At 64.2% G+C, this 57,671-nt stretch carries 40 protein-coding genes (1 of these 40 running past the window's edge); 22 read left to right on the forward strand and 18 right to left on the reverse strand.

Annotated features, from left to right (window positions below; genetic code table 11):
• From EIH27_RS06450 to pgm, 5 genes are all read left to right on the forward strand, one after another.
• A partial coding sequence (locus EIH27_RS06450) for a carbohydrate kinase family protein (protein WP_164461625.1) occupies positions 1-978 on the forward strand: 978 nt, incomplete at its 5' end.
• A 128-nt stretch (positions 979-1,106) separates the two neighbouring features.
• The gene (locus EIH27_RS06455; RefSeq protein ID WP_241153011.1) at positions 1,107-1,349 is read left to right on the forward strand and encodes a FeoA domain-containing protein; all 243 of its coding nucleotides are present in this window, start codon (positions 1,107-1,109) and stop codon (positions 1,347-1,349) included.
• Positions 1,346-3,886, forward strand: coding sequence for a ferrous iron transport protein B (gene feoB, locus EIH27_RS07845; protein WP_164461626.1), 2,541 nt, complete (start codon positions 1,346-1,348; stop codon positions 3,884-3,886). The genes EIH27_RS06455 and feoB overlap by 4 nt, the downstream gene beginning before the upstream one ends.
• Positions 3,883-4,413, forward strand: a complete 531-nt coding sequence (locus tag EIH27_RS06465) for a hypothetical protein (protein ID WP_124040191.1) — start codon at positions 3,883-3,885, stop codon at positions 4,411-4,413. Before feoB ends, EIH27_RS06465 begins: the two co-directional genes overlap by 4 nt.
• A gap of 461 nt (positions 4,414-4,874) precedes the next feature.
• The gene (gene pgm / locus EIH27_RS06470) at positions 4,875-6,539 is read left to right on the forward strand and encodes a phosphoglucomutase (alpha-D-glucose-1,6-bisphosphate-dependent) (protein ID WP_124040192.1); all 1,665 of its coding nucleotides are present in this window, start codon (positions 4,875-4,877) and stop codon (positions 6,537-6,539) included.
• 754 nt (positions 6,540-7,293) lie between these two features.
• On the opposite strand, the gene EIH27_RS06475 is transcribed toward pgm, so the two are convergent.
• Positions 7,294-8,340, reverse strand: a complete 1,047-nt coding sequence (locus EIH27_RS06475) for a hypothetical protein (protein WP_124040193.1) — start codon at positions 8,338-8,340, stop codon at positions 7,294-7,296.
• A 496-nt stretch (positions 8,341-8,836) separates the two neighbouring features.
• Between EIH27_RS06475 and gndA the strand changes: the two genes are divergently transcribed.
• On the forward strand, positions 8,837-10,294 hold the full coding sequence (gndA, locus tag EIH27_RS06480; protein ID WP_124040194.1) for an NADP-dependent phosphogluconate dehydrogenase: 1,458 nt from the start codon (positions 8,837-8,839) through the stop codon (positions 10,292-10,294).
• A 9-nt stretch (positions 10,295-10,303) separates the two neighbouring features.
• On the forward strand, positions 10,304-11,458 hold the full coding sequence (locus EIH27_RS06485) for an App1 family protein (RefSeq protein ID WP_124040195.1): 1,155 nt from the start codon (positions 10,304-10,306) through the stop codon (positions 11,456-11,458).
• Positions 11,459-11,479: 21 nt separating this feature from the next.
• On the opposite strand, the gene EIH27_RS06490 is transcribed toward EIH27_RS06485, so the two are convergent.
• On the reverse strand, positions 11,480-12,391 hold the full coding sequence (locus EIH27_RS06490; RefSeq protein WP_164461627.1) for a trimeric intracellular cation channel family protein: 912 nt from the start codon (positions 12,389-12,391) through the stop codon (positions 11,480-11,482).
• On the opposite strand from EIH27_RS06490, the gene EIH27_RS07910 reads away from it, so the two are divergent.
• The 3 genes from EIH27_RS07910 (at position 12,390) to EIH27_RS06510 (ending at position 18,658) form a co-directional block, all read left to right on the forward strand.
• Positions 12,390-12,551, forward strand: a complete 162-nt coding sequence (locus EIH27_RS07910; RefSeq protein WP_206424908.1) for a hypothetical protein — start codon at positions 12,390-12,392, stop codon at positions 12,549-12,551. The genes EIH27_RS06490 and EIH27_RS07910 overlap by 2 nt on opposite strands.
• Positions 12,552-12,887: 336 nt before the next feature.
• Positions 12,888-13,910 carry an endonuclease/exonuclease/phosphatase family protein gene (locus tag EIH27_RS06500; RefSeq protein WP_124040197.1) on the forward strand — a complete coding sequence of 341 codons (1,023 nt, stop codon included), beginning with the start codon at positions 12,888-12,890 and terminating at the stop codon, positions 13,908-13,910.
• Between the two features lie 98 nt (positions 13,911-14,008).
• Complete coding sequence (locus EIH27_RS06510) at positions 14,009-18,658, forward strand: DUF3418 domain-containing protein (RefSeq protein ID WP_241153012.1); 4,650 nt, start codon at positions 14,009-14,011, stop codon at positions 18,656-18,658.
• A gap of 51 nt (positions 18,659-18,709) precedes the next feature.
• Here EIH27_RS06510 and EIH27_RS06515 read toward each other — a convergent pair whose 3' ends face one another.
• On the reverse strand, positions 18,710-24,406 hold the full coding sequence (locus EIH27_RS06515) for a S8 family serine peptidase (protein WP_124040198.1): 5,697 nt from the start codon (positions 24,404-24,406) through the stop codon (positions 18,710-18,712).
• Positions 24,407-24,647: 241 nt separating this feature from the next.
• Between EIH27_RS06515 and EIH27_RS06520 the strand changes: the two genes are divergently transcribed.
• Positions 24,648-25,832 (forward strand): N-acetylglucosamine-6-phosphate deacetylase, encoded by a 1,185-nt coding sequence (locus EIH27_RS06520; RefSeq protein ID WP_124040199.1) that lies wholly within the window; start codon positions 24,648-24,650, stop codon positions 25,830-25,832.
• A 75-nt stretch (positions 25,833-25,907) separates the two neighbouring features.
• On the opposite strand, the gene EIH27_RS06525 is transcribed toward EIH27_RS06520, so the two are convergent.
• The 6 genes from EIH27_RS06525 to EIH27_RS06545 form a co-directional block, all read right to left on the reverse strand.
• Positions 25,908-29,171 (reverse strand): cadherin-like beta sandwich domain-containing protein, encoded by a 3,264-nt coding sequence (locus EIH27_RS06525; RefSeq protein WP_164461628.1) that lies wholly within the window; start codon positions 29,169-29,171, stop codon positions 25,908-25,910.
• Positions 29,172-29,259: 88 nt separating this feature from the next.
• Positions 29,260-30,366, reverse strand: coding sequence for an alpha-L-fucosidase (locus EIH27_RS06530; RefSeq protein ID WP_164461629.1), 1,107 nt, complete (start codon positions 30,364-30,366; stop codon positions 29,260-29,262).
• Positions 30,350-30,664 (reverse strand): alpha-L-fucosidase, encoded by a 315-nt coding sequence (locus tag EIH27_RS07990; RefSeq protein ID WP_164461630.1) that lies wholly within the window; start codon positions 30,662-30,664, stop codon positions 30,350-30,352. The genes EIH27_RS06530 and EIH27_RS07990 overlap by 17 nt, the downstream gene beginning before the upstream one ends.
• Positions 30,665-30,729: 65 nt before the next feature.
• Positions 30,730-31,662, reverse strand: a complete 933-nt coding sequence (locus tag EIH27_RS06535) for a carbohydrate ABC transporter permease (RefSeq protein ID WP_206424909.1) — start codon at positions 31,660-31,662, stop codon at positions 30,730-30,732.
• 2 nt (positions 31,663-31,664) lie between these two features.
• Positions 31,665-32,567, reverse strand: coding sequence for a carbohydrate ABC transporter permease (locus EIH27_RS06540; protein WP_124040201.1), 903 nt, complete (start codon positions 32,565-32,567; stop codon positions 31,665-31,667).
• 120 nt (positions 32,568-32,687) lie between these two features.
• Positions 32,688-34,100, reverse strand: a complete 1,413-nt coding sequence (locus tag EIH27_RS06545) for an extracellular solute-binding protein (RefSeq protein WP_124040202.1) — start codon at positions 34,098-34,100, stop codon at positions 32,688-32,690.
• Between the two features lie 270 nt (positions 34,101-34,370).
• Here EIH27_RS06545 and EIH27_RS06550 point away from each other — a divergent pair, with 270 nt between their 5' ends.
• Together EIH27_RS06550 and EIH27_RS06555 are read left to right on the forward strand one after the other, a co-directional pair.
• Positions 34,371-37,520 (forward strand): glycoside hydrolase family 2 TIM barrel-domain containing protein, encoded by a 3,150-nt coding sequence (locus EIH27_RS06550; protein ID WP_124040203.1) that lies wholly within the window; start codon positions 34,371-34,373, stop codon positions 37,518-37,520.
• An 8-nt stretch (positions 37,521-37,528) separates the two neighbouring features.
• A complete protein-coding gene (locus EIH27_RS06555; protein WP_124040204.1) occupies positions 37,529-39,061 on the forward strand; it encodes a sulfatase family protein in 1,533 nt (510 codons plus the stop codon).
• Between the two features lie 29 nt (positions 39,062-39,090).
• On the opposite strand, the gene EIH27_RS06560 is transcribed toward EIH27_RS06555, so the two are convergent.
• From EIH27_RS06560 to EIH27_RS06590, 7 genes are all read right to left on the reverse strand, one after another.
• Positions 39,091-40,461, reverse strand: a complete 1,371-nt coding sequence (locus tag EIH27_RS06560; RefSeq protein WP_241153013.1) for an anaerobic sulfatase maturase — start codon at positions 40,459-40,461, stop codon at positions 39,091-39,093.
• A gap of 171 nt (positions 40,462-40,632) precedes the next feature.
• Positions 40,633-41,379 carry a FadR/GntR family transcriptional regulator gene (locus EIH27_RS06565; protein WP_206424910.1) on the reverse strand — a complete coding sequence of 249 codons (747 nt, stop codon included), beginning with the start codon at positions 41,377-41,379 and terminating at the stop codon, positions 40,633-40,635.
• 185 nt (positions 41,380-41,564) lie between these two features.
• Positions 41,565-42,332 (reverse strand): glucosamine-6-phosphate deaminase, encoded by a 768-nt coding sequence (nagB, locus tag EIH27_RS06570; RefSeq protein ID WP_124040206.1) that lies wholly within the window; start codon positions 42,330-42,332, stop codon positions 41,565-41,567.
• A gap of 106 nt (positions 42,333-42,438) precedes the next feature.
• Positions 42,439-43,107: an N-acetylmannosamine-6-phosphate 2-epimerase gene (locus tag EIH27_RS06575; RefSeq protein WP_124040207.1), complete on the reverse strand. Its 669-nt coding sequence runs from the start codon at positions 43,105-43,107 to the stop codon at positions 42,439-42,441.
• 2 nt (positions 43,108-43,109) lie between these two features.
• The gene (locus tag EIH27_RS06580; protein WP_124040208.1) at positions 43,110-44,111 is read right to left on the reverse strand and encodes an ROK family protein; all 1,002 of its coding nucleotides are present in this window, start codon (positions 44,109-44,111) and stop codon (positions 43,110-43,112) included.
• Positions 44,112-44,181: 70 nt separating this feature from the next.
• Positions 44,182-44,868 (reverse strand): hypothetical protein, encoded by a 687-nt coding sequence (locus EIH27_RS06585; protein WP_124040209.1) that lies wholly within the window; start codon positions 44,866-44,868, stop codon positions 44,182-44,184.
• Between the two features lie 50 nt (positions 44,869-44,918).
• Complete coding sequence (locus EIH27_RS06590; RefSeq protein ID WP_124040210.1) at positions 44,919-46,061, reverse strand: NAD(P)-binding domain-containing protein; 1,143 nt, start codon at positions 46,059-46,061, stop codon at positions 44,919-44,921.
• Positions 46,062-46,186: 125 nt separating this feature from the next.
• On the opposite strand from EIH27_RS06590, the gene EIH27_RS06595 reads away from it, so the two are divergent.
• Positions 46,187-46,630, forward strand: a complete 444-nt coding sequence (locus tag EIH27_RS06595; protein ID WP_241153014.1) for a SprT-like domain-containing protein — start codon at positions 46,187-46,189, stop codon at positions 46,628-46,630.
• Between the two features lie 92 nt (positions 46,631-46,722).
• Here the strand turns inward: EIH27_RS06595 and EIH27_RS06600 are convergent, their stop codons facing one another.
• Positions 46,723-47,334 (reverse strand): low molecular weight protein-tyrosine-phosphatase, encoded by a 612-nt coding sequence (locus EIH27_RS06600; RefSeq protein ID WP_338133973.1) that lies wholly within the window; start codon positions 47,332-47,334, stop codon positions 46,723-46,725.
• 85 nt (positions 47,335-47,419) lie between these two features.
• Here EIH27_RS06600 and EIH27_RS06605 point away from each other — a divergent pair, with 85 nt between their 5' ends.
• Together EIH27_RS06605 and EIH27_RS06610 are read left to right on the forward strand one after the other, a co-directional pair.
• The gene (locus EIH27_RS06605; RefSeq protein WP_164461631.1) at positions 47,420-47,914 is read left to right on the forward strand and encodes a GNAT family N-acetyltransferase; all 495 of its coding nucleotides are present in this window, start codon (positions 47,420-47,422) and stop codon (positions 47,912-47,914) included.
• A gap of 197 nt (positions 47,915-48,111) precedes the next feature.
• Positions 48,112-48,777: a GNAT family N-acetyltransferase gene (locus EIH27_RS06610; protein WP_164461632.1), complete on the forward strand. Its 666-nt coding sequence runs from the start codon at positions 48,112-48,114 to the stop codon at positions 48,775-48,777.
• 129 nt (positions 48,778-48,906) lie between these two features.
• On the opposite strand, the gene EIH27_RS06615 is transcribed toward EIH27_RS06610, so the two are convergent.
• Positions 48,907-50,913: an OPT family oligopeptide transporter gene (locus tag EIH27_RS06615; RefSeq protein ID WP_241153015.1), complete on the reverse strand. Its 2,007-nt coding sequence runs from the start codon at positions 50,911-50,913 to the stop codon at positions 48,907-48,909.
• A gap of 471 nt (positions 50,914-51,384) precedes the next feature.
• Here EIH27_RS06615 and EIH27_RS06620 point away from each other — a divergent pair, with 471 nt between their 5' ends.
• From EIH27_RS06620 to EIH27_RS06645, 6 genes are all read left to right on the forward strand, one after another.
• Positions 51,385-52,278 carry an ABC transporter substrate-binding protein gene (locus EIH27_RS06620; RefSeq protein ID WP_124040215.1) on the forward strand — a complete coding sequence of 298 codons (894 nt, stop codon included), beginning with the start codon at positions 51,385-51,387 and terminating at the stop codon, positions 52,276-52,278.
• Between the two features lie 159 nt (positions 52,279-52,437).
• Complete coding sequence (locus EIH27_RS06625) at positions 52,438-53,481, forward strand: amino acid ABC transporter permease (protein WP_124040216.1); 1,044 nt, start codon at positions 52,438-52,440, stop codon at positions 53,479-53,481.
• Positions 53,482-53,553: 72 nt separating this feature from the next.
• Positions 53,554-54,387, forward strand: a complete 834-nt coding sequence (locus EIH27_RS06630; protein WP_124040217.1) for an amino acid ABC transporter ATP-binding protein — start codon at positions 53,554-53,556, stop codon at positions 54,385-54,387.
• A gap of 283 nt (positions 54,388-54,670) precedes the next feature.
• Positions 54,671-56,620, forward strand: a complete 1,950-nt coding sequence (locus EIH27_RS06635) for an MDR family MFS transporter (protein WP_124040218.1) — start codon at positions 54,671-54,673, stop codon at positions 56,618-56,620.
• Positions 56,621-56,846: 226 nt separating this feature from the next.
• Positions 56,847-57,464, forward strand: coding sequence for an isopentenyl-diphosphate Delta-isomerase (idi, locus tag EIH27_RS06640; RefSeq protein ID WP_206424911.1), 618 nt, complete (start codon positions 56,847-56,849; stop codon positions 57,462-57,464).
• A 183-nt stretch (positions 57,465-57,647) separates the two neighbouring features.
• Positions 57,648-57,671, forward strand: partial view of an NAD(P)-dependent oxidoreductase gene (locus EIH27_RS06645; protein WP_124040220.1) — the 5' end (the start) only. Its footprint extends 606 nt past the window's final position; the window shows 24 of its 630 coding nt (coding positions 1-24); it begins with the start codon at positions 57,648-57,650; its stop codon lies beyond the right edge, outside the window.

The following is a 57,671-nucleotide window of genomic DNA, read 5'->3' on the forward strand; positions in this document are numbered from 1 at the left end:
ACCCACACAGGCGGGCCCGCCGCCCCCACCGCTCACGCCGGCGGCAGCCCGGCCAACGTTGCCCGCGGTCTCGTGCGCCTCGGCCTGCCCACCACGTTCCTCACCCAGCTGGGCACCGATAGCGCCGGAACCACCATGCGCGCCGCGCTGGACGGGGACCGGGTGCGCACCGTCGTCGACCCAATACCCCACACCCCCACGGCCCTCGCACTCCTGGACGCCACGGGAGCCGCCACGTACACGTTCAAAATCGCCTGGACGCTCGCCTCCGCCTACACCGCGTTCACGCCCGCCACACAGCACGTGCACGCCGGATCCATCGGCACGTTCATGGAACCGGGCGCCGCCACGAGCGTGGCCATTGCCCAGCGCGCCCACGAGGCCGGCGCAACCGTCAGCTTCGATCCCAATATGCGCCCCGATCTCATCACGGACGTGGCGCCCGTCCGCGCACGCGTGGAGCAGATGGCGGCCAGCGCGGATGTCATCAAAGCCTCCGACGAGGACCTCGCCTTCCTTTATCCCCACTCAGAGCCGCGTGACATAGCCGAAAAGTGGCTCGCCGGTGGCACCGCACTGGTCATCATCACGCGGGGAGGCGCCGGCAGCCTCCTCCTCACGGCCTCGCACCCCGTGGACATTCCGCCGATCCGCACCCGCGTGGTGGACACCGTGGGGGCCGGGGATTCCTACATGGCCGCCGTTATCGCCTGGCTTGGAGGCGCGCGGGCGGGCGCGGCTTCTATCGCGAACGACGTCGAGGCACCCGCGCAGCGTGGCCTTCGCTCCGACGCCGCAGCCCACGTTGGTGCGGAAGGTGACCGGGAGGGTGCTTCGTGTCTCCTCGGCAATCAGCGGGCACTCCGGGTGCTCAGTGCCGAGGACCTGGCAGCCATGGGCGCGTTCGCCTCGCGGGTGGCAGGCATTACCGTAAGCCGCGCCGGCGCCAATCCGCCCCGCCTGGCCGAACTGGCGTAGACGGCCGGGCCCTCGGTCCCGCCTGGGCACCTGCGTTTGCCGCTCGCGCGGCGCGGCACGCCCGCTCACCGCTTCTTTCCGCAACACACCCCTTTCATATTTAGGTAAGGGCACCCTAACCTAGAGTCATGACAGCAACGGAGATGCCACTGGCCCGGGCGCGTGCCGGCAGCCTCGTGGAGCTCACGAACCTGCACATGCCCACAACGCTTCGCATGCAGGAATTGGGGCTGCGCGCAGGGGCGCACGCCGCCGTCGCCGCGCGCGGCGCATTCGGTGGGGTGGTTCTCAACGTGGCCGGCTCGCGGCTGGCCGTCGACCGCCACTCCGCCCAGCTCATCACCGTGCGCACGCTTGGGGATGCAGCATGAGTTGCCCGAACTGCGAACCGTCCCGAAACCGCGTTCCGGGTGGCACTGACGCCGCCTCACGTTCCAAGGCTTCCCACACCCCCACCATCGCCCTGGTGGGCAACCCCAACGTCGGCAAATCCACCCTGTTCAATCGCCTCACCGGATCCCATCAACGCACGGTCAACTCGCCGGGCACCACGGTGGACGTCACCACCGGCACCTGGCGTGAGCTCGGCGCCACCCTGATTGACCTGCCCGGCACCTACTCGCTGGTGCCCTCGAGCCCGGATGAGGCCGTGGTAACTCGCACTCTTGAAACCGGCGCGGACACGTTCATCCCGGCCTCCGCCCGGGCCGCGGCATCCCTCGTATCCGCGAGCGCCCCCGCGGGCGCCCGGCCCGCCGCCGATGCGCACGCCACCGCCGATGCTTCCCGTGACTCCCGCGCCGGCGTGCTTACGCATCTCATCACGCGTCCGCGCCGCCGGCAGCCCGCATCCTGCTGCACGCCGGAAGGCGGAGATACCACCGGCGCCATCGACCTCATCATCGCGGTCCTCGACGGCACCTCACTTACGCGCTCGCTCTACCTGCTAGCCCAGATCGGGCAGGCCGGCTACCCGGTAGTCGCGGTGGTCACCATGACAGACGTGGTATCCGCGGACGAGCTGCCCTCGGCACACGCCCTCACGACGGTGCTGCAGATCCCCGTCGTTTTCGCGGATCCGCGTAGATCCGACGCCGCGCCCGCCGTGGCCCACGCCGTCCGCGCCGGGTTGCGCCGCCAGCCCCACCTGTCAGGCCTGCTTGCGGACCCCGCGGCGCCGGGCACCCCGACTCCGCGCACCGGTAGCGGGGATGGCGCCGGCAGCCGGGCGAACGCAAACAGTGACGCCCGCTCGGTAGTGGGCACGGACGAGGCGGCCGCACTCGAGCGCGCCACAATCCTGTTCACCTGGGTGGAGGAAGCCGAGCGCCGCGCCCGCCGCGCCGATGCGCAGGCCCGCGATGCCGCTCTGCTTGACGGCTCGTCTGCCACCTCCCTTGCCACCTCCCTTGACGGCGCGGACTACGGCGTCGTACAAACGGACGCCACCCCGGGTGCCCACCCGGAAGCACACGCCCACCCCGACCTCGGCCCGGCCACGGCTCCCGGTGCGGCCCGCCCTGCCACAACCCAAGGCACAGCCGGCTCCGGCATCACCCCGGGTGCGGCCGGATCCACCACGGCGCCCGCACCTACCCATCCGCGCTACCGCCCATCGGCGTCGGACCGGGTGGACCGCATACTCCTTCACCCGCTCTCCGGCACGGCCGTGTTTCTAGGCATCATGTGGCTGCTGTTCCAGCTGGCCGGCACGTGGGTGGGACCGATCCAGGATTGGGCGGACGGGCTGTTCTCGGCCACGGACGAGGGCGCGTGGTCGCTGGCAAACGGTGTCACGTGGGTGCTCGCGGAAGTCGGCTGGACCGGCACGTGGGTGGAATCGCTCCTGGTGGGCGGAATCTGCGCGGGACTGGGCGTGGTGGCCAGTTTCGTGCCGCTTATGCTGGTCATCTACGCGGCACTCTCACTGCTGGAGGACTCGGGCTATATGGCGCGGGCAGCGTTCCTCGGTGACCGGCTGATGCGCAAAATCGGGCTGGACGGGCGCGTCATCCTCCCGCTCATCATGGGATTTGGCTGCAACGTGCCGGCGCTCGCGGCCACGAAGAACCTGCCGGACCGCCGTCAGCGGCTCATCACCGTGCTGGTCACGCCGTACACGTCCTGCGCCGCGCGGCTCACCATCTATCTAATGATCGCCAAGATCTTCTTCGCTCAGCATGCGGGCACGGTGGTGTTTGGCATGTACCTGCTGTCGATTCTGATGGTGGTGCTGGGCGCCGCCATAGCGCAGCGCATCATCCCGGGCCGCGCCACGCCGGGTCCGCTGCTTCTCGTGCTGCCGCCCTATCAGGTACCGCGCCTGCTCATCACGCTGCGCACGGCCTGCCAGCGCTCCTGGGTGTTCGTGCGGGGCGCCGGCAAGCTGATTCTGCTCATGACCGTGCTGGTATGGCTGATGAGTGCGATTCCCATGCGCGGCGGTCACAGTTTTGCGGACGCGGACCTGCCCATGGAGGATTCGCTCTATGGCGCCACGGCCCAGGTGCTGGAGCCCGTCTTCGCCCCCACCGGCTTCGGCGAGTGGCACATGACCGGCGCACTCATGACGGGCTTCGTGGCCAAGGAAACCGTGGTGAGTTCCATTGTCACCTCCTACAACATGGATCCGGCCGCGGCCGGCAACGCGGAGGATAATGGCGATGATTTGGGTGAATTGCCCGCGCTCCTCACCAACTCGCTGACGGAGTCTGCGGGGGTTGGGCGCCAGGGCCTGGCTGCCTTCGCGTTCCTCGTGTTTGTGCTCACCTACACGCCGTGCCTGGCCACGGTGGCGGAGCAGGCGCGCCAGATTGGGGGGCGCCGCACGACCATCGCGGTGGTGGCGCAGCTGGTGGCCGCCTGGTTGCTGGCCACCGCGATTTTCCAGATTGGTGGGCTGCTGTGAGAACGCTTCGTTTGGACGACGCCGTCCGCACCTCGGCCGCCTCCTCCCCCGCGGAGCGCACCCCTCACCCCGGTGGCGCCGTGCCGGCCGGCACGGCCGCGGTTCTTGCCGATCCGGTGGCGGGCGGAGCGGCGGCGGGCGGCGCGCAGCTACCAGGCGGCCTGAGCTTGCCGAGCGAGCCGAGATTGACAGGGCCGGCAGGCGCGCCTTCCCACCCAGCCTCCGCTTCCCGCCCAGTCGGCAGCCCGGCATTCCCCGCTTCCCACCCAGTTGGCACGCTTACCGCGGCCGTGCTGGCCGAGATTCGTCGGGGCGGCACCGTGCCCGCGATCGCGGCGCGTACCGGCGCCTCGGAGGCATTCGTCACCGTGTTGCTCGGTCACTTCCGCCGCCTGGGGCTCGCCGCCGATTCAGGCTCGCTGTGTACCTCGGGCCTGGGGGCCTGCGAGCCGGGCGCCGAGCTCACGGACCAGGTGCGCATCCAGTGCGCCGGCTGCCCGCTGGCTATCCGCGCGCCGCGAAAGTAGGCAGGCCGCGAAACTAGCACCTCCCGAACCAGGCAGGCCGCGACTTTGGCGCGCCGCCACCATTTTGAGGCCGGGTGCATCATTTCGCCTGGCCGCCGGCCGCTCGACGGGGTTGCTTGACCTACTCACCGGTTCGGCCACGCACCTATACACCCGCGCAAAGCCGCGCCGCCCGGCCGCTCATACGGCGCTTCTTGCCTTGTGCACCTCGGCGAGGGACCAACCACGATTCCCACCGGGACCACCCACCGCGCCGGCGGGAATAACGTGCGGCCCTCGGCGTCGTACACCGCGGGTTCGCACCTGGCGGCCGCTACGGCGTCGTACCCACGCCCGCGCCCCTACCAACCCGCGCGACGGCGTCGTCCATTAACCCCACAAACCCGAAGCCGAACCACCTCTAACCGGCGCTCACCCCACCCACTCCTGTGCGCGGTGTCACTACGTGGAATACTGAGGGTATGAATGAACGAGCAGGACAGCCGGCACGCGAAGACGACCTCATCAACGTCGATGAGCTGCTGCGCGCCTATTACAGCATTGAACCGGACCCGTCGGTGGCCGCCCAGCGGGTAGCTTTCGGGACCTCCGGGCACCGCGGCTCCGCGTTTGACGGCGCCTTCAACGAAGCGCACATCGCCGCAATCACGCAGGCGATCGTGGAATACCGCACCAGGGAAGGCTACAACGGCCCGCTATTCATGGGTCGTGACACGCACGCGCTCTCGGGCCCGGCGGAAAAGACGGCCGTCGAGGTGCTGGTGGCCAACGGCGTCGACGTGCGGCTCGATTCGCGCGGCAGCTGGACGCCCACCCCGGCCGTGTCGCTGGCCATCCTCAACGCGAACGGGGCGCCGGGCGCACTGCGCACCGAAGGGGACGGGCTGGCGGACGGCATTGTGATTACGCCGTCGCACAACCCGCCGCGCGATGGCGGCTTCAAGTACAACCCACCCACGGGCGGACCGGCCGGCGCAGACGCCACCGGCTGGATCCAGGACCGCGCCAACGAGCTGCTGGAGCAGGGCTGGAAGAACATCAAGCGCGTGCCCTACGAGGACGCACTCCGCAACACCCAGGGCTTCGACTTCCGCGCCAACTACGTGGACCAGCTCGATTCCATCATCGATTTCGACGCCATCCGGACGGCCGGTGTGCGCATCGGCGCGGATCCGATGGGCGGCGCCTCGCTGGAGTACTGGCAGGCCATCGGCGAGAAGTACGGCCTGGACCTCACCGTGGTCAACACGAAGGTGGATCCGCGCTGGAGCTTCATGACGCTGGATTGGGACGGAAAAATCCGCATGGACTGCTCCTCGCCCTACGCGATGGCATCCCTGCGGGCGCGGATGGTCCCGGACGCGGACGGGAAGGCGCCCTTTGACATCGCCACCGGTAACGACGCCGATTCAGACCGGCACGGCATTGTCACGCCCGACGGCGGACTCATGAACCCGAACCACTACCTTGCCGTGGCCATCGAGTATCTGTTCACGCATCGCACGTGGGGCGAAGGCGTGGGCGTGGGGAAAACCCTCGTGTCGAGTTCTCTCATTGACCGGGTTGTGGCCGCTATTGGACGCAAGCTGGTGGAGGTGCCGGTGGGCTTCAAGTGGTTCGTGCCCGGGCTCCTTAGCGGAGAAATCGGGTTCGGCGGTGAGGAGAGCGCCGGCGGCTCCTTCCTCCGCAAGGACGGCTCCGTGTGGACCACCGATAAGGACGGGCTCATCATGGATCTGCTCGCCTCCGAAATCCTGGCTGTCACTGGGAAAACTCCCTCGCAGCTGCACGAGGAGCAGGTGGAGCGTTTCGGCGCCTCCGCCTACCAGCGCATCGATTCCCCGGCCACGCCGGAGCAGAAGGCGAAGCTGAAGGCGCTCTCGCCGGAGGACGTCAGCGCAGACACGCTAGCCGGCGAGCCGATCCGCGCCAAGTTGGTGGATGCGCCCGGCAATGGTGCCGCCATTGGTGGACTCAAGGTGGTCACCGATTCGGCGTGGTTCGCCGCCCGCCCGTCCGGCACGGAGAACGTGTACAAGATCTACGCGGAGTCCTTCAAGGGCGCCGAGGATCTGGCCGAGGTGCAGGAGGAGGCCAAGGCGGTGGTGGCCGCCGCACTGGGGTAAGGCCTTTAAACCGCACTAAAGGCCTTTAAACCGGCGGCGGGTCCCTCCCAACCAGCTCAACCCCGCTTTAAAGGCCTTTAAACCACACTCATCACCATCAAACCGAGGGTTAGACAACCACCCGGCCGGTTTGCAGGTGGTTAGGGTCAATGGATGGTGTATAGGCCACCCGCAAACGACACTAACCACCTGCCAACCGGGCGGTCGGCCCATTCCCACTTGCCGTATTCAGCCTCAAAGGCCATCAAACCGCACTAAAGGCCTTTAAACCGGCGAGCGGGTCCCTCCCAACCAGCTCAACCCCGCTTTAAAGGCCTTTAAACCACACTCATCACCATCAAACCGAGGGTTAGACAACCACCCGGCCGGTTTGCAGGTGGTTAGGGTCAATGGATGGTGTATAGGCCACCCGCAAACGACACTAACCACCTGCCAACCGGGCGGTCGGCCCATTCCCACTTGCCGTATTCAGCCTCAAAGGCCATCAAACCGCACTAATGGCCTTTAAACCGGCGAGCGGGTCCCTCCCAACCAGCTCAACCTCGCTTTAAAGGCCTTTAAACCGCACTAAAGGCCTCCAAACCCGAGGGCAGATCTTCCCTAATCGCCGCATCTCGCTTTAAAGGCCTTTAAACCCAAGGGCGGATCCACTCACGGCTGATCCACTACACATCAATGGCCTTTAAACCACACTAATCACCATCAAACCGGACGCCAAGCACCCACCGCGCCGACCAGCCGAGCCCACCAGCTACTACTTCTTACCCCGCCGCAGCGCACTGCGGAGAATTCGCAGTACCTCGTCGGGCCGACCCGTGACCTGATCCCACGTGAACCGCACCAGACCCCAGCCAGCATTCGTGAGGTCCTTTTCCCGGTCGCGCTCATTCACTAGAGCCTGAGACGTCGCCTCGGCCCACCGACCATACTTCGCACGGCCATCGAACTCCACCAACACGCGCTCCTCGGGGAACGCCCCATCGGCGTAATATACGCGGCCGCTTGCACCCTCCACCGAATACTGGAGCTCCATCGACAACCCAGCCTTCAAAAACAGAGCACGCCCGCGGGATTCAAGCGGCGACTCAGCTCGCGGATCTGCTTCAGCGATGGCCGCACGAGCAATTGGCGAACCATGACGCGCCGGACGTTTCGCCAATTCATCCCCGAGCACTCCCCGCATCCGTTCGGCAGCCTCCATATCCAGATCCGCGCGGTACACATCAATCGGCACCGCCGCATCAAAGGCAGTCCTTACAAATCTCTCCCCACTACCGGTGCCTCCAATGGACGCGCCGGACGGCGTCGTCGAAACCTGGCCCTGCCCTGGCAGCATGATGCTTTCCCCGAACCCCTCCAGATCGGTCCGCGCGCATGGCGCCGGGGAGAGGCAGTGCGCCGCGGCGAGGCGGAGCGCGTGGTCGGCGAGGATAAGCGCATCCCCAAATCGCGCCGCACAGAGGCAATCGACCACCGTGGTCACCAGGTTCGTCGCGGGGAGGCCGCCGACGGTGACTGCCTCGGCGATTTCGGCACCCTTCCCGGCATGTGTGACCGTTCCATTGACGCGACCGGACTTGCGGGCGGGCCGGATGATGTGGACGCGTGTCGGCGCCCTGCCGAGCGGTAGGCCATGGAACACGGCGGCCGATTCGCGGGACAGCACGTACGGGGAGCGCAGTGATGCGCCGACGACGAAGCAGTCCAGCGCATGCTTCGAACGCGGCGTGAGGGCGGTTACCCAGTTCGAGTCGGCGTAGAAGCCGCGAGCGAGACGCGTGAATTTTTCCGAGCTTCGCACGCGCGCGAGTGCGCCGCGCGACCAGCCGTCGGCGGCCAACGTCCGGGTGGACGCGAGAGGTGGTAACCCGGTAATTCCTTCCCATCTCCGCGCGTGTTGTGCCATGAGGCCATTATTGAGGGTTGGCGGGGCGGCTGCCGGGTTTATCCACAGGGGCGGACGCGGCGGGCTGTGGCAATTACCCACGAAGGCCTTCAGACAGCATTAAAGGCCTTTAAGTCGGAGAACGGGCATTCTTCCCGCCAGTTCATTTCACATTAATGGCCTTTAAACCGCACTCATCACCATCAAACCGCAAGTTAGGCAACTACCCGACCGGTTTGCAGGTGGTTAGGGTCGATGGATGGTGTATAGACCACCCGCAAACGACACTAACCACCAGCGAACCAGTAAATAGAGCCTCACGGAGACCCCCACCCCTACCGCCACCAACCGCCGCGTTTACACTAGGGGGAGCGGCGGGACGCGCCGCGCAGTCGATCGTTTAGGAGCTTTCGTGTCCATTCCTACTCCCCCCGCGGGTATTGCTGACATCGGCGTCACGGGCATGGCGGTGATGGGGTCAAACCTAGCCCGCAACCTGGCTCACCACGGCTACAAGGTGGCCATCCATAACCGCACCGCCGCCAAGACGGAGCACGTGATGGCGGAGCACGGCTCGGAGGGTCAGTTCTTCCCCTCGGAGTCGATGGAGGACTTTGTGCAGTCACTGGCGAAGCCGCGCGTGGCCATCATCATGGTGAAGGCGGGCGCACCCACGGACTCGGTGATCAACCAGCTGGCGGATCTCATGGAGCCGGGCGACATCATCGTGGACTGCGGCAATTCCCGCTACACGGACACGCAGCGTCGGGAGAAGGAGATTTCGGCGCGGGGCCTGCACTTCGTGGGCGCCGGCGTGTCCGGCGGCGAGGTGGGCGCGCTTGAGGGTCCGTCCATTATGCCGGGCGGCACACCGGAGTCCTACAAGCGTCTCGGCCCTATGTTCGAAACGATTTCCGCCCATGTGAATGGCGAACCGTGCTGCACCTATGTGGGCCCGGACGGCGCGGGGCACTTCGTCAAGATGGTGCACAACGGCATCGAATACGCGGATATGCAGGTGATCGCGGAGGCCTATGACCTCATGCGCAAGTCGCTGGGCATGTCCGCCTCGCAGATCGGCGACGTGTTCGCCCGCTGGAACGCCACGGAACTGAACTCCTACCTTATTGAGATCACCGCGGAGGTGCTCCACCAGCAGGATGCGACCACCGGCCACGCGCTGGTGGACATGATCCAGGATGCGGCCGCACAGAAGGGCACGGGCGCCTGGACCGTGCAGGAATCGGCCGCGTTCGGCGTCCCGGCCACCGGCATCGCCGAGGCCACCTTCGCCCGCTGTCTTTCGGGAGACACCAAAGAGCGCGCCGCCGCCCGCCAGGCCCTCCCCGCCAACACCCAGATGGTCGCCATCCCGGACATGAACGCCTTCATCGAGGACGTCCGCCTGGCTCTCTACGGCTCCAAGATGGTGGCCTACTCGCAGGGCTTCGAGCTGATCCGCAAGGGCTCGCGCGAAAACAACTGGAATGTGGACCTGGGCGCCATGGCCCGCATCTGGCGCGCCGGCTGCATCATCCGGGCCCAGTTCCTCGGCCACATTACGGACGCCTACACGCGCAACCCGGATCTCCCGCTGCTGCTGGCGGACGGCTACTTCGCCGGTGAGATTGCGCGCGTAATCCCGGCCTGGCGCCGCATCGTGGCCTACGCGGCCCAGACGGGCATCCCGATCCCCATGTTCTCCTCCTCGCTGTCCTATTACGACGGCGTTCGCGCCCAGTACCTGCCCGCCAACCTTATTCAGGGCCAGCGGGACTTCTTCGGGGCGCACACCTATCACCGCACGGATCGCGAGGGCACGTTCCACACCCTGTGGGCTGAGCCCGGCCGCACCGAGGTGCTCCAGTAGGGCGGGCCGATGGCGCTGGCGGACATTGTCCGGAATATCGAGGTATCGGCTAATCGTCGCGGGATTGTGCGCAAGCGGCGCGAGGGGTGGCGCCCGGCGATAGTGCCCTACACGGGGTACGGATCCGTCACGGAGGCGCGCGTTCTGGCGCGCGTCATCATGGTGGAGCCGGGCGGCGCCAAGCCCTTCGACGTCTCGAATGCCGCGGATCCGGCCTCTCCGCTGCGCTCCCTCAGCAGGCAGGCGCGTGCCGTCGCCGCGTCAATCGCGGATACGGCCGCCCTGGAGCCCGCCTTTCACCTGGCTGATGAGGCGGTCACCACCGCGGAGGAGGCCCAGCGCGGCTGGCGTCAGTTCTTCACCACGCAGGTGGGAAATTTCCCCATGCTGCTTACCCTGGGCAAACAGCAGGTGAAGGTGCGCTCGGACCGCGAAGGCTACGTGGATGTGGTGGTTACCGGGCACGGGCTCGACGCCGGCTGGCATACCGCCACACTTAGGTCCGCCCACGGCCCCGCGGTGAGCGCCCCCGTACTTATCGTGTCGCAGGCCGCGCGCTTCGGCATCGTCTCAGATATTGACGACACCATCATGGTGACCCGCCTCCCCCGTCGCGCACTGGCCGCCTGGAATTCCTTCGTGCTGCGCACGGACGCGCGTGAACAGGTGCCCGGCATGGCATCCTTCCTGCGCTCCCTGACGGATGGCAGCCCGGATGCCCCGTGTTTCTACCTCTCCACCGGCGCGTGGAACACCTACCCCACACTGCAGCGCTTCATCGGCGCCCATTACTTCCCCGACGGCCCGCTTCTCCTCACGGACTGGGGCCCCACACCCACCGGCCTGTTCCGGGACGGCCCCAGGCATAAGCATGTGCAGCTGCGCAATCTCATGCTCATGTTTCCGGATATCCAGTGGTTTTTGGTGGGCGACGACGGCCAGCACGATCCGGTGATCTTCGAGCAGGTGGCGCGCGATTGGCCGCGCCGCGTGGCAGGGGTGGCGCTCCGCACGCTCGCTCCCGCTGAGCATTTGCTGGCCAGTGGCACGCTGTGGGGGCTCGAGCAGAGTTACGGTTTCCCGCGCGCCGCTCAGTCCTCCATTCCTCTATTCACCGGCACCGATGGTTTCGCGCTGCGGGCGGCCCTTCGCCTTAAGGAGTGAGACCGGCGCACCGGCGTCGTCCTACTCCTGCTCCCCCTCGGGGTGAACCGCGGGCTTCTCGTCCGGGTGAACCGCCGGCATTGTGGCCGTGGTGGTGAGCTTGTTCTTCGGCGCCTTACCGCGCAGGTTTGCGGAGCGAGCGCGAAGGGACATGGAGGCCTCGTGCCGACGCCTGGTCGCCTCCTCCGCGGCCTGCTTGACGGCCTTCTTTTCGCGGTGAGCCTCACGGCCGGCTGCGAGACGGCGCGCGAAGGAGGAGGACACATCGGCCAGCTGCGACACCACCGAGTAGTCCGTATTGCCGGGCAGCCGCCACTCGAACACGTGCGCGAGGATCACAACCACTCCACCCACCACCGTGCCCGTCACCATGGCCACCACGGGGCGATGTGCATACCAGAGTGCGATCGCGGGGAACGTGGCGAAAATGGAGGCGGTGGCGTACAGCGTGTTACCGCCAAAAATCACCGGGGTGCGGCCCACGAGGATGTCGCGCATGATGCCGCCGCCCACCGCCGTGAGTAGACCCATGAAGACGGCGGGAAGAATGTTCCAGCCGTAGTCGAATCCGGCGTTCAGGCACTTGACGGCACCGGTGGCGGACCAGCAGCCGATCACAAAGGCGTCCAGCACCGTCATCACCCCATTCACCCATTTGCCGCGCAGCCGCAGCGCGTAGGCGATGACCGCCCCCAGGACGGACAGCGAGAGATACCACGGGTTTGTGAGCGCCACCGGCGGCGCCTGCAGGCGCGGACCCTCCTCAATGAGAATGTCACGGAGCATGCCGCCGCCCAGCGCGCTCACCACGCACACGAATACGAAACCCACCACGTCAAAGTGCCGTTCGCGCGCCACAAGCCCCCCGAGCACCGATGCCGTCAGCACGCCCATCAGGTCCAGGAAGTTGTAGAGCGACGTCAACCCGTCCATGTCCCCAAGTCTAGGAAAGTCCGACGACGCCGCACGCACGTTCCTGCGTGGTGACATCGTGGGTGGTGACGGTGTGAATGGTGACGGTGCGGATGGTGACGGTGTGGGTAGTGACGGTGTGAATGGTGACGGTGCGAGTAGTGACGGTGCGGGTAGCTAAACGGAGTGGCTGGTAACGGACGGCTAAACAGGGCTGCTACTTTGCGAGGCAGCTGGTAGCGGGGCGCGGTGGCCAGGCGAACCCGGGTAGGCAGACAGAGCGGCTAGGCGAACAAGCTAGCTTCCCGATTCTTCTGTAACAGCCGAATCACAACCAGACCACAGACAAGCGACACGGTTCACGTTCGGCGTTCACCCGCCATCCAGAAACCTTAGGTACCGTGACCCGGTTCCACCGGCCGTCAGAGCATACTTTTATACTCTGCAGCGCAGAAAATAGCGGAAACAGCCGGAATCCATCCGGTCACTCTAAAAAACTTGGGCTAGAGAGGGAGAAATGTTCGCAATGATTATCGCGGTTTTGCTGGCCGTGTTGGCACTTCTCACGATCGAACCGTCCATCCTGCCTTTTGGGGCATCCCTGTCTCTGCAGTTCCCCTGGGCGCAGATGATTGCACTGCGCGGGGTACTCGCGGTCGGATTCCTGGTGCTGGCGGTACTGTGCTTCGCATTGAGCCTCGTGAAGCGGCGCCGCATCGCGGCCATTTGCCTCTCCATCGTGTTCGCGGTGACGGCGGTGGGGCACGGCCTTACCGTGTGGAATCGCGGCATACAGCCGGCGGATCTCACCACTGACCCCGGCATTACGGTCACCTCCACCGGAAACGGCTCAATCACGGCCATGGAACTTAACACGCTGGGCGGGAAGGCGACCGCACAGGACATTGCGAACATCATGGTGAGCCGCGGTGTTGACGTGGCGAGCCTGCCCGAGGCCCCCACAACGCTAGGTGAAGAAGTAGTGGCCATCCTCAAGAAGGAGGGCCTCAGCTTCCAGCAATTTGATCCGGGCATCTCCAAGTGGAATTCGGACTATTCCTCCACCGTCCTGCTCGTGAGCAGCACACTGGGTACCTACCAGCAGATCGACGTCGCCTCCTCCGATGGTTCCAGCAGCAAGCGGACGGTGGGCGCCAAGCCCGTGGACGGCAATGGTCCCACCTTCATCGCCGTCCACCCGATATCGCCTGATAAAAGCCTTATGTCCAAGTGGAAGGAACAGGCACGCGCGGCTTATGCGCTGTGCGCCGCCTATCCTGACGCGGTGGTGCTGGGAGATTTCAATTCGACGGCGGATCACGAGGCAGCCATGGGCGTCTCAGGCTGCACGGACGCGGCAGTCCAGGCACATGTGGGCGGGATCGGCACCTGGCCTTCAAACGTGCCCGCCCTGTTCTCCGCGCCCATCGATCGCATTTTCACCGCGGATGGCTACGAGGGCACGGCGGGTGAAGTGATTGCCGCGGGCGAATCGGATCATCGTGCACTCGTAGTCAGGCTGACACCCAAGCAAAAATAGCAACCATTCGCGTATCTAGCGGAGCTGGCGGGTTGAGCCCGATGGTGCGATGGATGGCCAACCCGCCCACCCGCACACCGTGGAATACTGGGAGCAGTATGTCCGAAACTTCCAATACCGACGCCGCACACACCGGTACGGCACGCCAGTCTGCCGGCGCGCAAACCGCACCCAGCCGGCACGCCAGCGCCCAGCCGCAGTCAGCCCAACCCCAGTCCACCCGGCACGCCACCACGTCGTCGCGCCGCAGCGCAAAGCGACGCAATGCAAACCGGCACCGGCGGGCCCGGCGCGGCGGCTGGCGCCCGTTCAATCCGCAGGAGCTGGCTCAGCGCCGCGCAGCCGTCCCCACCATCACCTACCCGGAGGAGCTTCCCGTCTCCGCACGCCGGGAGGACATCAAGCGCGCCATCGCAAATAACCAGGTGGTTATTGTGGCGGGCGAAACGGGTTCGGGCAAAACCACGCAGCTCCCCAAGATTCTCCTGGAGCTGGGCCGCGGCATCACGGGCATGATTGGTCATACGCAGCCCCGCCGTATTGCGGCCCGCTCGGTGGCGGAGCGCATCTGCCAGGAGCTGGGCGTCCAACTGGGTGGCGCGATCGGCTACCAGGTGCGCTTCACGGAGGAGGTATCGCGCCGCACGCTGGTTAAGCTCATGACGGACGGCATCCTGCTGGCCGAGATCCAGTCGGATCCGCAACTGCTCCGCTATGACACGATCATCATCGACGAGGCCCACGAGCGCTCCCTCAACATCGACTTCCTGCTCGGCTACCTCGCGCGCCTGCTCCCCCAGCGCCCGGATCTCAAGCTCATTATCACGTCCGCCACCATCGACACCGATCGCTTCGCCGCCCACTTCGGCGAGCACCAGTTCGGCGGCCACCCGGGTTTGAAAGCCCCCATCGTCGAGGTGTCCGGCCGCACGTACCCCGTAGAAATTCGCTACCGTCCCCTTGATGAGGAGTTGACGTCCTACACCTCGGATTCTGAGGACGACGTCGATGGGGTAAGCGGTTTCGACGCCGATAGCGGTACCGCTTCCGCTGCCATCGACGACGCCGCACCGCTATCGTCCGCCGCCAGCGCGCTGCCGGACTGGTATCGGCCGCCCACCCACGGCGCTCGCACCGCCCAGGTGCGGAAGAAGGCGGCGTCGAAGCGCAAGTCCGCCTCATCCAAGAACGGAACCCGAACGCCGTCGTCGAAGAAACCGGGTACACCCGGCCGAGCGCAGGCGAAGGATCAGGTGACGGGCATCCTCGAGGCCGCGGATGAGCTTATGGCCGAGGGGCCGGGAGATATTCTCGTGTTCCTCTCCGGTCAGGGAGAAATCCGGGATACGGAGCGCGCGTTCAAGGACGGTCTCGGCGCAAAGTATGTGGCACCTGGGCAGCATTCCAGTGTGCCGGGCGCCGTCGAGGTGCTGCCGCTGTTCGCGCGTCTCAGTGGGGCGGAGCAGCATCGTATTTTCGAGCGGCACTCCCACCGCCGCATCATCCTGGCCACGAATATTGCCGAAACCTCCCTCACCGTGCCGGGCATTCGGTACGTCATCGACCCGGGCACGGCACGCATCTCCCGCTACTCCAACAAGACGAAGGTGCAGCGCCTCCCGATTGAGCCGATCTCACAGGCCTCCGCGAACCAGCGCTCCGGGCGGTCGGGCCGCGTGGCGGACGGTATCGCGATCCGCCTCTACTCCGAGGAGGATTTCGCGGCGCGGGAAGAGTTCACGCAGCCGGAAATCCAGCGTACGTCCCTGGCGTCCGTCATCCTGCAGATGGCCTCCCTGGGATTGGGCAGCGCGGACGAATTCCCATTCATTGATCCGCCGGATCCCCGCGCGGTCCGGGCCGGCGTTCAGCTCCTCGAGGAGATCGACGCGATTGATCCGGCCACGCACGCACTCACCGGTATCGGGCGCCAGCTGGCGCAGCTCCCACTGGACCCACGGCTGGGCCGCATGCTCATCGAAGGCGAGAAGAACGGCACCGCCTCCGAGATGCTGGTGCTGGTAGCCGCCATGTCCGTGCAGGATGTGCGCGAGCGGCCGGCGGACAAGCGGGAGCTCGCGGATCAATATCACGCGCGCTTCAACGCTTCCTCCTCTGATTTCCTCACCTACCTCACCCTGTGGCGCTACCTGCGTACACAGCAGCGGGAACTGTCCGGTTCCCAGTTCCGCCGGATGTGCCGCGGCGAATTCCTCAACTACCTGCGCTTCCGCGAGTGGCAGGACGTGGTGCGGCAGCTGGAGCAGATGGCCCGCCCGCTTCACCTGCACGTGCATCCGCTGGCCATCCCCACACCCGCACAGATAGCGGAGAAACGGCAGGCGGGCGCGGGGGCGCCGGGGGCCGTTCCCAATGCGGGCGCCGTGGTGACCGCGTGCCGGGACCTGGCGCGCGGATCGGCCGCGCCGGATGCCGGCGCCATTCACCGCTCGCTGCTGGTGGGCCTGCTCTCCAATATTGGCAACTATGCGGAACGTTCCAAGGAGTACCAGGGCACACGCGGCACCCGCTTCGTTATCTGGCCCGGCTCCGGGCTGCACCGGCGCACCCCCGCCTGGGTGATGGCCGCCGAGCTGGTGGAAACCTCGCGGCTGTTTGCCCGCACGGTGGCCACCATCCGGCCCGAGTGGATTGAGCCCCTGGCAGGCAATCTGGTGAAACGCACATATTCGGACGCGTACTGGTCATCCAAGCGCGGTGCGGCCATGGCCAAGGAAAAGGTGATGCTCTACGGCCTACCCGTGGTAGCGGACCGGCCTGTGCTACTGGCCACCACCGGCACCCCGCATGCAGCGGAGGATGCGCGCGCCATGTTCATCCGCCACGGCCTCATTGCCGGGGACTGGCGCGAGCGTCACGCGTTCCTCGACCGCAATAGGGAGGCACTGGAAGAGGCGCGCGAGGAAGAGAACAAGCTGCGCACCCGCGGCCTCGTGGCCGACGAGGATGCCCTCTTCACGTTCTATGACGAGCGGCTCCCCGAAACGATCGTGTCCGGCACGCACTTCAACGGCTGGTGGAAGAAGCGGTCCCGCCAGGACCCCCACTACCTGGATTTCACCCGCGAGCTACTCCTGGGCGAGGCCGCCGCCAGCGAAGGCGATTTCCCCTCCGAATGGCACCAGCGGGACCTCACCTTCTCCCTCGAATACACGTTCAATCCGGGCGGCTACGGGGATGGCGTCACCGTGGTGATTCCGGTGTCCCTCCTCTCCCGCGTCACGCCGGACGGCTTCGACTGGTTGGTGCCCGGCATGCGGCAGGACCTGGTGATCGGCACCATCCGCGCACTGCCCAAGCGCGTGCGCCGCGAGCTGGTACCGGCACCGGATGTGGCACGCCAGATTGAGCCGCTGCTGCCCAGTTCCGGAGAAGCAGGGTTCCAGGAGGCGTTTACGGCCGCGGTGCGTCAGGTTCGCGGTGTTGAGATCGACGACGCCGCCTGGCGCGAGTTGGCCCTACCGGACCACCTGCGGATGCACTTCCGGGTGACCTCCGAGCGTGGCGCGGTGCTGGACGAATCCACCTCGCTTGAGCAATTGCAACGCTCCCTGGCACCGCAGACCAAGAAGGCCGTGGAGACGGTGGTGCAGGGCGCGGTGGCCCAGGCGCTGGATGAGGCGCGGCGGAATTTGGAGCGGGCGAACGCCCACCGCGGCAGGAAGGCCACCGACGGTAAGAACGGCACCGGGAAAAAAGGCACCGCGCCGGGCGGCCGCGACCGCCACGATGCGCAAGGAAACGGCACGCCGGCCCGCGAGCGCGCACATACCACCGGAAGCGCACAACGGGGCGGGGCGGCGGCGTCGTACTCCACGCAGGCCCTCACCGACTGGCCCGCCGTGGATCAGGGCGTGATCCCGCAGGTGATCGAAACCGAGGGACCGCACGGCATGACCGTCCGCGCCTACCCCGCCCTCACCGCGCGCAAGGGCAGGGTGTACATGGATGTGTTTGCTGAGCCGGGCGAGCAGGTGCGCGAGCACAGGCGCGGCGTGATCCAACTGCTGGCTCTCACGCTGGCGCTCCCCGAGGTCCGTGTCACCTCGCGGTGGAGCGGGGACCTGGCGCTGAAGCTGGCCGGAAGCCCGTATCCTTCCACCGCCGCACTGGTGAAGGATGTGCAGCTGGCGGCCGCGCGCAATCTGGCGGATCGCTGGGCGAAGGAAAACAGGACGGCCGTCTCCCAGATCGTGTCCGGGCGCGCGTGGGGCGAGATGCTCACGTGGGCGCGTGACGCGTTCGAGGACGAGGTGTTCCTCGTGGCACAGGGGGCAGCCAAGGCGTGTGCCGAGTGGTCCACGGTGGAGCGGCTCATCAAGGACGCCACCTCCGTGGCGCTACTGGGCACCGTTGCGGACGAGAAGGCACACATGGCCGCCCTCATGCCCGCCGGGTTCATTTCCGCCACGCCGACGGATCGGCTGTGGGATCTGCCGCGCTACCTGCAGGCCGCGGCCATGCGGATTGAGAAGGCGCAGGTGAATCCTGCCGGCGACGACGCGCTCGCCTGGCAGGTGCAGGGGGTGAGCGAGAAACTGGCCGGCGCGCGGGATGAGGCCAAGTTCCAGCCGTTCAGCCCGCATACGGCCGCCATCCTCACCCGGGTGCGCTGGGCTATCGAGGAGTTTCGCGTCTCTCTATTCGCCCAACAGCTCGGCACGAAGGGCAAGGTGTCCGCCAAGCGCATCTCCAAGATGCTCACGGAGCTGCCCTTCGAGGTATAAGGAGGGGCGCCCGCAGGCGCCCCCTCCCGGTTACCGAACCGCCGCGACCAACTAGCGGGCCACCCCCGGCGTATCGGTACCGTTGCCGTCCCAATCACCCACGTAGTGGGCATCGGAGTTCAGACCAAATACGAGAATCCGGTCCGCCTGGCCACCACTCAGCGAGTTCTTCACGTGCCACTGCCGGCCGCGAATCACCCCGATGGAATCCGCGCCGTTACCATCCCAGTCACCGGAGATAGCGGCATCGTCCACGTGTCCGTAGGCGAAGGCGCGCACCGCAGCCGTGGTGCGGAGCGTTCCCTGCAGCAGGAAGGTGTTCCCGCGGCGAACCGCGAGCTCGTCACGCCCGTTCCCGTTCCAGTCACCCACCAGCACCTGATCGCTAGTGCGCCCGTAGGCAACGGACCCGTCAGCCTGGCCGCCGTGGAGACCGTTCGCGTAGTACACCGTGTTGCCACGCCGCACAGCGAAGGAATCCTTCCCGTCGCCATCCCAGTCACCCACCAGCACCTCGTCGCCGGGGCGGCCGAAGGAGAACGTGGTTTGCGCTTGACCGGAGCGCGCGTTGGTTACCAGGAACGTGTTGCCACGCCGCACGGCGAAGCTATCCTTCCCGTCGCCGTTCCAGTCACCCACGTAGAGCGTTTCGCCCGGGCGCCCGTAGACGGTCCCGATGCTTGCCAGCTGGCTGGTCCAGTTGTTGGAGAGCAGGATGCGGCTGCCCGCCGGAACACCCGCCGCGCCGCCCTGGCTGCCAGACTCGCTGCCAGACCCAGACCCACCGGTCGAGCCGCCGGCCGGTGCGTTGACCTTGACCGTCACGGTCACGGTCTTTTCCACCCGGTAGCCATCGGCCTGTGTGACCACAATTGTCACCTGGTTATCGCCCTCGGTGAGCACCGTGCCGGGGGCCAGCGTCAGCGTGGTCTCCCCCTTACCCGGGTTCGCCGGATCCGAGGCGACCGGAGCGTCGTCGTCCACCGTGAAGTGGCCGAGCACCTGCGCCGCGAGCGCGTCCTGGTCACCCAGCGCCGCACGATCCACCGTGAGGTCCACGGTGTCCGGCCCGGAGATGGTGGGCGCCGCGTCCACGTGGAACGTCACCGCGTGCGACGTCGTGTTGCCCGCCGCGTCCGTGCCCGTCGCGGTCAGCGTGTACTCGCCGGCCGCCAGATCCTTCGTGGCGAACTCGGAGTGGAGCGGCTCTGCCACCGCAGCCTCCGTACCGCCTGCGTTACCGGCGGTTGTGCCACCTGCGGAGCCATCACCCGTGACGTCCGCCGCGCCGCCCGCACCCGCCAGTACGTCCTCGACGTTCTGCGCAGCCCCAGCCAGATCGGTGGACTGGTTATCGGTGAAGGTGTATCCGTCCGGACCCACCACACTCACGGCCAGGCCGGTGAGGTAGGGATCCGTGGCCGTGGTGGTGAGCGTGGCGCCATCGCGCACCACGTCGCCATCGCTGACCGCGGCATCCCCCGCTGTGACGGCCACGTTCGGCGCGTCGGAATCCACCACCACCGGGATACGGCCGGTGAGGGTATTACCCATGGCGTCACCAAATACCACGCTCAGCGTATCCCCGGTGGCCACCGTGAGATCCGTGGAGAACTCCGCCCGGTTGGATTCGGGCCCCAGCCCGGTCCAGCTGTACGGCTGCAGAACGGTGGAATCGTTGAGCTTTAGCGTGTAGCCCCAGCCGTCATCCTCGGCCGTGCCGGCGAAGGTGACATGCGGCGAGGAGGCGTAGAGCACGCCGCCCGTCAGCGTGGGTTCGGTGAAGTGAACGGTGGGTGCCACCATGTCCGCATACACCGTGAACTGGTTATCCACCTGCTTGGTGCCGTCCAGATCGTAGATTTCCAGCCGGAAATCATTGAAGCCGGTACCCACGGGAAGGGGCGCGGAGAACGTGCCGTCCTTGTTGATGGTGGCTTCAATGGGTGCCGGGCTGGAGAGCGTCCCGCCGGCAGCGGACACGGTGGGCGTGAACACGATGCGCGTGGTCTGGTCTGCGCCTTCACCACGGATGGTCCACACGCCGTCCTTGTAATCCGAGGAATCCACCGGCACGAACGTGTAGCTGTAGGAATCCCCGCCGGCCGTATTCGTGAACGTTGGCCCCTGCCAGGGCTGACCCACGGCATCCGGCGCCACTAGCGGCACCGCCACGGAGGTGGTGTTCGGTCCATCCGAGGCCACCACGGCCAGGCTGGCTGCGCCCGCCTTCGGTGTGACGGTGGCGGTGAATGCGCCATCCGCACCCACCTCGGCCGCGGTTCCGTCCACGGTCACCGTCGGCTTCGCGCCCGCGCGTTCGTCGGTCACGGTGCCGGAAATGGTCACCGAGCCATCGGCTGCCGGTGCAATGTACCCGTTTTCCAGCCCGTCCACGGTCACCGTGGGCGGCTGGGAGTCATACACCGGGGAGACCGTGTTCGCGGCCACCACATCGCCGTCGGCGTTGAAGGCCACCACGCGAATGGTGTTGGTGCCTTCCGTCAGCGGCACGCTAGCGTGGAAGCGGCCATCGCTAAGATCCGCGGCGGTGGCGTTCACCTCCACCCGCGTCACATCGGCGGACACGTAGCCGGACAGTTGCAGCGCCCCATCCGACACGCCCAGCGACTTCGGGCCGATCACCGTGCGGTTGAGCGTATCGGCGTCGGACACCACCAGCTGCCCGGAAGCGACCACATAGGTGGCCGTCCCCAGCGAGAAGCCGCGATCTAGCACGGACACGGTCACGTAGGGCACGGTATCCGCCACGTTCACCGAGTAGGTGCCATCCCCGTTATCCGTCACATCCAGATCGGAGCCGTCCGCGGCCGCAACAGAGGGCGCCGCGGCAATGCCGGACACCGTATCCGTCACCGTGAACGTCAGCACGCCATCCGTCAGGGAGTTGAAGGCGATCTGGGGCGCCTCATTATCCACGCCGAAGCTGAAGTCCGTGTTCTGCCAGGGGAAGTTCTCCCCCAGCCGCGTGGAGACGCGCAGCGTGTAGCGCCCGTCCGGCACCGTCACGTACTTGCCCTTGCTCTGATCCCACGTGATGCCGTCGAAGGCATAGTCCGAGGCAAGATACGACATGTCCTTACTCGGGTCCACGGCCAGCAGATCAATGAGCTCGTGACGCGTGAGGCCCTGCTCGTAGCCGACCGTACGTACCACCTTCCCGCTCGCGTCCAGCACCTCATACTTCGCCTCCGCGGCGTTGCGCAGGAGCGCGAGGGCCGGGGCCACCACGTCCATGTCGCCGTCGCCGTTCGGGGAGAGCCAGAATTCATCGTCCGCGTTGCCGCTGATCTTCCCCAGCGCATGCGTGGGGATCGTGTATCCGGAGTAGGAGGTGACCAGGGTGGTTTCCGTGCTGTTAATGCCCGGCGCCAGCTCCTCACCCTGCGGCGCCACGATCGGCTCGGCGTTCCAGTCCCCCACGAAGCCTAGGTAGGGCACGTTGAGGTCCGGCTGGCCGTCCGCCGTGAACCGCGCCCAGCCTTCCACGTAGTGGGAAGCGGAGGTGTCCGGGGTGAGCGTGAAGTCCACGGTTGCGGTGCCGTGGGCCGGTACCGTCACGGTGGACGACGCCGCCGTCAGCGTCTCCTTGGAGACAAACGTGGTGGTGTCCTCGCCCGCGGTATTGGTCTCATTGATGACCTGCTGCGCGGGGACGGTGTAGGTGACATCCGCGTCCGAGGTGTTTGTCAGGGTCACCTGGAAGCTCGCCGGCCCATTCACCTCGCGGAGCGCCACCTCGGCTTCACCGTTGACGGTGGCAAACACCGGCGTAGCAAGCGCCTTATCCACCTGGCCCAGGCCGGCGCCCACCTGACGGGGCGCGTAGGGCACACCGGCGTCGTTCGTGGGAATCGCAGCCGTGTTCTGCAGGAGGGTCTGAACCCGATCCAGCAGCGCGGCACCCGTGAGTGACGGTTCGCGCTCCTTAAGTGCGTCGATAATGAGCGCGGAGAGGCCGGACACGTTGGGCGCGGCCATGGACGTACCGGACATGGTGCCGTAACTGTTGCCATTGAGCGTGGAGTACACCGAACCGCCCACACCCGCCACGTCCGGCTCAAAATCGAGCGTGGGCGTGGGGCCCCAGCTGGTGAAGCTGGAGGGATGGAGGCCATTCATGTAGGGCACGGCCTGCTGATCCGTGGTGATGCGAACGGTTACGTCCGCCCCGCCCGCCAGCGCCTCGCGCAGCGCCAGGCCGGTGGAGCGATACACGGAGGCCGATACGCCCTGGTACCAGTCGATACCGCCCATGCTCAGGTAGGTGTCCCCGCCGGCGGCGGAATTGAACACGATGATGCCGGCGGCACCGTGGTCCACGGCGTTGTGGTACTTCTCCTCGAAGGTGTTTCCGCCGCGCTCAATGAGCGCGTACTTCCCGGTGAGGTCCTCGCCGTCCGCGTAATCCTCGGCGCGGGAGAGGCCCACATCCACCAGCGGGTACTCCTTACCATCGGGGGTGCCGGTGGCCGGTGAGTAGGCGAAGGAAGACTCCGTACCATCTACCTTCTGGTAGCCAACCGACACCACCTGGGTGTTGTTGTCGATGGAGGCCACGGTGAGCGCGTGTCCTTGCGAACCCGGGCTGCCCAGCGTGGCATCATCCAGGCGGCCGTAGTAGTCATCCGTTTCGCCCGAAAGCGAGAAGTTCGTACCCTCGTTACCGGCGGAGATCACTACCAACACGCCCGCTTCGCGTGCCTTTTCGATGGCGCGGTAGGTGCCGTCCGAGGTTTCGTTCTGCCCGTTCAGAGAGCCGAGCGACATGTTGATCACGTCCGCGCCCAGCTTCACCGAATCCTCGATGGCCGCAATAATGTCCGAATCCGATGCACCGCCGCTGCCGTCATTGGAGAACACCTTCATGGCTAGCAGCTGGGCGTTCGGTGCGGCACCATCAATGCGACCGGTAGCCGCGAAATCCGGCGCATCCGACCCCTCGGCACCGTTTGCTGCCGCAATGCCCGCCACGTGCTGCCCGTGTTCCACACCGGTGGTATCCAACACGTTGTAGTTTTCATCCGCGTAGTTGTAGCCGTAGGGCACCTTGCAGGTGAAGCCGTGGGCGGTGTCCGGGGTGAGTTTGGACGCCGCGCACACGTTCTTGTCCAGGCGCATGTCCTGGTGTGTCACATCAATGCCCGTATCCACAATGGAAATCACGGTGCCCGTGCCGTCCGCGCCCGTAGCCGAGATGGCGGTTGGCACGCCCTCCATCACGCGCCCGTTGTACTGGGCGGGCTGAGCCGTGGCCGGAGCCGCGGTAGACGTGGCGGCCGACGCCGAAGCCGCGGCCTGCGTGGCTTCCGACGTCGCCGAGTCCAGGTCCGTTGTTTCAAACACGCGTTCCTTGCGCACGGACGCCACCTGCGGCTCACTGCTGAACGCGAGCAGCTTGTCCGAAGAAATGGTGGCGGAGAAACCGTTGAGCAGGTAGCCAAACTGTCGGTCCACCTTCAGGCCGTACTTGGATTTCCAAGAGTCCAGCAGGTCATTCTGCTGTTTCTTCGTGGCCGCCTCGGCGCTCTTTGAGGGCTGGGCCGGCTGGTTCTTCAGGAGCACAACCACCTTGAGTGATTGCGGCTGCTGGTGAAGCTGGTACTGGGCGACGGCGTCGCCAAGATCAGCGGAGGAGATGGGATCCGCAGCGGCTGCGGGAACACCCAGGCTGGCGGCCACCGCGGCTACGGCCACGGTTGCCAAACTGCGTCTCAGCACGTTCATGTTTCTCCCTCCTGTAATGGGGTTAACCCACACTCTCACGGGTTTTCCAGGTTCTATGGGGCAGTCTCACAGTTTGGACACACCACGGCCAAGCGAATCGTGAGACGAGTACGACGCACCCACTTCGGCGTCGTCCCCACCACCCCACACTTGTCAGACCTGTCGGGACCGGGCGTGGCACAATGGAGCCGTGCGGTCCGTTCCGGATCGCATCTGGCCGCCACAAACAAGGGAGTTTTTCATGGCACAGTTCTTCGGTCGCGTATTTGACGGCTTCGGGCGAGAGCTCGGCACCGGCGTGGAGCTCAACCCGGACGGGCAGCTCACCTCAATTCTTACTTCGGGCGATCCGGGAGACGGCTACATCATCCCCGGCCTCATTGACGCCCACGAGCACGGCGCCGGCGGATTCTCCTACTCTGATGATCCGGAACCGGCGCACATTGCCACGGCCATTGAAACGCACCTGGCCGCCGGCACCACCGCGATGCTGGCCTCGCTGGTATCCATGAAGGATCCGCTCCCCGTCATCCAGGCCCTGGTCCCCTTCTGCGAGAGCGGGCAGTTGGCAGGCATCCACCTCGAGGGCCCGTTCGTGTCCGTGGAGAAGAAGGGCGCCCAGAATCCGGCGGCCATTCGCGACATTGACCTGGATGAGCTGCACAGCTGGCTCGAAGCCGGCCGCGGCTGGCTGAAGACAATGACCATCGCCCCCGAACGCGCCCACGCCCAGGAGGCGGCCAACATGCTGCTCGACTTCGGCGGCAAGCCGTCCTGGGGTCACACCTCCGCCACGGCGGCGGATGCGCGCAGCGTGCTGGATGCCACCGTGCTGGCCGCCCGCGAGCGCGGGCGCTCCGACGTGCCCCAAACCGTCACGCACCTGTTCAACGGCATGTTTGATCCGGTCCACCGCACCCCCGGGCCCGTTCGCGAATTCGTCCAGGCCGCACGGCAGGGCAACGCGTCCCTCGAGATCATCGCCGACGGTCACCACATCGCCCCCGAGCTGGTAGAGGACATGTGGCTCTACCTCGAGCACGTCGAGGGCTTCGGCGAGGCGCCCGCCATGTTCTTCATTACGGACTCCCTCTCCGCGGCCGGCATGGAGCCCGGCCACTACGTGCTGGGCGGCCTGGCCGTGGAGGTGCGCAATGGCGCCTGCTACCTTGAAGGGCAGTCCTCGCTGGCCGGCGGGTACGCGCGCCTTTCCGATCAGTTTGCGCTGTTTGCCCGCCGCGGGCGGCTGAGCGTCAGCCAGTTGGTGCGCGCCTGCGTGGCCGGCCCCGCGCGAGCCCTCGCCCTCACCGACCACACGCCCGGCGTCACGCTGCACTACCGCCATGGGGAGAAGCCCAGTTTCCTCACCCTGGACGCGGACTTTAATGTCACTCACGTGGTGCGCGACGGCGTACTGGTCCGCTAACGGGCACCATGAGCGAGCTGGTTCGCTAGCGCTGGCCGGTTCGGGGGCTGCTCGCGTAGCAGCCCCCGAATTTGCTTACTGATTGGCGGCCCTCCTTCGCAGGAGAATTCCCGCACCAAGTAAGCCGACCGCAATAGTGAGCCCGACGCCGGCCGCAGACCCGGTTCGCGCGAGCCCGGTCTGCGCCGCGGTGTGCTTCGCCGGCGGCTGCGTGCTTTCGCCACGCGATGGTTGAACTGACGGCTGGTCCGACGGCCGAATTGAGGGCTCGGCCGAGGGCTGATCCGAAGCACCCGGGGTACTCGATGGGGTGGCTGCCGGGCTTGTGGATTCGCTAGACGACGTGGCCGCCGGAGTCGTCGGCGTCGTCACAGGCGTTGCCGGCTGAATATCCTGCCAGGGAACTGACTGCGGAGTGCTCGCCAGGAGCCGGATATCCGAAACCGAGGTGAAGGTACTCCCAGAGAAGTTATCCCACACGGCCATACCGATGAACTTCGGGCGAACCGCCGCGGCGAACTCCGTTACCTGGTTGTTCACATCCTGCCGGTAGGTGGCATCCGCCAGTTTCGTTCCGCCGGCCCACGTCTTCGTTGCCGGATCCGGCGCCGTCGTCGGAGGCTCGTTGAATGCGAAGTAGGAGACATGCTGTGGTGAATCCACCCCGTTGCTCCACTGGGCAACCTGCCTCGGCGAAAACACCACACCGTCAACAGCGCGCATCCTGGAATCCGTAGCAGAAACCGGAAGGTTACCGAACACCGCGTAGTGCGGGAACGACGTCGCCTTCCCCTGTCCCCAGGGCGTGTGCCAGAAGGTAGAGAGATTCGGCGCCGTATCCGTACCGTCCACCATGTTTTCGCGGCCATCGGGTTCCGCGACGGTTTCCTCAGAATCGACGGAGGTCACCGTCGGATGGAAGGCATTGAGCGTGGTGGACACCGACTGTGCCCGGTTGGGTGCCGTCCAGTAGAACAGCGCTCCCTGCCCGCCACCGAGTGTCACCTTGACCGTGGCCGCCTGTTTCCCAGCCACGGGTACCGGGGTCACTTCGGTTGCCTTGAACGTCACCGGGTCCGCCATCATGAGCGTCGCGTCAGCGGTGGGTGGAGCAACCGTCAGCGTGATTTCCTGCGCGGTCTGCCAGTAGGAGCCATCGTCCGTGCGCGTTGCGAGCTTCAGAACCTTCGAGTTGGCGCGATCCACCAGGCCGTTGACCACCATGAACGCCTTCGGATCGGTGACACCCGCACCGAAAATCTCCGCGGTCTTCCCCGCCTTGAGTCCCGGAACCTTGTCAAAGTATCCGAGCACCACATCCCCGGGGCGCCCATCATTCTGAGTGCCGACATTGCGAGCGCTCACGTCAATGAGCCCGTACTCCTCCTTCGGGGAGCCGGCAAAATCACCCATTTTCCAGCCGGACGCAACGCTGTTCGTGGTCCCAGCCGAATACGATCCCGGCACCGTAGCCACGTAGGTGTTATTGAGGCCCACAAGGTAGTTTCCCATTCCGCGTACCTGCTGGAAGATACGGGTGAACTCGTAGAACGTAGGGGTGGGCGCGCCGTCGTGATCATACAAACCGCCGTTGTCATACCCGTTATTCTCCATGCGGAATCCGCCGATCCACTTCTGACCGGACGCGAGGGAAAGCATGACGGTGAGCGCCTTCTCGGACTCCGGGACGTTCGAGGAGTACTGATAGTCGATGAACTGGCCATACAGGGTGGGGCTTTGCCCCTCGCCGTCGAGACCAACGCCCAGGGCGGCTTGGCGATCTTCCTTCCAGTTGCCACCGTTAAAGTGATTGCGCACCACATCACTCGGCGCCTGGTTCCACGAGTCTCCGTAGGCAAACTGATAGCCATCCCAGGACACGAGGTCCGGTTGCGCGTCCGTCACGTAGTCCGCGATGTGTCCGCTCCATCCACCGCCGTACTGGTTAGAGTGCACTATCGCACCCGGGTAGGCGGCCTTGGAACCCGCGAACCAGTCCTTAAAACGGGCCTGTTCCTCCAGGGACCACCCGCCCTCATCTCCGTACTGAATATCGACGAGCCCGGCGGCGTACTGCTTCTGCTCCGCGGTGAGGAAGTCCTCGAAGCTGCCGGTCATGGAATTCTTGCCGTAGGGAGCCTTCGCGATCCCCCATTGAGTATTCTCTAGGCTCGCCATCATGCTCTCATTGAAAAGTGGCGGATCGTAGAACACGGGAATAACGCCACCCGTGAGCTTCTGTTCGCGGTCATCCATCGTGGCGCGCGCGTAGCCCTCAGACGGCACCCAGGCGGGAAGTAGAATCCCGTAGTGGAGCGCGAGGGCCTGCGGTCGGTTCACACCCCACTCGTCCTGCACCGTCGCCGGATCAAACGCCTCCGTCTCCGCGGTGGAAACCGTTGTTTTTGGTGGCTCCTTGCCATCCGGAAGTCCCCAGAATTCGAACTCCTGCAGCGTGACATCCGTGAGCGCAGTGGTCGCGATGCTTTCAGCATCCTTCGAGGGGTTCATCCAGACTCGAACGTTCTTTACTTTGTGGTAACCGCCCAGATCCCACCAGATAATCCCGCCATAGGTCATGGAGCGGAGGCTGGCGTGCGTGGAGATGGTGGTCCACGGGGCGTCGTCACTTTCCTGTATCTGAAGAGTGAGGTTGTATCCGGGATCCCAGTCCTGCTTCTTATTAACAAAATGCAGGTCCGCGGTGGCATTGATGTGCGCAATGTAGCGCGCTTGCGGGAGATGCAGCTGGAAGCCGGACACGTCCGAACTCCAGTCGTCAGCAACCGAGAAGTTTGCGAACTTCCATCCCGTGGATGGGTCACCGTCCGTCATTGAGGCGTTCTCCGCGGCCGTGGCACCATTGCCCTCCGCCGCTCCGCGCCCCACGCATACGTTGCCGCGGAAGTCCGTGTTCACCTTGTGCACGGTAATCGTGTATCTTGCTGACTCTCCGCCGTATGTTCCAGTGACGGTGATCGTGGCACCCTTGGACACGTCAACTGTGGCACGGCCGTCCGCGTCCGGCGACTTGCCATTAATAGCTACCTGCGCACCGGACGCAGCGATGGCACGAACCGTCACCTCGTCTGTGTGATAGAAGGCGGTGGCCTCATAGCTGTGCACATCCGCCGAGAAACTGACGGGATCTCCCGGCTGCCCAAAGGGCAGCTGATCGATGAACAGATCCCGAATGAGCCCGGTATGAGAGCCCGCCTCAGTAGTCACCACTCCCTGTGCCGGGGCGGCAGCCACCGGCGCGGACAACCCACACAAACCCAGGGCGGGAAATGAGGCAAGAACGGTGGCAACCACCCTCCGCTTCAACGTTTTTCGCATGGACACTCCTTCGTGGAATTCTGTGCGGAGGCTTGAACCCCGCCGCAACGCCCGGCACTCGCCGCACCGGAGGGAACCCTCGGGGTTCCTAGAAGAGACGAACCACGTAGCCCATCTCATCGGACGCGGGCGTAAGTTGGACGGCCAACCGCCCTCCCTCGCGCCTCGCTATAGCCCGCGACCCGCCAAGCGCTTCGGCATGGGCCTGCGGAAGATCAATGGTCACCTCGGCGGGTGCGCACGTCCCCGCGCGCGGAACGCCGTAGAGGTAGTAGACGCTGACCGGTACATCCGCCGCTGCGGGCGGCTCCACATCGAACCGCTTGCGCACAATGAACCATTCGGCCGGCTCTCCGGATACCTGGTGGATTTCCGGCTGGGTGGGGATGGCTCGCGTGGAGTAGATGCCTTCTCCGTGTCCGTCCATCCACGTGCCGAGTTCCTGAAGACCTCGCTCCACGTACGTTGAGAGAGCACCGGTCTGGTCCGGCCCAAACCCCACCAGGTAGTTACCGCCGCGCGCCACGATTCGCAGCAGGTTGGCGATGATCTGCCAGGTGGGCTTCGCGGGATCATCCTTCTGCATGGAGCACCAGGACTTCGTCCAGGTGATGCACGATTCCCAGGGATAGGGCAGATAGTGCTCCGGAACCTCCTGCTCCGGGGTGCGGTAATTCTCCTGTGGACCGTGCACCTCGCGGTCCACCATGAGGATTCCAGGCTGAATAGAGCGTGCCAGCGTTGCGAGGCCATCAATGTCGATGTCCTCGCGCGGCGGGCGCACCCACCCCGCGTCCAGCCACAGCATGAGCTGCGGACCGTAATTCGTGAGAAGTTCCTCCACCTGATCATGGACGAACTGAACGAAACGGCTCCAGCGCTTCGGCTGCGTGGTGACGTCATAATTCGCGAATCGGTCATGAATAGGCCGCGCTAGATCCCAGTACTCCGGTCTGGACCAATCCGCCTTCGAGTAGTACACGCCGGTTTCAATGCCTTCGCGCTGGAAGGCGGAGGTAACCTCTCCGAAAACATCCCGCTGAAGCAGCGTGTCCTCCGCGGTGGACTTGAGATTTGAATATTTCGTGTCATACATGCTGAAGCCGTCATGATGCTTCGAGGTAAACACGCCATATTTCATTCCGGCCCGCGCTATGAGCCGCGCCCATTTTGTGGCATCAAATGTTGTGGCCATCGAGTACGTGGCGGTGGTCGTAGTAGTACCGCTGGTACTCGGCCTTGGTGCCATGGAAATCAGCCGGTGGATCGGTGAAATCACCCAGGTGATCGCGGTGAAGGGACCACGAGCCCGCCTGCTGGAGTGAGGTGTAAATGCCCCAGTGGATGATGACGCCCAATTTGAGATCACGCCAGTGCTCCAGTGTGGCAGCCACCCGCGGGTCCGTCGGATACGTGTAGCCCGGGTCGGGGCCCGGGGTGAGCGCACCGGCCGCCTCAAGGTTATCCGGCCTGAAGTCAACATCTTCAGCCATTTGAATCCTCTCCAAGAAAGATTCCGCCGCGGTCACGGGAGGCACCACCCCCGCTGACTGCCGCATCAGAACTTCAAACCGCCCTCTTCGATCCCGCGGAAGAAGTATTTCTGCGAGGAGAAGAACACGATGAGAATGGGGATAAGCGCAACGATTGCGCCCGCGAGAACCACCCGGTAGTCCGTACCGAAATTGCTCTGTAGCTCAGCGATACCCAGCTGCATTGTCTTGTTGTCATCGGACTGGATGACCAGCAGCGGCCACAGGTAGTCCTGCCACGCGAAGATGAACGCCGTGAGTCCAACAATCACCAGGCTGCCCTTGGTCTGTGGAAGAAGCACGTGCCAGAACCGCTGCCACTCGTTTGCCCCGTCAAGAAGCGCCGCATCCTCCATATCATCCGGGATGCCGCGGAATGCCACCATCATAAGGAACAGGTGGAACGGGCCAATCGCACCCACAATCCACACGCCCACCAGCGTGTCAAACAAGCCCATGGAGCGGACCTGAGCGTACAGAGACAGCATGATGGACTCGAACGGGAAAATGAGCGCAGAGGTAAGCAGGATCATCACACCCTTGCGCCCACGCCAGCCGCGCCGGGAGAGCATGTACCCACCCGTTGTGGCGAACACGAGCGCGGAGCACACGTTGAGGATGCACACCACAAGCGAGTTCAGGATGTAGCGGACAATACCGGTGTTCGCAAAAAGATCTCCAAAGGCGTACAGAGACCACTTCCGCGGGAAGATGGAGGAGTCCGCACCAAACAGCGGATCACTCGGCGCCTTGAATGCGCCAAGCAACGGGATGAAAATCGGCCCCACTAGGATAATGAGCACGATAATAAGCACTATGTAGCGCCGTAGGCGCGCCCACCCGTAGAGGCCGTGCGACTGCGCATGCTCAGCTTCCTTCATGAGGCGATGCTGCCGCAGCCGCTGCCGGAAAGTCGTCGCATGTACCGGCTGGGTCGGGGAAGTTACTGGTGTACTCATTGCTACGCCTCGTTACCGTTTGACAGCTTCTGCGAAAGCAGAACAAAACCAATGGTGATGCAGAAGAGGAACACGGCCGCCGCCGAGCCGGCCCCCAGGGAGCCGTATGTAGGATCCAGACCAACGTTCCGGATGTACATCGTGAGCGTCTCCGACTGGCCGCCCACGCCACCGGTGCCATTGGACAGTAACTGCACCTCGGTGAAGATCTTGAGGCAGCCGATTGAGACCAGAGTTGCCACAAGCCCCATCATGAGCCGGACCCCCGGAACGGTGACCGTGGTGAATTTCCGGAAAACGCCACAGCCGTCAATATCCGCCGCCTCGTAGAGCGAACGATCAATATTCGCTAGCGCCGCCATGTACATGAGCATGTAGTAGGGGAAACCCTGCCAGAGGGTGATAAGCATCGAAGAAATGAGGAGTAGCCAACGGCCCGTGAGAAATGGAATGGGCTGGCTGATCACGCCAACATTCTTCAGGAATACGTTGACCACGCCGTCGTCCTTGAGGAAGGCCTGCCACGCCAGCGAAATCACCACCAGAGAAGATATAGCGGGGATGTAGTAAAGCGAGCGGAACACTCCAATCCCGGGCACCCAGTCGCGGACAAGCAGCGCAAGAAGAAGCGGAACGATGGTCATGATGGGAACCACGATGAGGGCGTACACCACCGAGTTGAGGGTGGCATTCCAGAACGTGGGATCCGCAAACAGATCTTTGAAGTTCTGCAGCCCAACAAAATCGCCCTGGCCGGTCAGCGGACTCGCATTGGTGAGTGAGAGCCGCACCGTATTAAAGAATGGGAAGACATAAAAGTAGAAGATCCACGCCACGGGAATGCCCACCCACAGCCAGGGAACCCACGGCTTGCGGAAACGAGCGGTGCCATTGAGGGTCTCCACCCCTTGATCTTCTTCCTCTTCATCTTCGGCTTGGAAACCGCGACAGACATGAGAAATACCTCTTGATCCTGGATTAAGGGGAGGTACGCTCACCGAGCGGCGCACCTCCCCTCCGCCCTGCTACCTATTGCGCTGCAGCTTTGTCAGCAGGCTGTTCATTTCGGTTTGGGCATTGTCCAGCCCTTCCTGCGGACTGACCTGACCAACAATCGCCTTGTTGATGTTGTTGATAAGGGCGTCAGATACCTGGCCTGTCACGTAGAACAGCGGGACGTAGGCTTCGGCCTCAAGCGCCTCCTTTGCCGCGATCTTGCGGGCCTGGCTAAACACATCATCACCGGAAACCTCCGCGAGCAAGGGATCCTGGAGCGCCTTCGTGGTGGCCGGGAATACTACGGCCTTGCCGGTATCGATGCCGTATTGAGCCCACTCAAGGCCGGACTTCTCATTGGTGATGAATTCGGACCACGCCACGGCAAGCGGGGCGTTCTTCGTGGTAACGGATACACCCAGATACTGGCCGTCAAACACCGGGGTAATACCTTCGTTCCGGGTCTCTTCCCCAACACCTGTCACGGCGTAGACGGAGCCGGAATTAGTCTGGACATTACGCAGGAACGATGCGTTGGGCGTTCCATACCCAAGATTGCCGGCACCGTAGGCCTTGGACTGGTCCAGATCGCCGGTAATGGAGTCGGGAGGAATGGCGCCCTTCTTGTAGAGATCCGCCATCTGCGTCACCCACTCGAGTGCGTTCTTATCCTGGGCAAAGGTGAACTTCGTGTAGTCGTCATTCATCATTTTGACGCCCGAGGCACGCCACTGCGGCACCATGTACCAGGACGTGTTCCCGTAGAGGGCGTAGTCACCAGAGCCGGAATCTGCGATCTTTTGCGCATCGGCAAAGTAGTCCGTCATCGTGGTGGGCGGCGTGTTCGGGTCAAGGCCGGCCTTCTTAAACACATCCTTGTTGTACGTGGTGAGATACGGACCGAAATACCAGGGGAGAGCATTGTGGTGTTCCTGGGCCGCAAACTTGACGGAATCCCAGATGGCGGGCACGAACTTGTCCCCGATTCCGGGCGCCTTGACGTCGAAGTCCAGGAGCAGGTTAGAGGACGAAAGCGCCATGATGGTGGAACCCGGAACGTTGACCACGTCCGGCATGGAGCAATTCGCCGCCTGCGTCACCATCAGGGAATCGAAGTCAGCGGAACCCGCCTGATCGGTCCATTTGATCGTGGTGCCGGGGTTGGCCTCCTCGAATTCCTTGATTTTTCCATTGATGTAATCGTCAAACGTTCCTTTGAGCCCCTGAGTCTGGAACGTGATCTCACCGGAAAGCTTCGTGAGATCCAATTTTGACGCGTCGATATTCTGTGCCGGAACATCACAGGAAACCGCGGGCTTCGGGATGCCGGAGTTTCCCTCCCCACTAGCCCCTGAACTGGACGAACCTGAGCTGGAGCATGCACTCAGACCCATAGCGGCTACCGCGAGGATTCCAACCCCGCGAAGCAGTGCGCTCTTCATATCTATACCTCCGTTGGTATACGAGGCCACCCGCTCTCCCTTGAGCGAGGATTGCCTTCCACGCAGTGCATTGCATCACTGATGGAATAAATCTAGACCAAACACACCCTGAAGTTCCACCTCGCGGTCAAGTGTTTCACACGAAGAAACTTTAGGGTGGGGTAGTGTGAGCTCCGATGCACCCGAACGCTCGGGACATCACGGGGACGTTCGCTCTCCAGGCAAGGATGCCTCGAGAGCACTTGCCACCAGAAAGGGAAGAGAAGCGTCATGGCCGATTTTTTTGACAGCGTAGCCCCATCAACCGGTGCCGTCATGCCTGCGCACACCTGGGTCAACCCCAGCTCCACCTCGCTTCCCGTCCGTACCCTCAACGGGGAGTGGGGCTTTCGCCTGTTTCCTTCGCCTGATGCACCCGAGCTCTGGGGTGACACAGCCTCCACCACCCCCGAAGAACGAATCTTCGTTCCCTCCCACTGGGTACTGACGGACCCCGCGGATACCGCACCGCGTTCGGCGTCGTATCATCCTCGGCACTCGTTCCGCCGCGGCGGCCCCATCTACACGAACGTCCAGTTCCCATTCCCCTTTAATCCGCCCCACGCCCCCGCGAACAACCCAACGGCCGAATACAGGCGCACCTTCGATCTCACCGACAATGATCTAGCGGGCCGCATACTCCTCCGCTTTGACGGCGTCGAATCCGTTGCCTGGGTAGAAGTGAACGGTAGCCACGTGGGAACCACCCGTGGCTCGCGCCTCCCCACGGAGTTCGATATCACGGATGTGGTGCTCGCCGGCACAAATACGCTCCGGGTCATCGTGACCCAGTGGTCTGCCATGAGCTATGTGGAAGATCAGGACCAGTGGTGGCTCCCGGGAATCTTCCGGGATGTCTCGCTCATTATCAAGCCGGCTGGCGCCATCGATGATGCGCGCGTCACCGCCGATTTCGACCCAGTCACGGGAACCGGAATTCTGAGCCTTCGCGTGGATTCCACCGCGCCCGCCGCCACGCTCGAGAGCGCGGACCTGCCCCTGGGCACCCGCCACATCACCACGAACGCCTGGCACTCGATCACAATCCCCCGCGTGGAGCCGTGGAGCGCCGAGGTTCCCCGCCTGTATTCGCTCACCGTTGCCACACCGGCTGAAACCCGCAAGATCCGCGTGGGCTTCCGGCGGGTGACCGTCACGGAAGGTCCGGTAGCCCGGCTCCTGGTCAACGGCGCACCAATCGAGCTCTACGGCGTCAATAGGCATGACACGAACCCGGATGCGGGGCGGGTGTTTAACGAGGATTTTGTGCGCCGCGACCTCGAGTTGATGAAGCGCGCCAATATCAACGCCATCCGCACCTCCCACTACCCGCCCCACCCGCGTTTCTTGGACCTCGCGGATGAGATGGGGTTCTGGATCATCGACGAAGTGGACTTTGAGACGCACGGCTTCGAGGCGGCAAACTGGGCCGGGAATCCGGCCGATGCGCCGGAGTGGGCGCCCGTCCTCGTCGATCGGGCCCGCCGCACCGTCAGCCGGGACTTCAATCACCCCTCTGTCATCATGTGGTCACTGGGTAACGAATCCGATGACGGTGGCAATCTCGCCCTCATGGCCGCCGAGGTGCGCCACCTGGACCCGACGCGGCCTGTTCACTATGAGGCCGATCATGACGGCCGCTACACGGACGTCGCCTCACGCATGTACTGCCCACTTGAGGAGGTGGAGGCCTACTGCACCGGCAAGGGACGGGTGTTCCGCGGTTCGGTCACCGGCATCGCTCGCGAGCGCGCTCTCCCCTTCATGCTGTGCGAGTACGGGCATACCATGGGCAACGGGGCAGGCGCACTCGCCCGCTACGTGGAGCTCATGGACCGCTTCCCGAACTTCATTGGCGGTTTCGTGTGGGAGTGGCGAGATCACTGCCTGCGCACGTGGAGCGCGGAGGGTACCGAGTACTTCGGGTACGGAGGTGATTTCGGTGAGCGCGTGCATGATTCCAACTTCGTTGCTGATGGGCTGGTCCGCGCTGACGGCGTTCCGTCACCCGCCCTCGCCGAGTTGCGGGAGGCGTATGCCCCGCTGCGCGTGGTGATGAGCCGTCTTTCCGACGACGCCGCTACCCGCGAGCCGTTGCGCTTCCGCTTCACCGTACGCAATCGGCTCTCCACCCTCCGCTCCGGCTCACTCACGGTGATCGTTGATGCCGACGGCGTCCGCGTGGGTCACCTGGTTCACGACGTGGCGCCGGGTGAGACAGGCGAAGCGCAGTTCGTACCTGATGGCGTCACCGAAGCGACAGCTGCGGAGCGGCTTCGCATCGCGGACACGGTGACGGTCACCGGGTACTGGGCGAACACGACCGCGTGGAACCCGGACAACAGGCCGGCGTTCACCACGCAATGGCGCCGGCCCATCGCCTTCTCCTCCACCCCGCGGGAAGGCAGCACGCAGCTCGCACCGGAGGGCGGCAGTCTAGCCCGGCAGCCCGAGACGGCACCGGCCACCGGTAACGCGCCCGTTGTGGAGCTGTCGCCCGACGGCCACCAGCTGACCGGACTCCTCGGCATGCCAATTGAAGGCCTCAGGCCTTCGTTCTGGCGGGCCCCCACGGACAATGATCGCCTCCACTCGTTCGGCTCCTACGCCATCGCCAGTCCGGAGGAGACGGGTGGAATCGGCGCCGCAAAGGCTCCGTCATCAGAGGAGGAGTGGCGCAGAGCCGGGCTGGATCGCATGATGCTGGCCGCCTGCCGCGTCTCCACCACCGGGGATGCCACGAACGGTTCACTCACCCGGGTGGAGCGGTGGGCACCCGCCGATCGCCCCACCTACGTCACGGTCAGCTGGCGATGGAACTGGAGCACGCAGGGTAATACTCCCACGGTCGCTCTGGACGTCGACGCTGCCCCGTCAACAGGCTGGTGGTCCACCGCGCCGCGAAGCGGCATCGTCCTCGACATCCCGCAACCGCGGCACATCCGGTGGGATGGACTTGGACCGGGCGAAGCCTACGCCGATTCGCTCCTTGCCGCGCATCGTGGCACCTTCGACGCCGCCCCGGAGGATCTCTCCTTCGCCTACGCGCGCCCCCAGGAGAACGGGACGCGCCCCGGCCTCCGCAAGCTCAAGCTGGACGGTGACCACGGCGTCGTCGTTCTCACGTGCCACCCGAACCGCACCCTCCCCGCCTATTCGGACCACTACCCCAGCTGGTCCCTCCACGCGGCGGACGAGTTCGAACTCACCACGGCCAAGCACCCCTACGAGTTACCTGCGCCGGGCCCGTTCTGGCACCTCTATATCGACGGCGGACAGCACGGCCTCGGCTCACGTAGCTGCGGACCGGACACGCGCCCCGAATACGCCTGGGGACCGCGCGCCTACCACCTGAGCATCGAATTCACGCGTGGCGAGTGAGGAGCACTATGGCTACACAGCATCGCGATATTCCTGACAACGTCCGCAACCTACTGGTCATCATGACGGATCAGCACCGCGTGGACAGCATCGGCTGCCTGGGCAACGAGCACGCCCGCACCCCCAACCTCGATTGGATGGGAAACAACGGCTTCGCGTTCACGAACGCCTACACGCCGACGGCGATCTGCACACCCGCACGATCATCCCTTATGACCGGGAAGTTCCCGTTCCGGCACAAGGTGGTGGCGAACGACGAGTGGAATATCGCCTATCGCACCGCAATCCCGCTGGGCGCGTGGACCTACACCCAGGAGTTGCGGGATCACGGGTACAACGTGGGAATCGTCGGAAAGTGGCACTGCGGCCGCAACCTCCCCGACCAGTTTGGTGCCGACGATGACACGTTCTGGGGTGCCGAGAATCCGGTGCAGAATCCTACGTATACGGCCTGGCTCGAGGACAACCACCTACCGCCGGTGCGCGCACATGACTTCTATCGCGGCAAATTGCCGGGCGGCCGGCCGGGACACATTATTGCCGCACGGCTCAAGCAGCCCGAAGAGGCCACATTCGAGCGGTTCCTCGCCGATCGAGCAATCGAGCGCATGCGGCGCTACGCCAAGGAGTGGAGGAAGGACGGGAAACCGTTCAGCCTCGACCTTCACTTCTTTGGCCCCCACCTGCCCTACTTCCTTCCCGACGAGTGGTTCGATCTCATCGATCCGCATGAGGTCACCCTGCCGCCGTCGTTTGCCGACCCGCTCATTGGCAAGCCGCCGGTGCAGCAGAACTACGCCACCTACTGGTCAACGGCGGACTTCACGAATGAGCAGTGGAGAAAACTCATTGCCGTGTACTGGGGCTACGTGGCGATGATCGATTTTGAGATTGGCCGGGTTCTTGACGCGGCTCGGGAGCTGGACATCCTCGATGACACCGCCACGTTCTTCTTCGCTGATCACGGCGAATTTACCGGGGCGCATCGGCTCAATGATAAGGGTCCAGCAATGTACGACGACATCTACCGGATCCCGTTCATCGCCCACATTCCCGGCGTGTCCACGGTGGGACGCTCAGATGCCTTCGTGTCACTTAATGACTACACGGCCACCGCGCTGGACATCGCCGGGCTGGACACCTCGCTGGTGGAGGACGGGCGCTCCATTGTGGATCTCACCCGCGGTAACAGTGTGCCCGGCTGGCGGCAGGACATCGTGTGCGAGTTCCACGGGCACCACTTCCCGCTTCAACAGCGCATGCTCCGCACCCGCGAGTACAAGCTCATTATCAATCCGGAATCCGTCAACGAACTCTATGATTTACGGCGTGATCCGTATGAGATCACGAACGTCTACACCGTTCCCGCCTACGACGGCGTGCGGCGGAAGCTGGCGGAAAACCTCTACCGTCAGCTTCGTGAACGGGGCGATTCCTCGTTTGCAAAATGGATGGCGGCCATGACGGACTTCGATGTGCCGCTGGTGAATACCGCGCGTTCAGACTGGGATGCGGTGGAGAGCGGATCTGACGGGGACTAGGGGACTAAGCGTTGGTTGGCCTCGGGCGTCTAGGCGGTTCCGGCCGCGTCACGCATAATGTCGGCCGCCGGACGGCCCGCCTGAAGTAAGGAAACGATGCGCCGGACAGATGGCGAAATGTGCGTGAAGAACGCCCGATAGCCGGGGCAGAGGTAGTTGAGCGGGTGACGTTCTTCGGCGCCCGCAGCATCACTGCGCACAAACCGATCCTTCGGGCAGCCACCCTGGCAGGCCCACAGTACCGGGCATTCGCGGCACTGCCGAGGCAGTCGCGTGCGCTTGGCACGCCCAAAACGCCGCTGGGCAGCAGAATCAAGCACCTCCCGGAAGGACACCGTTTCCACGTTTCCACGCTCATAACCGGGCTCCACCCAGTGATCGCAGGCGTAGATGGCGCCGTCGGGCAGCGTGGCGAGGGCCGCCCCGCACACCGGCGAATGGACGCACAGTGAGTAGCGCCCCACCGCGTTGCCCACGGCCACATCGAAGTGCTGAACGAAAACCTCTCCGACATCGCGGGTAACCCACTCGTCGAACACCGCGGACAGGAACCGCCCCCACGCCTCGGGCGAGACACTCCGCGACGTCACCGCGTCGCCGTTTTGCCGATAGAGCGGCCTCTCCAAGCCGGTGGTGTGCCAGCCGTTTTCCGCGATTGCAACCTCCGCCTCCGTCACGCGCTCAACGATCGGTATGAACTGGATGAAGCGGGCTCCCAGTTCATCGCGGAAGTACCGATACACCTCGAGTGGATGATCCGCATTTGCGGCGTGAACAGTGCAGAGGATATTCGTATCCACACCGTACTTCTGAAGAATCTTCCACCCGCGCAGCACCATGGCGTGTGTACCACGCCCCGCTTTGTTCACCCGGTAAGCATCGTGGTACCGCGCCGGGCCATCCATAGAAAGCCCCACCAGCACATGATGCTTGGCAAGAAATTCGCCCCACTCATCCGTGAGAAGCGTGCCGTTCGTCTGGATAGAGTGGTAAACCGTCTGACCCGGGCGCTTGAGCTGCTCGGCGAGCTTAATGGCGTGGCGGAAAAATGGGAGTCCGCGAAGCATCGGCTCACCGCCCTGCCACTCGACGGTGACGGCTCCGTCAGGCTGCGCGTCAAGAAAGTTTGTGAGGAACCAGGTCAGCATGCTTTCGCTCATCCGCTGACGTGCATGATCGTACAGATGCTCTTTCGAGAGGAAAAAGCAGTAGGTGCAATCCAAATTGCACGCGGCACCCATCGGCTTAGCAAGGGCGGAGAACGGGCGCCGCGGGTAGCGAATGCCCCTGCGAAGAGCACGCGAGAATGCCTCGTCCGATACGGATGGCGAGACGCCCAGCCCGCGAACTACCGCGGACGGTTGCGATGGTCCCGCTTCAGGAAGCAGTTTTCGCGTCACATCCACCCCTTGTGTACCGAGCGTTACGCGGCTCGCCCACGAGAACCACGCATCCGACATTGCGCTGCACTACCGGTACGTGGAAAGCCCGGAGGCGAACGCCACCGTCACGCGGAACGTCATCGTTACGCGGTGCGCGACGACGTCGTGGTCCGCTAGTAAGCGCCGACGCTAGCTGGCGGCCGACTCCGCGCCGGACTGCGGGGCGCTGACACTTGCCGGTTGCGGCGTCTCCTCAATACGGCGCAGCAGCGGCTGATAGTGGGCAATAACGGCGGCCCGGTAGGCGGCCACGTCCCCAGCCTCCGCGGCGGCGAGCATGTCCCCGTGAGCGCGGATCGTGTCATCAATATCCTGCGGCACGCTTTCGCGCAGGGACTTCGAGGCCGCCATGTGGATTTCCCAGAACGCGCCCGTGAGGTCGGGAAGCAGCCGGTTGTCTGCCACGGACTGCTGCATGAGTACGTGGAAGCTCTTATCCTCCGGCATGAAGTCCTGGCCCTGCAGCCCCTTCTCCATCATGGCGTTAACGATGGTATGGAGTTCATCGTTGTAGCGGCCATGCATATTCTCCACCACGGCCTGCGCCTGCCCCAGATCAAGTGCGCGGCGCACCTGCACCACGTCCGTAAGGCACGCCAGCTCCCCGCGATGATCCAACTGGAACCGGAAAAGCACGGAGTTCACCAGCGGCGCCAGTGAAATCTCCCCCACGAAGATGCCCCGGCCATGCTCCACATGCACCATGTCCAGGGCGCCCAGCTGACTGATAGCCTCGCGCACGCTGCTACGGCTAACTTCCAGCTCCTGGCACAGCGTTGCCTCAGACGGCATAGCGTCACCCGGCGCCAGCTGGTTTTCCACTATGTACTGTTTGATGCGCTCACGCACCATTGCAGCCGTGTTCATACGAGACATGCGCTCGAACCTTTCACTCTTCGCCGGCCGTGGAGCACCTGTCCGGTTACGCGCTAGCACACTCCACCCACGGGCATACTCGCGCATTTTATCATGACGAACGCAGCCGTCCCCGGGAAACCGGCGGGAAAGGTTATACCGTCCCGTAGCGGCGTCGTACCGCCGCTGTACGACGCCGCTACGCGCTAGTCCAGGTCCCAGCGCGCGCGGTAGAGGTCCACGAGCTCCAGCTTGGAGGCCGCGGCCTCATCTACGAGTACGGTAACGCTCGGATGAGCCTGCAGAATGGTTGCCGGCCAGCGGGAGGAAATAGCACCCTCCACCAGCTGCTTGACAGCCTCCGCCTTGTTTTCTCCAAAGGCGAGCAGCAGCAGCTGACGCGCCTCCATGATGGTGCCAATGCCCTGAGTGAGGCAGGCCCTGGGCACCTTGGCCTCGTTGTCGTCGAAGAAGCGGGCGTTATCGCGGATGGTTTGCGGTGCCAGCGCGTCCCGATGGGTGCGGGATGCCAGGGAGATACCGGGCTCGTTGAAGCCCACGTGGCCGTCCGCGCCAATGCCGAGGATCTGGAGATCAACGCCACCGGCGTCCTTGATGGACTGGTCATACTCAGCTGCAGCCGCATCGGGATCTGCCGCCTGGCCATTAGGCGTGTGGAGGTTTTCTTCGGTGAGGCCGGTGAAGCCCACCAGCTGGCGGCGCAGCACGTTGCGGTAGGCCTCGGGGTGATCCGGGTCAATACCCACGTACTCGTCAAGTGCAAACGCCTTGGAATCCGCCAGGGTGAAGCGGCCTTCCTTGTAGGCGGCACGCAGGTAGGCATACAGCCCGTCCGGCGTGGAGCCCGTGGCTACACCAAGCGTGGCGCCCGGCTTCTTCTCCAGCAGGCTAATGATCTGCTCGGCACCTACGCGGGATGCCTCCTCCGATGTTTCGAAAATACCAACCTTCATGATGTTCCTTTCCTAGGGGCGCCTCCCGCGCCCATTGCTCGACGCCGCGGCCCTAGCCCGGCGCCCCATGCCGCTCCGCATTGCCTGCGTGCGGCGTATGTGCGCGCTATAGCGCGTTAACGAACCAGCTGGTGACGGACGTGGGGTGAGTGATGGCGGTACCCACAACGGCCGCCCAGGCACCCAGTTCCATCACGTGGTGCAGTTGCTCGGGCGTGTGGATACGCCCCTCGCACAGTACGGGCATATCCCCGTGAGCCTTGACCACGGCTTCGAGAAGCTCGAAGTCCGGGCCTTCCGTCTTTTCGCGTTCCCCGGTGTATCCGGCCAGCGTGGTGGAGACAATGTCGCAGCCGGCAGCGGCGGCGCGGTCCGCATCAGCTTCCGAACCGCAATCGGCCATGACCAGCGTGCCGTCCTCCTTGAGGGCCGCTACCGTTTCCGCGAAGGTGCGGCCGTCCGGGCGGGGCCGATCCGTGGCGTCCAATGCCACGATATCCGCACCGGCCATGGCGCAGGCGCGCGCGTGGTGCAGGGTGGGGGTGATGTAAACGCCCTCATCCCCTTCCTTCCAGATGCCGATGACAGGCACCTTGACGCGGCCCTTAATGGCCGCGATGTCCGAAAGTCCCTGACACCGAATACCTACGGCACCGCCGATTTCAGCGGCGCGAGCCATCTGCGCCATGGTTTCCGGATGCCGAAGCGGCTCACCCGGGTACGCCTGTGCGGATACCACTAGCCCACCCTTGAGGGCGAGAATTCGAGGATCCATTGCTAATTCCTTTCGTTGAGATAGCTACTGAGCCCCACCGCGGCACCTAGTAGAGGGGCATCGTCCCCCAGCGCTGCTGTCAGAAGCGGCGTCTCCCGCGCCGGATCCATGAGCTCCCGCGCGAATCCGCTGCGTACACCGTCCCACCACACGGGGCCGGCCTTGGCTACGGACCCGGACACCAGCACAGCCTCCGGGTCAAATGCGTTGGTGAGCCCACCCAGGATTTCCCCGAGAGCGGCCCCGGCGTCCGCCAGGGTGGTACGCGCCACCGCGTTGCCCATGGCCGCAAGTTGGGCCACCTCTGCTGCCCCCGGCACCCGCACGCCACCCGCACGAACGCCATATAGCGCGGCGATCCCATAGCCGGAAGCAACCGCCTCCAGATGCCCTGTTCGCCCGCAGGAGCACATGAACCCGTTGGCAAGTTCGTGGTGCATGTGGCCAAAGTTGCCGGCGAGTCCGCGGGGGCCCGGAAGTACGCGATGATTCATCACCACGGCGCCACCGATGCCGGTGCCAACGGCCACCATGAGTGCGCAGGAGAAGGGCGCCCCGGCGCCGAGTGTCACCTCTCCCAGCGCATGCGCCTGCACATCGTTGAGGATGTAGGCCGGCACACCGAGCGCGTCCTGCAGCGCCCCGCGAATATCCGTGCCCGCCCACCCGGGGAGTGTGTCCGTGGCGGAGGTGACCACGCCGCGGGAGGTATCAATCACACCCGCCGCGGATACGCCAACACCAACTACCTGCGCGCCATCCGCCCGCGCTTCCGCATATCGCGCGCCGGCCTCAGCCACGAGAGCGGCGAGCGTGGCCGGGCCACCCTCCAGAGCGGGCGTAGGCACCGAGCTTTGCCGCGTGATGGTCCACGTGCCGTCCGCGTGCTGCATCGCCAGACCGGAGGCGATCTTTGTGCCACCGATGTCCAGCGTTATCACCGTATGCGCCGGTTGCGCCTGTACCTCCGCGGTCATTTGGCCCTCGCAGGGGGATCCGTACATTCGGGCGCCTTGCCCATATCACGCACCCCAACTCCATTGTCAGATGTCTGTCATCAATGAGCGTACCACGCTACCCAACCACCCATATCACCCCAAGGGCCATCAGACCACCGAGGAGTACGGGAAGCCAGAACTGCATCTGCTGCGCCCAGCCGCGCCTATCCATAGCTCCCACCCGAATGGGCAGGACGGATGGATTGTTCGCCATAGCCTTCGGATGAGCCCGCAGGTGCTCAATGAGATCAAGCTGCTCCTGGCTGATTCGGGGCACGTTCTCAATCTCACCAAACCCCTTCTCGGATTGCTGCAGCGCATAGAGCGAACCAACCGGCGGATCCTTCGGACGGACCCGATCCACCCCTTTGAGTGCAATGACCGTGCGGAAATCCCCGCTACCGTCCAGCGGCCTGGCCACCACCGGCACCAGGAGTGAGGGGCTCCGCCGCGGTCCCGTCAGCCGCGGCCCGACCGGCTCATCGGTGCCGAGCGTGCGCACCACCACCGGCACCGGATCTGCCTGCCGGCGCGGCCGCACACTCCACGGCACCAGGCACGCGGCCAGCAGAATGAGACACACCACCAACGCCAACGGCAAATGCGCACCGCGCTGCATGGAGAGCACCGCCACAAGCACACCAAATAGAATGCCGACGCCCGCCCCGGCGCCGACCCGGCGTGCCACGTCAATCGGCCGCGTGGCCGGTACGCCCGCCTCCTTGCGAATCTCTGCTACCACACGGGTTTTGGGTGCTCTCATCTCATCCTCCCTATCCCCCTTACCCTAGCGGCCACCGCCGACAAAGCGCCCTACAGGTCGAGCCGGTGCACCAGTTCCGCCCCCACTTTTCGCGACGCCCACCGCGCCCCGAGCGTGGACGCGCTCGGCCCGTACCCCACCATGAAGAGACGTGGGTGGCCGGCTACATGCTGGCCACGCATGGTGACCCCGCCACCGTGGTTACGAATGTGAAGTGGCGTCAAATGGCGGAAATCGGGGCGAAAACCGGTGGCCCATACAATCACCGTGTAATCGCGCTCGGTGCCGTCGGCCCAGCGCGCACCGCGCGGGGTGAGGGCAGTAAACATGGGCATGCGGTTGAGCAGGCCGCGAGAACGCATCTCGCGAATCCGTGGCGTAACGGGAAGGCCGGTATTCGCAACCACGGGCTTGACCGGGCGGCCCGCCTCGACGTCGGCCCGGACACGAGCCTCCACATCGTGTCCCCATTCCCGCGTCAACGTGCGGCTGCCGCGGGTGGAAGCGCGTTCCTGCCAGCGCGGGGGCGTACGTGTCACCCAATCGGTATGGGCCGCCACCCCGTCCAGGTCCGAGAGGTGATCCAGCGCAGAAATTCCGCCGCCAACCACCAGCACGCGTTCCCCGCGATAGCGTTCCACGGCCCCGAATTCACGCGAATGCACCTGCCGCCCCGCAAAATGCCCCGGGTAGGACGGAATGAACGGTGCGTTCCAGGTGCCCGTGCAGTTGATCACCACGCGCGCCCGCAGGGTTCCGTTCCTGGTGGCCAGCACAAAATCCGACGACGCCGGATCGCCCGGCCCCGCCGTGCCGCCGTCATCATCGCTCGGAGCATAGGCAACACTGGTGACGGTAACCGGGCGCAGGATCGGTAGGCGGAATACACGTTCAAATTCTGCGAAGTATCGCGGTACATAGACGGAGGATCGCTCCGTGTTTGTGGCCGGCGGTGCGGCAAGCCCGGGAAGCGCGGCAATACCGTTCACCGTGGCCATGGTGAGCGAGGGCCAGCGATGTTGCCAGGCACCACCCGGTGCCGGGTTCGCGTCCAGCACCACGAATATGGCGCCACTCTCACCGGCATCCGGCCCAATCGCGGGTATAAATCCGCGCCGCAGCAGTTCATGTGCCATAGCCAAACCCGACTGGCCGGCGCCGATCACAGCAATATCCACTCGCTCCGGATTCATGCGTCTAGTCTAAGGTCCCACAGTCTCGGACTCACGACGGCGCCGTACGGACGGACTATCACCACGAGCGTCGGCGGATAGCCGCCACGGCGCGGCCCATCGTTGCTCCCGCATAGACTGCCGGCGTGAACATCGAGGAAGTGGAGATTCTGGCGCGCGGCATCATGGACCGCTTCGGCCTGCTCGACTGGGACTTTGCCTTTGATGGTGCCAAGCGCCGCGCCGGCCTCACAGATTTTCGGCGGCGCCGCATTTCACTATCCCGTCCGCTCATGCAGCAAGCCTCGGATGCGATGATCCGGGACACCATTCTCCACGAGGTGGCTCATGCACTGGTGGGGCCCACGCACGGGCACGATACCGAATGGAAAAAGGTGGCCACAGCGCTGGGGGCCACGCCCCGCTCCCGGGTGGGAAGTGCACCCGTACTAGATCCGAAATGGCGCGGCATCTGCCCGCGCGGACATGTTATTTATCGGTATCGCCGCAGCAGGGAGGAGGTATCCTGCGCCCGCTGTTCACCGCATTTCGATGCCCGATTTACCTTCCGCTGGGAACAACTGCGCTAGCGGAGACCCATCGCACCACGGCGGCGTCGTCCCGGACAGTACCGGACAGCTACGTTGGCCTCCTACGGGTACCGGGACAGTGAGACGCGCGTCTACTCAGCGAGCATGTCCGCGATTCCGGTGGCACCCTTTTCCACCACCGCCATGGTTGCCTCGAAGTCCGCGTTCGTGCCGCCCCACGGATCTGGCACGTCCCAGTCACCCGAGGAGTAATAGAAGTCGCTATGCGCAGAATGACGCCCTCTCGGCACATGATCGTCGCTCAGCACACCGCCGGGCCCGAACGCCCCCGCCGGGGCTACCTCCAGCCCACTGGCATCGAACTCACGCCACAAATGAATACGCTCCACCGGCACACCCACAGCTTCGGCAATGCGCTTGACGGCGCGCGCATGCCCGGTGGTCATGGCCAGGATCAGCCCGGAATTCTCTAGCTCGGCCGTGGAGACACGATGCGCGCGGTGCGCCTCATCGACCTCGTAGCCGTGTTCGTGGAGCACACGTACGGCGGGCGGATACACCGGATGCCCGTCTTCCTCGTTGCTCACACCGGCGGAGATCACCGAAAGCGGGATTTCACGAGAAGCGAATTTTGACCGGAGAACGGCGGCACCCATTGGCGACCGACAAATATTCCCCGTACACACAACGAGGATTTGCGGCCTTTCTTTCAGTTCCTCCCGAATACCCATGTGGACGAGCATACGCGCTGCACGTCCGTTCACCCAGGAAGAAAGCCGCTCGCGTCTCATCTCTTGTCTCTTCACCCGCACCCCGTATCCTTGCCGCATGACTTTTACCCTTCTGCGAGCCACAGCCGCCGACGTTCCTGCCCTGTTCCGCATGCGCCGAGCTGTAGAGGAGCACTTCGCCGCTGCACATATCAACCAGTGGCCGGTGGGCTCGATGCCGGAGCAGGAGGTAGCGGGCTACGTCGCCAGCGGCGAGTTCTACGCCCTACGCGATGAATCCGGCGCCCTTGTTTCGGCCATCCGCGCCATGGACGCGGACCCGCTGTGGGGCAGCATTGGTTTCGAGCCGGCGCTCTATCTCCACACGCTCATGACGGATCCCGTCCACACCTCTCGCGGCGCCGGCACGGCGATGCTTGCGGCCATGGACGGGGTGGCCCGCGAACGCGGCGAAAACCGTGTGCGCCTCGACTGCGCCACGTACATGATTCCGTTCTATGAGGCCCGCGGCTACTCACGTACGGCCCACGAGCGCCCGGCCGCCCCGCCGTACAGCGGCTTCCAGCTCTACCTGCTCGAGAAGCACGTGTAGTTCGACGCCGTTGCCGGCCGGCACCCGTTTTCGGCCGGTTGACGGTTTTCCGCCCGGTTTATGGTCCGTTCCAGCGGCCCCATAACCACATGTGTCACGCCCCGCCCCGCGCGCCATTTTCCGTTCACGAAACTGTGACCGAATTGTGGCCAACGGGGGATTTTCACGGTGGCCATTCGTTTGCCATACTAACCGCCATGATTTCAGAACTGACGCTTTGCACGCGGCCAGATACCCCCGAAATCGTGCGGATTCGTCGCGAGATCGAGGGCAATATGGCCATGCAGGGGAACACTCAGTGGCCCCTCGGCTCACTCACGGCCTCTCAGATCGCCGCGCAGGTGGACGCCGGAGAGTTCTTCGCGCTTCGCGCCCCCTTCGGGGATATTGTCGCAGTGGTGCGCATTCTGGACACGGATCCCTCCATCTGGGGCGCGGATCGCAACGCCGTGTACCTGCACACGCTCATGACGAATCCGGCCTATTCCGGCCAGTCCATGGGCTCGAAGCTACTCCGCCTCATGGATGATGTGGCTCGGCGCCGCGGCGTGGATTATGTGCGTCTCGACTGCGTTCCGGCCCTGCTCAGCTTCTATAAGCGGCACGGCTTCGTGGATACCGGCCGCACGCACACGGGGAATCATTCCCCGCATGTCCACGCTCATCTCATGGAGCGTCGCGTGCCGGCCGCGCGCCTTACGTCCCTGGAGGCAATTGTCCCGCTCACCGCGGAGTTCAGCGTTCGTACCGTTCCCGCGACGCCGTACGCTGCCCTCGAGTCCGCTACGTCGTTCGAGCCGAACCCGTCGTCCACCGCCTCCGGTCCGACGCTTCTCTCGGACGAGGAACCCACGGAGTTCTAGCGGCGCCGTACTCGCGGGCACAGAACCTCGCGAGTACGGCCGGGCGCGGACGTTCACAGCTGATGCCGCGCCTGGCACCAAACCAGAAAGAGGCCGGCACATAGCCGGCCTCTTTCCATAAACAGACTGCTACTCCTCGCTAGTCGCGGAAGCGGAGACCTGAGCGGGCGCAGCGGCGTCGTCGGAACGGCCCATGCGCGTAATCATCCTGTACATACTCACCGCGGCCAGTACGAAGATGATGATGCCCACGACGGGCCCACCACAGTACGTCTCGGTCACCAGGTTGAGCGGGGCCGAGGAGCCGGTGCCACCCACGATGCCGGCGTACACCACACCCCACAGCGATTCGCCCACAATCAGGCCGGTGGCGAGGAGAACGCCCAGGCGCTTGGCGAAATCGGGGCGGCGTCGCCGCGCGGCCCAGCGGTCATAGAACCAGCCAATGAACGCACCGATCGGAATCATGATCGTCAGCGTGACGGGCAGGTACATACCCATGCCCACGGCCAGCGGCGGCAGCGAGAAGCGCGTGCGGGCCTTGAGGATCTCGTCCACGATGACGACGCCAATGCCCACCAGCGCGCCCGTGCCAAGCAGGCTCCAGTCGAGGGAACCGCCGAACACGCCCTGCACCAGGGCGGCAATGAGCGCAGCCTGCGGAGCGGCCAGGGCCTGCGAACCCGCACCCGGCGCACCCTGGAAACCGAAGGAGGTGGCCATGAGGCCCATGATGGGCGGAATGATGAGGGAGCCGAAGGCCACGCCGATAATGAGTGCCACCTGCTGCTTCCACGGGGTGGCGCCTACCAGCTGGCCCGTCTTGAGATCCTGAAGATTGTCGTTGGAAATGGTGGCGATGCCGAACACCACGGCGGAGGTGAACAGCGTATAGGCGATGAGCGCGTTCACCTGATCGCCGGATGCCGCACCCCACACGGCCTTAATGAGCAGGGCCGCGATGAGGGCCACCAGGATACCCACGCCAGAAATTGGGGAATTCGAGGAGCCGATCAGCCCGGCCATGTAACCGCACACGGCGGCGATGAACATGCCGGCCAGCAGCACAAACACGAGGGCCGCCACGATGATGCCGCCTGTGCTCGATGCCAGTGCGGTATCGCGGACAAACATCCAGAGCAGCAACCCGATGGGAATGAGGGTCAGCAGAATCACCAGGCCCACCGCCGGGAACGGGATGTCGCGCTCCTCCAGTGCCACCTGACGGCCCTCCTGCCGGTTACGGCTGGAGCGGAGAGAATCGCGCATGCCGCCGAAGATCGGGCCCATGATCTTCACCAGGGTCCACACGGCCGCAATGGCCATGACGCCGGCGCCAATGAAACGAATGTCCGAGGAGAACGTGTTGTTCACCAGGTCGGAAAGCGCCGTGGTGGCCGCAATCTCGCCATGCGTCCAGATAGGCAGGAACACGAAGTAGGAGAGCACGAGGCCCACGATCATCGCGATACCCACGGCCGGGCCAACCAGGTGCCCGATACCGATAAGTGCCAGGGAGAGGCTGGAACCCACCGTGGTGGCACCGCCCGCAAAACGGAAGAAGGCGGACACGCTTGAGGAGGCCACACCGGTTGAGGAGAGGATTGCGAATCCAGCGGAGGTGCCGGCACCGGCGCCGATCACCTTGAGTCCGCGCGCATTATCCTCGTTAGCGCCATGCGAATCGCCCACGCGGAGCACCTCGGCCGCAGCCACCCCCTCGGGATAGGCCAGCTCCGAGTGCGTCACCAGCGCGCGGCGGAGTGGAATCGAGTACATGACACCCAGCAGGCCGCCCAGCGCACACACGAGCACCGTGGGCCAATAGTCAAATCCGGTCCACCATCCCACAATCACCAGGCCTGGCAACACGAAGATGATGGCCGAGAGTGTGCCCGCCGCGGAGGCGATGGTTTGCACAATGTTGTTTTCCTGCACCGTGTGGTCCTTGAAGAACCGCAGGATCGCCATCGAAATTACGGCTGCGGGGATGGACGTGGCGAACGTGAGGCCCACTTTGAGGCCCAGATATACGTTCGCTGCCGTGAACACCAGCGTGATGACACCGCCGATGATGATGCCGCGAATCGTCAGTTCCTTCACCGGCGACGCCGAGCTTCTTCTCGCTTCAGCCACATTTCCTCCTTGACTGGCTGAGCGCCTAACTAGTTGGGTAAGGCGCACCGGGATACCGTACGCCCGCTTGCTGTGTTTCCTCTTGCTTTCGGCCCACATTTCTCATTTTTCCTCCGACGACGCCGCAGCGCGCAGCCCCTTTCGCGCCACCTCATGTTTCACGTGAAACGCCGGTATAAAGCGCACTTTTGCGCGGATTAGGAGACGGAGCGGCACATCTACCCGGACGCGAGTCACCGTGGGCGACGCAAAAAAGTTCCGCGTGTCTCACATACTGAAAATCTTCCCGGAAACCGTGCGGACCGCGCTACATTAACTCTCACCTTGCATCGCCGGGGACGCCCGGACGCACCCACCACCCGGCAGGGACGGCAAGGACAGCCACCAGCGGCTTAAGACGGTCGATGAGATCCGGCGGCACGGATCGCATCGAAATCTCTTGGGCCGGTCACTTCAGCTCAGGAGGACCGGATGCCTCGCATCAAACTAGCCATGGCCGCACTTGCGGCCTTCACCCTCACGCTCAGTGCGTGTAGCACCGCCACGGCGAGTTCGGACAACCCGCCCGGGTATATCGCAACGGATCTGTCTAATATTCAGAAGGATCCGAAGGTTGCCGCCCTCGTACCGGAACATGTATCCAAAGATGGCATACTCACCGTCGGTGACAACATTTTTTACGCCCCGGCCGAGTTCTACGCATTAGATGGGAAAACACCGCAGGGCTACGACATTGATCTTGCCAATGCCCTTGCCAAAGTAATGGGCCTCAAGGCCGATATTCAGAACGCGGATTTTGACCAGATTATCCCCGGCATTGGCACGAAGTACGAAATTGGAATTGCCGCATTCACCGTCACTCCGGAGCGACTCAAGCAGGTGGACATGATCCAATATGTCGCTGCGGGCTCAGCTTGGACGGTTCAGGCTGGTAATCCCAGTAACTTTGATCCCAGCCATATTTGTGGCCGCCGCGTGGGAGTTCTCACCGGCACCGTTGAGGACGACACGATCAAAGCTGAAGCTAAAAAGTGCGACGATAATCCCGTCCAGCTGCAGGAATTCAGTTCCGAAAACCAGGTAGCCGTCGCCGTAAATGCTGGCCAGCTCGATGCCATGCTCACCGATTCTGTTGTAGGCGCCTATGCGGTCAAGGAAACGGGCGGCGAACTGGAACAGGTGGGCGATATTACAACATATGCGGGCTCCGGCATTGCGCTTACTAAGGATGATCGCCAACTCTCCGAAGCCGTTGCCGCCGCTCTTCAAACCCTCATTGACAACGGCGATCTAGACCGAATTTTCGCCACCTGGGGTGTTACCCAGGGCGTTGCCACCGAAGCCACGATTCTTCCGGAGAAATAGTGATGGCTATCTTCGCAGCCCGCACTGAGCACGGGCGAGTCCGAACATGGACGGCCGCCGTCACCGTCGCCCTCTAATTCCGGCCAATTGACGCGCACGTGATCTACCAGGAGTGGCATCACGTTATTTTCCTTCCCCACAATCGTTAAAGGACTATTTATGGCTTCACACACGCCCACGTCCGCAACAGCGGACGCACACGGCCTTCCGGCCACCAACTCCACCCAGTCATCAAATTCGGCTCCCGCACTCATCAAATCCGTTCCCGTGCGCCACTGGGGCCGCGTGATCGTGGACATCATCATCCTGGCCATCACGGCAATGATCGTTAACCAGCTGGTTACCAACACAACCTGGCGCTGGGATGTGGTGTGGCAGTGGCTCTTCGCCCCTCAGATGCTTGAAGCTGTGGGCTGGACGCTCCTACTCACCGTGGTGTCCATGGTGCTCGGTATTCTGTTCGCATTTGTCACCGTGGCCTTCCGGCGGGCAGAAAATCCAGTATTGCACTGGTGCGCCACCCTATATGTGTGGATTTTCCGTGGCACCCCTGTGTACACACAGCTGATTTTCTGGGGCATGCTGGGCATCCTGTGGCCCACCATCACGGCAGGCATTCCCTGGACAGATATTACGTTCTTCGAGTTCCGCCCCTATGACATCTTCCCGAATCTACAGGACACCATGTTCCTGTTCGCGGTACTAGGACTTGGACTCAATGAGGGTGCCTACCTGTCTGAGATTTTCCGGGCTGGCGTCGACTCCGTAGATACCGGCCAAACGGAAGCGGCCAAGGCGCTGGGCATGCCGCCGAAGCTTATTCGTCGGCGGATTATTATGCCGCAGGCCATGCGCGTGATTATTCCTCCCACCGGTAACGAAACAATCTCCATGCTCAAGACCACGGCCCTGGTATCGGCCGTGCCTTTCACGCTCGATCTGACATACGTGACCAATGCGGTTGGTTTCTCCATGTTCCAACCGATTCCACTCCTCCTGGTGGCAGCAATCTGGTATCTCCTCATCTCTTCGCTCCTCACCATTGGCCAGCACTACATTGAGCGGTACTACGGGCGCGGGGTAAGCACCCACGCTTCTGCTGACGCAGCTAAGAAGAACTCCCGCAAGCAGCTCGCTTCACGTCAGGCGGCCATTAACGCAGCGGGCACTACCAACCCGGGACTCAGCGATTTCGTCGGCTAGCACCGTTGCCTATGGACGGCCCGGAAGGCTAGTCGTAGGCGACGCGCCCCACCACTACTTTTAGGAGAACTCATGACCGCAGCATCCGGCGCCACTAGCGCCACCAATAACACCGCGCCCACACCGAACGCAGTATCCACCGCGTCCGCGCCCGCAATCTCGGTGCAAAATATCCACAAATTCTTTGGCGAAACGCACGTGCTCAAGGGCGTGTCCTTCGACGTGCCGCAGGGCACCGTCACCACCATTCTGGGGCCCTCCGGCTCCGGCAAGTCCACCACGCTTCGCTGCATCAACCTGTTGGAAACAATCCAGGCCGGACGTATTTATGTGAACGGTGAACTCATGGGGTACCGCGAAGAAAACGGCCAACTCCATGACCTCACCCAAAAGCAGGAGGCAGTCCAGCGTTCCCACATCGGCATGGTGTTCCAGCGCTTCAACCTGTTCCCTCATATGACCGCGCTGGAGAACGTCATTGAGGCGCCCGTCCACGTGAACGGCGTCGCGAAGCAGGAGGCCCTCACGCAGGGCAAGGAGCTCCTTGAACGCGTGGGTCTCTCGGATCGCGCGGACTTTTACCCCGCCGAGCTTTCCGGTGGCCAGCAGCAGCGCGTGGCCATCGCTCGCGCCCTCGCGATGAACCCGGACCTCATGCTATTCGACGAACCCACCTCCGCCCTGGACCCCGAGCTGGTCGGCGAAGTACTGGGTGTCATGCAGAATCTCGCCGAGGAGGGCATGACGATGGTGGTGGTCACCCATGAGATGGGCTTCGCCCGCGAGGTCTCCGACCAGGTGATCTTCATGGAGGACGGCCAGATCGTCGAAGCCGGCACGCCCGCGCAGCTATTCGAGCACCCCACCCAGCAGCGCACCGCCGAATTTATCGGCTCCGTCCTCTAGCTCACGCAAGTTCATACCACTCTCCACGACGACGTCGTACGCCCGCGCATCCCTAAGCGCCCCGTACGGCGTCGTCTCCCTATCTCCTCACGTGCGCGACGCACACTACGCCTGAAAATCCGTGGCCGCCCCCTCACCGCGCCGGTGGCGAACATGACGGCCTCGCGCGCCGGCCCGGGCTACGCTAAGATGGCCGGCCCGATGACGCGCTTTCGCCACACGCTCCACTTGCGGGCCGCGAGCCACCGCCGGTTCAATCCATCCTTCTTGAGAAAGAACATCTGTGAAACTGACCAAGCAGCAAAAGCTGATGGTTGCAGTGATGGTGCTGGCTTCCTTCGTGGTTGTCCTCAACCAGACCATCGTCAACCCGGCTATTCCGTCCGTTATGCGGACCATGAGTGTATCCGCGGCCACCGCCCAGTGGCTCATCACCGCCTTCACCCTGGTGAATGCCATCATGATCCCAATCGCGGCCTACCTCTCGGATCGCTTCTCCACCCGTGGGCTCTACGTATTTTCCATGGGCGCCTTCGTGGTGGGGAGCCTGCTCGCTGCCTGGTCCCCCACGTTCTCTACCCTTCTTGCCGGCCGTGTGGTGCAGGCGATTGGCGCCGGCATCATCATGCCGCTGGTCATGACCGTCATGATGCTCACCTTCCCGGTGGAGCAGCGCGGCACGGCCATGGGCTTCTTCGGCATTGTCATTGCCTTCGCACCGGCCATTGGCCCCACCGTTGGCGGCATGGTCATTGACGCCTCAGACTTCCACATCATGTTCTGGGTGGTCACCATCCTGGCCATCATCCTCCTGCTGGGTGCCGGCTGGGTCACCACAAAAACGGCGGGTCAGCGCGAGGACCCCAAGCTGGATGTGCTCTCCGTTGTGCTGTCCACGGTGGGCTTCGGCGGCCTGCTGTACGGCTTCTCAATGCTCTCGTCCGGTGCCGTCAAGTGGTGGGACATCGTCATCACCGTGGTGGGCCTGGCCAGCATCGTCTGGTTCGTCATCCGTCAGCTCCACCTGGAAACGCCGCTGCTGCAGGTGCGCGTGCTCAAGGTGCGCAACTTCAACATCTCCGTCATCATTGGCATGCTGGTGCAGGCAGCCCTCATGGGTGCCGTGGTGCTCCTTCCGATTTATATTCAGAGCATGCGCGGGCTCTCCGCCACCACGTCCGGCCTCATTATTCTTCCGGGCGCCATTCTTACCGGCCTCATGGGTCCGTTCACCGGACGTTACTTTGACCGTCACGGCGCCCGTCACATGGTGCTCCTGGGCACCGCGCTACTCGCCATCGGCACCGGCGCCCTCATATTCTTGAACGATTCCACCTCCACCACGTGGATCACGTTCATCTATATGGTGCGCATGTTCGGCCTCACGCTCATCAACATGCCGATTAACACGTGGGGCATTAATTCGCTGGATAATCGCGTCATCAACCACGGCAATTCGGTGTCCAATACGCTGCGCATGGTGGCCGGCTCCTTCGGCACCGCCATCCTGGTCTCCGTCATGGGCTCGGTGGCATCACACCAGACCACCATGGATGCCACGCACGCCTCCATTCGCGGCGTCCAGATCGCCTTCGTGGTGGCCACCATTTTCGCGGTAGCCACGGTAATTCTGGCCCTGCTCTTTGTCCGCGACGGCGCCCCGGCCACCAAGCTGACGGCCAAAGAGGCCAAGGCGGCGCGTGCCGACGAAGAGCCCGTACAGGCCACCCCGATCCCGGATGAGGCCCTCAAGCACGATGTTTTCTCGGTGCCGGCAGACGCATCCGTTGCCGAGGCCGTCCGCGCCCTCGCCGCCCACCACGTGTCCTCCATGCCCATCCTGTCCAAGGAGGGCAAGCCGATCGGCGTCATTTCCGAAGGCCACGTGGTACGCGCACTCGGGGATCGCAACCAAACGTTCTACGATCCGGTGAATGCCATTGCGAGCAGCGGGTTGGAGCGCGTGGACTTCCGCGACAAGCTGCGCACGGTTATGCACATGACCGTGCGGGAACTCGGTTCGAATTCCATCACCACGCTGCCGGAGGATACCTCGCTGGAGCGCGCGTCCCGGGTACTGGGAAGTAATCGGCTGAAGAAGCTGTATCTGGTGGATCCCGAAGGCCATCTCAGCGCCGTGCTCAACCGTTCCGACCTGCTCAAGTACGTGCTGAGCGTGGCCGAGCACGCCTCGGCCGAGGAAGATTCGGATACCCGCGGGGCGGACGCCTAGACCGCGGGAGCGAGGCCTGACCGCAAGCCAGATACCTGACCAGCCGGTCTCGCGCCTCGCTCCCGTCTAGCCGCACCCGCTTAGGGCAGCATGCTTCACCTGCTCGCTCACTATCACCCTCACCTGGCCCCTCACACGCAGGACAGCTCACACGCAGAACAGCATGCGATGGCAGCGCAAACGCAGGCGGTCTGGGGAACACGTGAGGGGACGTAGGATGGAATGCATGACAGCGCGCTTTGACCTGGATACTGGATCCGCCGCGGACGTGGTGGTGCTTGCTGATACCTCCGGCCGCCCCGTGGGCACGGCCCCGCGGCTTGAGGTACACACGGCCACCACGCCTATTCACCTGGCCTACTCCACCTATCTGCGCCGCCCGGACGGCAAGGTGCTCCTCACCCGCCGGGCACTGAGCAAAAAAACCTGGCCCGGCGTGTGGACAAATACGGCGTGCGGTCACCTGCGCCCCGGCGAAACGGCACGGGATGCGGCGCTGCGCCGCGTGCCGGAGGAAATTGGTGCCACCCCGGAGAATCTAGTTCTGAAGCTACCGCGCTTCCGCTACCGGGCCGTGGACGCCTCCGGCGTGGTGGAAAACGAGTTCTGCCCGGTATTCGTGGGCGAGGTAAACCCGGACCGTATTCTCATCAACCCGGATGAGGTGGCCGAAGTGGCGTGGGTGGAATGGGCGGATCTACAGCGCATTGCGGCCACCGCGCCGGCGCTCATCAGCCCGTGGGCCGTCATGGAAATCGGAGAACTGGGCGATGACCCGTGGGCCGATACCGCGGATGTTGATCCGGAGGCCGCGCCGAGCGCCCTCGCCGTCCCCGGCATCTAAAGCCCCTCACCGCGGCATTTACCGCGTCCCACGCGCAAATATTTCACCAACAGCGTTTCAATCACACATCCGGAATGTGAACGGGCTTCCCATACGTTCAGATTGCCGCATGCGAACCGTACCGGACATGGTACCGGCCCGTATGCCCAGAGCCCGCACCCGCGGCATAGCAGAGGAGAACGTATGAAGATTGCAATTCTTGGTATC

Source organism: Neoactinobaculum massilliense, from assembly GCF_900604955.1.
Taxonomy (GTDB): Bacteria; Actinomycetota; Actinomycetes; order Actinomycetales; family Actinomycetaceae; genus Neoactinobaculum; species Neoactinobaculum massilliense.

Bases quoted from the DNA above. Each gene is read 5' to 3' on its own strand.
- EIH27_RS06455 (WP_241153011.1), top strand. From the start codon at position 1,107: ATGACAGCAACGGAGATGCCACTGGCCCGGGCGCGTGCCGGCAGCCTC.
- feoB (WP_164461626.1), top strand. From the start codon at position 1,346: ATGAGTTGCCCGAACTGCGAACCGTCCCGAAACCGCGTTCCGGGTGGC.
- pgm (WP_124040192.1), top strand. From the start codon at position 4,875: ATGAATGAACGAGCAGGACAGCCGGCACGCGAAGACGACCTCATCAAC.
- EIH27_RS06485 (WP_124040195.1), top strand. From the start codon at position 10,304: ATGGCGCTGGCGGACATTGTCCGGAATATCGAGGTATCGGCTAATCGT.
- EIH27_RS07910 (WP_206424908.1), top strand. From the start codon at position 12,390: ATGTCCCCAAGTCTAGGAAAGTCCGACGACGCCGCACGCACGTTCCTG.
- EIH27_RS06490 (WP_164461627.1), bottom strand. From the start codon at position 12,391: ATGGACGGGTTGACGTCGCTCTACAACTTCCTGGACCTGATGGGCGTG.
- EIH27_RS06500 (WP_124040197.1), top strand. From the start codon at position 12,888: ATGTTCGCAATGATTATCGCGGTTTTGCTGGCCGTGTTGGCACTTCTC.
- EIH27_RS06510 (WP_241153012.1), top strand. From the start codon at position 14,009: ATGTCCGAAACTTCCAATACCGACGCCGCACACACCGGTACGGCACGC.
- EIH27_RS06515 (WP_124040198.1), bottom strand. From the start codon at position 24,406: ATGAACGTGCTGAGACGCAGTTTGGCAACCGTGGCCGTAGCCGCGGTG.
- EIH27_RS06520 (WP_124040199.1), top strand. From the start codon at position 24,648: ATGGCACAGTTCTTCGGTCGCGTATTTGACGGCTTCGGGCGAGAGCTC.
- EIH27_RS06525 (WP_164461628.1), bottom strand. From the start codon at position 29,171: ATGCGAAAAACGTTGAAGCGGAGGGTGGTTGCCACCGTTCTTGCCTCA.
- EIH27_RS06530 (WP_164461629.1), bottom strand. From the start codon at position 30,366: ATGGCCACAACATTTGATGCCACAAAATGGGCGCGGCTCATAGCGCGG.
- EIH27_RS07990 (WP_164461630.1), bottom strand. From the start codon at position 30,664: ATGGCTGAAGATGTTGACTTCAGGCCGGATAACCTTGAGGCGGCCGGT.
- EIH27_RS06535 (WP_206424909.1), bottom strand. From the start codon at position 31,662: ATGAGTACACCAGTAACTTCCCCGACCCAGCCGGTACATGCGACGACT.
- EIH27_RS06545 (WP_124040202.1), bottom strand. From the start codon at position 34,100: ATGAAGAGCGCACTGCTTCGCGGGGTTGGAATCCTCGCGGTAGCCGCT.
- EIH27_RS06550 (WP_124040203.1), top strand. From the start codon at position 34,371: ATGGCCGATTTTTTTGACAGCGTAGCCCCATCAACCGGTGCCGTCATG.
- EIH27_RS06555 (WP_124040204.1), top strand. From the start codon at position 37,529: ATGGCTACACAGCATCGCGATATTCCTGACAACGTCCGCAACCTACTG.
- EIH27_RS06565 (WP_206424910.1), bottom strand. From the start codon at position 41,379: ATGTCTCGTATGAACACGGCTGCAATGGTGCGTGAGCGCATCAAACAG.
- nagB (WP_124040206.1), bottom strand. From the start codon at position 42,332: ATGAAGGTTGGTATTTTCGAAACATCGGAGGAGGCATCCCGCGTAGGT.
- EIH27_RS06575 (WP_124040207.1), bottom strand. From the start codon at position 43,107: ATGGATCCTCGAATTCTCGCCCTCAAGGGTGGGCTAGTGGTATCCGCA.
- EIH27_RS06580 (WP_124040208.1), bottom strand. From the start codon at position 44,111: ATGTACGGATCCCCCTGCGAGGGCCAAATGACCGCGGAGGTACAGGCG.
- EIH27_RS06585 (WP_124040209.1), bottom strand. From the start codon at position 44,868: ATGAGAGCACCCAAAACCCGTGTGGTAGCAGAGATTCGCAAGGAGGCG.
- EIH27_RS06590 (WP_124040210.1), bottom strand. From the start codon at position 46,061: ATGAATCCGGAGCGAGTGGATATTGCTGTGATCGGCGCCGGCCAGTCG.
- EIH27_RS06600 (WP_338133973.1), bottom strand. From the start codon at position 47,334: ATGCTCGTCCACATGGGTATTCGGGAGGAACTGAAAGAAAGGCCGCAA.
- EIH27_RS06605 (WP_164461631.1), top strand. From the start codon at position 47,420: ATGACTTTTACCCTTCTGCGAGCCACAGCCGCCGACGTTCCTGCCCTG.
- EIH27_RS06610 (WP_164461632.1), top strand. From the start codon at position 48,112: ATGATTTCAGAACTGACGCTTTGCACGCGGCCAGATACCCCCGAAATC.
- EIH27_RS06620 (WP_124040215.1), top strand. From the start codon at position 51,385: ATGCCTCGCATCAAACTAGCCATGGCCGCACTTGCGGCCTTCACCCTC.
- EIH27_RS06625 (WP_124040216.1), top strand. From the start codon at position 52,438: ATGGCTTCACACACGCCCACGTCCGCAACAGCGGACGCACACGGCCTT.
- EIH27_RS06630 (WP_124040217.1), top strand. From the start codon at position 53,554: ATGACCGCAGCATCCGGCGCCACTAGCGCCACCAATAACACCGCGCCC.
- idi (WP_206424911.1), top strand. From the start codon at position 56,847: ATGACAGCGCGCTTTGACCTGGATACTGGATCCGCCGCGGACGTGGTG.